The 50,913-nt window shown below is 64.7% G+C and carries 46 protein-coding genes; 28 read left to right on the top strand and 18 right to left on the bottom strand.

Translation table 11 applies throughout. The features are described 5' to 3' along the window. Positions 1–193: 193 nt before the first annotated feature. Both serA and VFC51_12345 read right to left on the bottom strand, forming a co-directional pair. Positions 194–1,768 carry a phosphoglycerate dehydrogenase gene (gene serA, locus VFC51_12340; GenBank protein ID HZT07814.1) on the bottom strand — a complete coding sequence of 525 codons (1,575 nt, stop codon included), beginning with the start codon at positions 1,766–1,768 and terminating at the stop codon, positions 194–196. 9 nt (positions 1,769–1,777) lie between these two features. Continuing rightward, on the bottom strand, positions 1,778–2,884 hold the full coding sequence (locus VFC51_12345) for an alanine--glyoxylate aminotransferase family protein (GenBank protein ID HZT07815.1): 1,107 nt from the start codon (positions 2,882–2,884) through the stop codon (positions 1,778–1,780). A 178-nt stretch (positions 2,885–3,062) separates the two neighbouring features. Here VFC51_12345 and VFC51_12350 point away from each other — a divergent pair, with 178 nt between their 5' ends. The 15 genes from VFC51_12350 to VFC51_12420 all read left to right on the top strand — a co-directional run bounded on the left by VFC51_12350 (position 3,063) and on the right by VFC51_12420 (position 18,152). After that, positions 3,063–3,518: a VOC family protein gene (locus VFC51_12350; protein HZT07816.1), complete on the top strand. Its 456-nt coding sequence runs from the start codon at positions 3,063–3,065 to the stop codon at positions 3,516–3,518. Between the two features lie 83 nt (positions 3,519–3,601). Next, the gene (locus VFC51_12355) at positions 3,602–4,837 is read left to right on the top strand and encodes an MFS transporter (GenBank protein ID HZT07817.1); all 1,236 of its coding nucleotides are present in this window, start codon (positions 3,602–3,604) and stop codon (positions 4,835–4,837) included. Positions 4,838–4,932: 95 nt separating this feature from the next. Continuing rightward, the gene (locus VFC51_12360) at positions 4,933–5,445 is read left to right on the top strand and encodes an adenine phosphoribosyltransferase (protein ID HZT07818.1); all 513 of its coding nucleotides are present in this window, start codon (positions 4,933–4,935) and stop codon (positions 5,443–5,445) included. Positions 5,446–5,458: 13 nt separating this feature from the next. Then, a complete protein-coding gene (gene mtnA / locus VFC51_12365; GenBank protein ID HZT07819.1) occupies positions 5,459–6,517 on the top strand; it encodes an S-methyl-5-thioribose-1-phosphate isomerase in 1,059 nt (352 codons plus the stop codon). Continuing rightward, positions 6,514–7,326, top strand: a complete 813-nt coding sequence (locus tag VFC51_12370) for an S-methyl-5'-thioadenosine phosphorylase (GenBank protein HZT07820.1) — start codon at positions 6,514–6,516, stop codon at positions 7,324–7,326. Before mtnA ends, VFC51_12370 begins: the two co-directional genes overlap by 4 nt. A gap of 20 nt (positions 7,327–7,346) precedes the next feature. Then, the gene (locus VFC51_12375; protein HZT07821.1) at positions 7,347–8,288 is read left to right on the top strand and encodes a PfkB family carbohydrate kinase; all 942 of its coding nucleotides are present in this window, start codon (positions 7,347–7,349) and stop codon (positions 8,286–8,288) included. 48 nt (positions 8,289–8,336) lie between these two features. Next, complete coding sequence (gene ahcY / locus VFC51_12380; protein HZT07822.1) at positions 8,337–9,605, top strand: adenosylhomocysteinase; 1,269 nt, start codon at positions 8,337–8,339, stop codon at positions 9,603–9,605. Next, positions 9,602–10,831, top strand: coding sequence for a methionine adenosyltransferase (gene metK / locus VFC51_12385; protein ID HZT07823.1), 1,230 nt, complete (start codon positions 9,602–9,604; stop codon positions 10,829–10,831). The genes ahcY and metK overlap by 4 nt, the downstream gene beginning before the upstream one ends. A 34-nt stretch (positions 10,832–10,865) precedes the next feature. Beyond that, positions 10,866–11,819 (top strand): GDP-mannose 4,6-dehydratase, encoded by a 954-nt coding sequence (locus VFC51_12390; GenBank protein ID HZT07824.1) that lies wholly within the window; start codon positions 10,866–10,868, stop codon positions 11,817–11,819. A gap of 90 nt (positions 11,820–11,909) precedes the next feature. Continuing rightward, positions 11,910–12,947, top strand: coding sequence for a GDP-mannose 4,6-dehydratase (locus tag VFC51_12395; GenBank protein ID HZT07825.1), 1,038 nt, complete (start codon positions 11,910–11,912; stop codon positions 12,945–12,947). Continuing rightward, the gene (locus VFC51_12400; protein HZT07826.1) at positions 12,944–14,440 is read left to right on the top strand and encodes a phosphoglucomutase/phosphomannomutase family protein; all 1,497 of its coding nucleotides are present in this window, start codon (positions 12,944–12,946) and stop codon (positions 14,438–14,440) included. The genes VFC51_12395 and VFC51_12400 overlap by 4 nt, the downstream gene beginning before the upstream one ends. Next, positions 14,437–15,507 carry a bifunctional phosphoglucose/phosphomannose isomerase gene (locus VFC51_12405; protein ID HZT07827.1) on the top strand — a complete coding sequence of 357 codons (1,071 nt, stop codon included), beginning with the start codon at positions 14,437–14,439 and terminating at the stop codon, positions 15,505–15,507. Before VFC51_12400 ends, VFC51_12405 begins: the two co-directional genes overlap by 4 nt. Next, positions 15,500–15,748 carry a Fe(2+)-trafficking protein gene (locus tag VFC51_12410; protein HZT07828.1) on the top strand — a complete coding sequence of 83 codons (249 nt, stop codon included), beginning with the start codon at positions 15,500–15,502 and terminating at the stop codon, positions 15,746–15,748. Before VFC51_12405 ends, VFC51_12410 begins: the two co-directional genes overlap by 8 nt. 145 nt (positions 15,749–15,893) lie before the next feature. Then, complete coding sequence (locus VFC51_12415; GenBank protein HZT07829.1) at positions 15,894–16,406, top strand: hypothetical protein; 513 nt, start codon at positions 15,894–15,896, stop codon at positions 16,404–16,406. Positions 16,407–16,445: 39 nt separating this feature from the next. After that, positions 16,446–18,152: a LysM peptidoglycan-binding domain-containing protein gene (locus VFC51_12420; GenBank protein HZT07830.1), complete on the top strand. Its 1,707-nt coding sequence runs from the start codon at positions 16,446–16,448 to the stop codon at positions 18,150–18,152. Between the two features lie 108 nt (positions 18,153–18,260). Here the strand turns inward: VFC51_12420 and VFC51_12425 are convergent, their stop codons facing one another. The 5 genes from VFC51_12425 to VFC51_12445 all read right to left on the bottom strand — a co-directional run bounded on the left by VFC51_12425 (position 18,261) and on the right by VFC51_12445 (position 21,899). After that, complete coding sequence (locus tag VFC51_12425) at positions 18,261–18,893, bottom strand: cytidylate kinase-like family protein (GenBank protein HZT07831.1); 633 nt, start codon at positions 18,891–18,893, stop codon at positions 18,261–18,263. Positions 18,894–18,898: 5 nt separating this feature from the next. Beyond that, a complete protein-coding gene (locus VFC51_12430; protein HZT07832.1) occupies positions 18,899–19,828 on the bottom strand; it encodes a branched-chain amino acid transaminase in 930 nt (309 codons plus the stop codon). A gap of 100 nt (positions 19,829–19,928) precedes the next feature. Then, on the bottom strand, positions 19,929–20,342 hold the full coding sequence (locus VFC51_12435) for an NUDIX domain-containing protein (protein HZT07833.1): 414 nt from the start codon (positions 20,340–20,342) through the stop codon (positions 19,929–19,931). Next, the gene (locus VFC51_12440; protein HZT07834.1) at positions 20,342–21,418 is read right to left on the bottom strand and encodes a sensor domain-containing diguanylate cyclase; all 1,077 of its coding nucleotides are present in this window, start codon (positions 21,416–21,418) and stop codon (positions 20,342–20,344) included. Before VFC51_12440 ends, VFC51_12435 begins: the two co-directional genes overlap by 1 nt. A gap of 22 nt (positions 21,419–21,440) precedes the next feature. After that, on the bottom strand, positions 21,441–21,899 hold the full coding sequence (locus VFC51_12445; protein ID HZT07835.1) for an NUDIX hydrolase: 459 nt from the start codon (positions 21,897–21,899) through the stop codon (positions 21,441–21,443). A gap of 329 nt (positions 21,900–22,228) precedes the next feature. Between VFC51_12445 and VFC51_12450 the strand changes: the two genes are divergently transcribed. The 8 genes from VFC51_12450 to VFC51_12485 all read left to right on the top strand — a co-directional run bounded on the left by VFC51_12450 (position 22,229) and on the right by VFC51_12485 (position 33,335). Beyond that, on the top strand, positions 22,229–24,745 hold the full coding sequence (locus VFC51_12450) for an ATP-binding protein (protein HZT07836.1): 2,517 nt from the start codon (positions 22,229–22,231) through the stop codon (positions 24,743–24,745). Between the two features lie 52 nt (positions 24,746–24,797). Continuing rightward, positions 24,798–25,538, top strand: coding sequence for a response regulator transcription factor (locus VFC51_12455; GenBank protein HZT07837.1), 741 nt, complete (start codon positions 24,798–24,800; stop codon positions 25,536–25,538). A gap of 134 nt (positions 25,539–25,672) precedes the next feature. Continuing rightward, on the top strand, positions 25,673–26,182 hold the full coding sequence (locus tag VFC51_12460) for a hypothetical protein (protein ID HZT07838.1): 510 nt from the start codon (positions 25,673–25,675) through the stop codon (positions 26,180–26,182). A gap of 38 nt (positions 26,183–26,220) precedes the next feature. Continuing rightward, positions 26,221–27,123, top strand: coding sequence for a tyrosine-type recombinase/integrase (locus tag VFC51_12465; protein HZT07839.1), 903 nt, complete (start codon positions 26,221–26,223; stop codon positions 27,121–27,123). 10 nt (positions 27,124–27,133) lie between these two features. Beyond that, positions 27,134–29,002, top strand: coding sequence for a hypothetical protein (locus VFC51_12470; GenBank protein ID HZT07840.1), 1,869 nt, complete (start codon positions 27,134–27,136; stop codon positions 29,000–29,002). Between the two features lie 615 nt (positions 29,003–29,617). Further along, the gene (gene rny, locus VFC51_12475) at positions 29,618–31,150 is read left to right on the top strand and encodes a ribonuclease Y (protein HZT07841.1); all 1,533 of its coding nucleotides are present in this window, start codon (positions 29,618–29,620) and stop codon (positions 31,148–31,150) included. 66 nt (positions 31,151–31,216) lie between these two features. Beyond that, a complete protein-coding gene (locus VFC51_12480; GenBank protein ID HZT07842.1) occupies positions 31,217–32,698 on the top strand; it encodes a histidine kinase N-terminal domain-containing protein in 1,482 nt (493 codons plus the stop codon). A 58-nt stretch (positions 32,699–32,756) separates the two neighbouring features. Next, the gene (locus tag VFC51_12485; protein HZT07843.1) at positions 32,757–33,335 is read left to right on the top strand and encodes a response regulator; all 579 of its coding nucleotides are present in this window, start codon (positions 32,757–32,759) and stop codon (positions 33,333–33,335) included. A 19-nt stretch (positions 33,336–33,354) separates the two neighbouring features. On the opposite strand, the gene VFC51_12490 is transcribed toward VFC51_12485, so the two are convergent. Beyond that, the gene (locus tag VFC51_12490) at positions 33,355–33,627 is read right to left on the bottom strand and encodes a hypothetical protein (GenBank protein HZT07844.1); all 273 of its coding nucleotides are present in this window, start codon (positions 33,625–33,627) and stop codon (positions 33,355–33,357) included. A 174-nt stretch (positions 33,628–33,801) separates the two neighbouring features. Here VFC51_12490 and VFC51_12495 point away from each other — a divergent pair, with 174 nt between their 5' ends. From VFC51_12495 to VFC51_12505, 3 genes are all read left to right on the top strand, one after another. Further along, the gene (locus VFC51_12495) at positions 33,802–34,989 is read left to right on the top strand and encodes a glycosyl hydrolase family 18 protein (protein ID HZT07845.1); all 1,188 of its coding nucleotides are present in this window, start codon (positions 33,802–33,804) and stop codon (positions 34,987–34,989) included. A 220-nt stretch (positions 34,990–35,209) separates the two neighbouring features. After that, entirely contained in the window at positions 35,210–36,136 is a 927-nt protein-coding gene (locus VFC51_12500; GenBank protein ID HZT07846.1) for a malate dehydrogenase, read from the top strand. A gap of 66 nt (positions 36,137–36,202) precedes the next feature. Next, positions 36,203–37,288, top strand: coding sequence for an isocitrate/isopropylmalate dehydrogenase family protein (locus tag VFC51_12505; GenBank protein HZT07847.1), 1,086 nt, complete (start codon positions 36,203–36,205; stop codon positions 37,286–37,288). Positions 37,289–37,319: 31 nt separating this feature from the next. Here the strand turns inward: VFC51_12505 and VFC51_12510 are convergent, their stop codons facing one another. The 9 genes from VFC51_12510 to ruvB form a co-directional block, all read right to left on the bottom strand. Then, the gene (locus VFC51_12510; GenBank protein ID HZT07848.1) at positions 37,320–37,844 is read right to left on the bottom strand and encodes a zinc ribbon domain-containing protein; all 525 of its coding nucleotides are present in this window, start codon (positions 37,842–37,844) and stop codon (positions 37,320–37,322) included. An 89-nt stretch (positions 37,845–37,933) separates the two neighbouring features. Beyond that, on the bottom strand, positions 37,934–40,348 hold the full coding sequence (locus VFC51_12515) for an endonuclease MutS2 (GenBank protein ID HZT07849.1): 2,415 nt from the start codon (positions 40,346–40,348) through the stop codon (positions 37,934–37,936). 48 nt (positions 40,349–40,396) lie between these two features. Then, positions 40,397–40,960, bottom strand: a complete 564-nt coding sequence (locus VFC51_12520; GenBank protein HZT07850.1) for a CvpA family protein — start codon at positions 40,958–40,960, stop codon at positions 40,397–40,399. 99 nt (positions 40,961–41,059) lie between these two features. Further along, positions 41,060–43,480 (bottom strand): phenylalanine--tRNA ligase subunit beta, encoded by a 2,421-nt coding sequence (pheT, locus tag VFC51_12525; GenBank protein HZT07851.1) that lies wholly within the window; start codon positions 43,478–43,480, stop codon positions 41,060–41,062. Then, positions 43,477–44,511 (bottom strand): phenylalanine--tRNA ligase subunit alpha, encoded by a 1,035-nt coding sequence (gene pheS / locus VFC51_12530; protein ID HZT07852.1) that lies wholly within the window; start codon positions 44,509–44,511, stop codon positions 43,477–43,479. The genes pheT and pheS overlap by 4 nt, the downstream gene beginning before the upstream one ends. Positions 44,512–44,600: 89 nt before the next feature. Further along, positions 44,601–44,954, bottom strand: a complete 354-nt coding sequence (gene rplT, locus VFC51_12535; GenBank protein ID HZT07853.1) for a 50S ribosomal protein L20 — start codon at positions 44,952–44,954, stop codon at positions 44,601–44,603. A 49-nt stretch (positions 44,955–45,003) separates the two neighbouring features. Continuing rightward, entirely contained in the window at positions 45,004–45,204 is a 201-nt protein-coding gene (gene rpmI / locus VFC51_12540; GenBank protein HZT07854.1) for a 50S ribosomal protein L35, read from the bottom strand. 59 nt (positions 45,205–45,263) lie between these two features. Further along, positions 45,264–46,322, bottom strand: a complete 1,059-nt coding sequence (gene queA, locus VFC51_12545; protein ID HZT07855.1) for a tRNA preQ1(34) S-adenosylmethionine ribosyltransferase-isomerase QueA — start codon at positions 46,320–46,322, stop codon at positions 45,264–45,266. A gap of 17 nt (positions 46,323–46,339) precedes the next feature. Beyond that, positions 46,340–47,377, bottom strand: coding sequence for a Holliday junction branch migration DNA helicase RuvB (gene ruvB / locus VFC51_12550; GenBank protein HZT07856.1), 1,038 nt, complete (start codon positions 47,375–47,377; stop codon positions 46,340–46,342). A gap of 27 nt (positions 47,378–47,404) precedes the next feature. Here ruvB and tgt point away from each other — a divergent pair, with 27 nt between their 5' ends. After that, positions 47,405–48,532: a tRNA guanosine(34) transglycosylase Tgt gene (gene tgt, locus VFC51_12555; GenBank protein ID HZT07857.1), complete on the top strand. Its 1,128-nt coding sequence runs from the start codon at positions 47,405–47,407 to the stop codon at positions 48,530–48,532. A gap of 60 nt (positions 48,533–48,592) precedes the next feature. Beyond that, positions 48,593–49,831, top strand: coding sequence for a FecR family protein (locus VFC51_12560; GenBank protein ID HZT07858.1), 1,239 nt, complete (start codon positions 48,593–48,595; stop codon positions 49,829–49,831). Here VFC51_12560 and VFC51_12565 read toward each other — a convergent pair. Continuing rightward, positions 49,828–50,913 (bottom strand): TGS domain-containing protein (locus VFC51_12565; GenBank protein HZT07859.1); only part of this gene is annotated, 1,086 nt, incomplete at its 5' end. The two genes, VFC51_12560 and VFC51_12565, sit on opposite strands and share 4 nt — an antisense overlap.

The raw sequence follows: 50,913 nt of genomic DNA on the forward strand, positions 1-50,913 counted from the left end.
CGGGCTGCGCCCCGGATGTTGGCATGAGCCGAAATCCGAGCGCGTAGAAGGGCAGCGTGGCGAGGCAAACGGCAGCGAGGAGAACCACGATGCTTTGCTGCGTGGGGGAAAGCCCGCGATACCAGTTTTTCATGATCCGTCCCGCCCAGAGAGTCGGGCCGCTGGGCTCTCGGCCCGGGCGGCACGCTCTCGGTTAGATGCGGACCACCTTCACGTACTCCAGACCGGAGATCCCCCGGATCTTTTCGACGACACTGGGCGGCACCGGATCATCGACAGAGAGCAGCATCAACGCGGGGCCACGGGCCCGCTCGCGCCCGACCTGCATCGATGAGATGTTAATGTCCATACTCCCCAGAATGGTCCCCACCTGGCCGATAACACCAGGGCGATCGACGTGGTGGGTCACTAGCACGTTGCTGCTCGTGGGGACGACGTTGACCCAGTACTCATTGATCCGCACGATGTGCGGTTCGCCTTCGATCGTGGTGCCGCCGACCGAAGAGCTTGCCCGGTCCGTCTCGACTCGCACGGTCATCAGGTTCGCGTAGGTCTCGGTCGCCGGGCTCTTGCGCTCCGTGACGTTGAGGCCGCGGTTGCGCGCGACGATCGCCGCGTTGACGAGGGTCACATTCTCTTCGGAAATCGGCTCCAGCAGGCCGCGAATGACTGACGCCTTCAGCGTCGAGGTGTCGTGCTCCGCGATTTCGCCGGCGTAGACGATCTCCACGCTGCGAAGCTGCCCCTCAGCGAGCTGCGTCGCGACACTACCGAGGGCTTGGGCGAGCCGAACGTATGGGCCGAGCACCCGCGCGCTTTCCGTCGAGATGGGAGGCGCGTTGACCGCGAACGGGGCTGGCCGACCTTCGAGGACCGCGATAACCTGCTCCGCCAGCTGGACGGCGACGTTCACTTGCGCCTCGAGGGTGCTGGCGGCGAGGTGCGGGGTCGCCACGACTTTCGGGTGCCGAACGAGGGGATTGTCGCCGGCTGGCTCGACAGAGAACACGTCCAGGGCCGCACCGGCGATTGTGCCCGTGTCGAGCGCCGCGAGCAGATCGCCCTCATGGATGATTCCGCCGCGGGCGCAATTGACAACCCACGCAGTCCGCTTCATGCGCTCGAGCTGCTCGCGCCGAATCAATCCTTCGGTTTGGTCCGTGAGGGCCACGTGCACGGTGAGGAAGTCGGATTCCGCCAGGAGTTGGTCGAAATCGACCAGACGCACGCCGATGCGCTCGGCGTGCTCCTCGGATACGTATGGGTCGTACCCTACGATCTCCATCTCGAATCCCTGGGCGCGGCGGGCTACCTCCGTTCCAATCCGCCCGAGCCCGAGGATGCCCAGCGTTTTCCCTCTGATCTCGAGGCCCATGAATTTCGCGCGCTCCCACCGGCCCTCGCGGAGGGCCGCCGCAGCCTGCGGGATGTTTCGCGCGGCGGCGATGATGAGGCCCAGTGTGTGCTCCGCCACGGCAATCGTGTTGCCCGCGGGCGCATTCACGACGACGATTCCGCGCTGCGTCGCCGCGTCTACGTCGATATTGTCGACGCCTACGCCGGCGCGGCCGATGACCTGGAGATTCGAACCGGCGGCTATGACGTCGCTGGTGACCTTGGTCTCGCTCCGAACGATGAGTCCTTCATAGTCCGGGAGGATGCCGAGGAGCTCCTCGCGGGAGAGGCCAAGCCGAACGTCCACGGTGGTGTGAGCGGCGAGCGCGTCCACACCGTCCTGCGCAATCGGGTCGGTGACCAGGATTGCCACTCGGCGGTCCTACGCGGTGTGCTGCGCGCCGACAGGCCTCGATGGCGCTCGGTTCAGGCACTTTCCGAGCGCGTCGATAACAGCGTCGATGTCCTGTTCGCTGCACCAACCCAGGTGGCCGATGCGCATGGTCGTCGTCGTTGTAGCGCCCTGGCCTATCGCTACCACGGTGTCGAACTCATCCTCGAGCTTTTTGGCGATGTCGCGCGAATTGACACCTTCGGGGGTGTAGAAGGCAGTGACGGTGTTGGACGCGTGCTTCGGATCGGCGAAGAGTTTCAGCCCGAGAGAGTGAACGCCGGCGCGGCAGTGTGCGGCCACCCGAGCGTGGCGGGCGAACACCGCGTCGCGCCCTTCTTTCCTCAGCATGGCGAGGCTGGTCTGCAGCGCATAGAACACGGTAATGGCCGGTGTCCACGGCGTCTCGCCGTGTTCGAGATACTTTTTCGCGGCCGTGAAGTCCCAGTACATGCGTGGAATCGTCGCCTTCTGGTGGCGTTCCCACGCGAGCGGGCTCATCGTCGCGAAGGCAAGTCCGGGCGGAGCCATCCAACCTTTTTGGGAGCCGCTGAGGACCACGTCGAGGTGCCACTCGTCGCTCTTGACCTCGATCGACCCCACCGAGCTGATCGCGTCGACGATGAGCAGCTTGTCCCGGGCCTTGATCTCGCGGGCGAGGGCCTCCAGGTCGTTCGTCACGCCCGTAGAGGTCTCGTTGTGGGTCAGGAGCACGGAGGTGATCGCGGGATCGGCATCGAGGCGTCGGGCGATTTCGTCTGGCTCGGCCGCCTGACCTGCGGGAAACTCCACTTTTACGACGTCCAGCCCGAAGCGGCGTGCGATCTCCGCGAATCGATCCCCAAAGTTGCCGATGGAGATCGCCATGACCCGCTCGCCGGGCGACAGGGTGTTGACGACGGCAGCCTCCATGGCGCCGGTTCCGCTCGCTGTGAGAATCAAAAGGTCATTCTCGGTCTGAAAAAAATACTTCAGCTCTCGAGTGACTTCATCGATGACCCGCGCAAACTCCGGCCCACGATGATTGATCATCTGCCGCTTCATTGCCGCGAGCACGTTGTCCGGCAGCGGCGTCGGACCGGGTATGCGCAAGTTCATTCATGACCTCCAGCGGACTCCGAGAGAAGGTGGATGCCAAACTATAGCCGTCCCGGTAGGGCGGATCAACCTGACCGACGAGTGCGGCGGCCCCCGGTCACGTCGCTACAATGGAGCCCCGGCCGCCTTGCCGGATGGATGACGTGATCGACCCGGACAGAGGATCGGAGGTAGTCATATGGCAGCGGCGCCAGTGCGCGGGCTTCCCACGCAATTGAGCCACGTCGCGATCCGGGTACGGGACCTGGACCGCGCGGTCGATTTCTACACCCACGTCGTCGGCCTGAAGCTCCGCGGTCGCCGCAAAGGCGCCGCGTTCCTCGGAATCCGTGAGGACGCATCTCATGAATTGGCGCTCTTCGCTCTTCCACCCGAAGCGCCAGGCCCGAATCCCGAGGGCGTTGGCATGTACCACATGGCCTGGGAGGTGCCCAGCTTCGAGGACCTGGAGCAGTTTCATCGGCGCCTTGTGGAGAGCGGCGCGCGCATCACCGGCTACAGCGATCGGCAGTGCAATGTCATGTTCCTCGATCCGGACGGGAATGAGCTGGAGGTATTCTGGGAGTTGCCCCGGGATTTAGCCGAGCTGGCGGAGGGGCCCGGCGGCGTGGCGCTCCCCCGGCTGGCTCACTGAACGGCTCAATGGTCGGATATGATCGGGAACGCCTCCGAACACAAATCATCGGCGCGATGCGACGCTCGATGAGGCGACCGTAGGTGGCGGAGTCCGCGTCAGAGACGCGTCCCGCCACCGAGCGCGTGGGTCCTTTCGCAGCCTTCGAGAGCCCGGGATACCCCTTCTTCTGGCTCAGCTCCGTGGCGGCGAGCATGGGCGTGCAGACCCAGACCGTCATCGGCCAGTGGCAGGTATACGCGCTCACCCATTCGCCGTTCCAGCTTGGTCTGGTAGGGCTCATGAACGTGCTTCCCATCATCCTGTTTGGCGTTTTCGGTGGCGCGTACGCGGACATGGCCGACCGTCGCAAGCTCGTCGCGCTGAGCCAGGTGGTGCGTATCGGAGTCGTGGGTGCGCTCGGGCTGCTTACCGTCAGCGGTGCGATCGAGGTGTGGCACGTGTACGTGGGTGGGTTGATCGGGTCCTTCGCGACGGCATTCGATCAGCCGTCCCGCCAGGCCATGATCTTCTCCCTTGTACCGCGGCGCCACCTCCTCAACGCCGTGACGTGGCACAACGTCCAGCGGGATACGTCGAACCTTGTCGGTCCGGCCGCCGCGGGGATCATCATGGCCGCCGTGAGCATTGGCGCCGCCTATTTCGCGAACGCGCTTCTCTTCGTCCCCCTCATCATCGCCATGATTCGCCTCCGCGTTGGCGGGGCGCCTCCGGCTCGGCCGAGCGCGGCCGGCCTTCTTCGCGATGGTCTGCAATTCGTCGGCCAGTCCCCCGTCATCGTGACTTCCCTGGCGCTGGACTTCTGCCTCAGCTTTTTCGGGGCTTACCGCGGCATTCTCGCTCTCTACGCGCGCGACATCCTGCGCGTAGGGCCGGAGGGATTCGGGTTTCTCACCTCCGCGGTGGCGGTCGGCGGCATCCTCGGGTCGAGCATTGTTCTGAGTCTCGGAGAATCCAAACACAAGGGGCGGATCCAGATCGGCGCGATGCTCGTCTACGCCGGTGGCGTGGGGGCCTTCGGCCTGTCGACCCTGTTTCCTCTGTCCCTCGCGCTCGCCGGCGTGCTCGGGTGTTGCGATACGGTCGCGGGCACGATGCGGCGCAGCATCGTCCAGCTCGCGACGCCCGAAGAGATGCAGGGACGGGTGGGCGCGCTGCAGCTCATCGTTGCACAGAGCGGCCCGGCGCTGGGAAGCGCGCAGGCCGGCACGATGTCGGGCATGATCGGCGGGCCGGCAGCGTTGAGTATCGGAGCCGTGGTGTGCGGCACCGCCGCGCTCGCGGCGGCGATGCGGAGCCGCGCGTTTCGTGAGGTGTGACGCACCGGGCTCGCGGGGCGGTCTCTCGGTCGACCGGGCGAGTTCCGCTAGAATAGCGATACCGATGGAGTCCGGAAGCCGCGGAGGGGGTTGCGTTGAACCTTGCCGCCAGAATTCGTGACATCCCAAACTTCCCGGTTGACGGGATCCTGTTCAAGGACATCACGACGCTTCTCAAAGACCCCGCCGCGTATCGCGACGCCATCGACCAGCTCTATCACGGGGTGCGCGAGCTGCGGCCCGACGTCGTCGTCGGGATGGAATCGCGCGGCTTCATCTTCGCGGCGCCCCTCGCGTACCTGCTCAACGTCGGATTCGTTCCGGTGCGAAAGCTCGGAAAGCTACCGGCCGACACGCTGAGCGTGGAGTACGAGCTGGAGTATGGGACGAACACCCTCGAGATTCACCGCGATGCAATTTTGGAAGGGCAGCGCGTGCTGATCGTCGATGACCTGCTCGCCACCGGGGGCACGGTTTCCGCGACCGTCGACCTCGTGCGGCAGCTGGGCGGCACGGTCGTTGGGACGGCGTTCTTGATCGAGCTGACCGACCTTTGTGGACGCGCCCATCTCGATGGCCACCCCGTGATCAGCGTGATCACCTTCTGATGCGCGACGTTCCATGAGCGACGTCCGGACGATCGCTCGGCGTGGCACAACGGTAGAGCTGATCGATCAGACACAGCTCCCGTCTGCCATGGTCACCGTGACCTGTCAAACGCACGAGGATCTCTGCGCCGCCATTCGCAGCATGCGAATTCGGGGCGCCCCCGCGCTCGGCGTCGCGGCGGCGTATGCCATGGCGCTGGGAAGCGAAGGCGCGCCGGAGCAGCCGGAGCTATTCCTCAACCACATGACCGCCGTGGCCGACGAGATTCGGGCCACGCGCCCCACGGCGGTCAATCTCTTCTGGGGTGTCGAGCGGGCGCTCAAAGCGGCGCGAACGGTTGGTGACCGCGGCGCCCCCAGCACGCGCGCAGCGCTCTGGGCCCTCGCGGACCACCTCGCCGAAGAGGACGTGGCCACGAATCGTCGCCTCGGCGACCACGGGGCAGCGCTCGTTCCCGACGGTGCCCGCGTCCTCACGCACTGCAACGCCGGCGCGCTCGCGACGGTTGGGTGGGGCACCGCCCTGGGCGTGATCCGTTCCGCGGTTCAGCAGGGAACGAACCTGCACGTGTTCGTAGATGAGACGCGACCATTCCTGCAGGGCGCACGGTTGACGGCTTGGGAGCTGGCCCAGGACCAGATTCCATACACCTTGATCACCGACAACATGGCCGGCCACTTCATGGCGCGTGGCGAGATCGACCTGTGCATCGTCGGTGCCGACCGGATCGCCGCCTGCGGCGACGTAGCCAACAAGATCGGTACGTATGCGTTGGCGGTGCTGGCACAGGCCCATGGGATCCCGTTCTACGTGGCGGCTCCGACCACCACGATCGATCTCAGCATCGAGACCGGCTCGGAGATCCCGATCGAGGAGCGCGATCCGTCGGAAGTGGTGGCCTTCCACGGCGTTCGCGTCGCGCCTGATGGGGCCGCGGCGCGACATCCCGCCTTCGACGTGACCCCGAGTCGATATGTGACCGCCATCATTACGGAAGCCGGGATCGCGCGGTCGCCGTACGAAGAGGCCCTCGCCTGGGCCGTCAACACAGCCGCGAGCGCGTCCTCATGATGGCGCGCGAGTCCGTTGCGGAGATCGGCGTCTTTGGAGGATCCGGCTTTTACAGCTTGCTGGAGCACGCCGTTGAGCGCACCGTGAATACGCCGTACGGGCATACGAGCGACCGGGTCTCCATCGGAGAGATCGCCGGTCGTCGGGTCGCCTTCATGCCGCGCCACGGCGTCGGCCATCGGTTCCCTGCCCACCGCGTTAACTATCGGGCGAACGTGTGGGCGATGTGGCAGCTCGGCGTGAGCCGTATTCTCGGGCCGTGCGCCGCCGGCAGCCTCCAACCGGGGATTCGCCCGGGCGATTTCGTCGTGTGTGACCAGTTCGTCGACCGGACGTCCGGTCGAGCCGATACCTTCTACGATGGTCCACTCTCGGTGCACATCAGCGCGGCGGACCCGTACTGCTCCGAGCTCCGAGCACTCGCGTGCGACGTGGGGCGGTCGCTGGGAATCACGGTGCACGATCACGGGACCGTCGTGGTGATCCAGGGCCCGCGGTTCAGCACGCGCGCGGAAAGCCAGTGGTTTACGCGGATGGGCTGGGAGGTGATCAACATGACCCAGTACCCGGAGGCGATCCTCGCGCGCGAGCTGGAGATCTGTTACCTAAACGTGTCGCTCATCACCGACTGGGACGTTGGACTGGAAGGGGTCAGCGACGTCCAGCCGGTCACCGTCGAGGAGGTGATCCGCGTGTTCAATGCGAACAACGAGCGGGTCAAGGCGTTGATCCACGAGCTGGTGCCGCGAATTCCCCGGGCGCGCAAGTGCGCCTGTGGCTCGGCGCTGCAAGGAGCCGTCATTGGGTGAACGGCTCGCGGGTGGCGCTCATGCCTGATGCTCTCCCGGCTCTGGTGGTGGGATCGCTCGGCCTCGACAGCCTCACCACGCCGTTTGGCTCGGTGACCGACGTCCTCGGGGGAACGACGTCGTACTTCTCCCTCGCGGCCAGCATCTACACGGACGTGCAGCTCGTCGCGGTCGTGGGAAGCGACTTCCCCGACGCGTATCGAAGCATATTCGAAGAACGTCGGATCGACCTGCGCGGCCTGCAGGTTCGTGAGGGAAGAACATTTCGTTGGGCCGGGCAATACCGATACGACATGAACGTCGCGGAGACGCTGGACACGCAGCTCAACGTCTTCGCCGATTTCCACCCCAGCCTACCGGATGACTATCGCCAGACTGAGTATGTCTTCCTGGCCAACATTCAGCCCACCCTTCAGCTCGAAGTGCTCACCCAGATCCGGAGCCCGAAGCTCGTGGTCATGGATTCGATGAACCTCTGGATCGAGACGGCGCGAGATAACCTGACCGAGGTGATGCGTCGAGCTGACATCGTTCTTCTCAACGACAGTGAGGTGCGGCAGTACACGAGGACCGCCAACCTCATCGCCGCGGGCCGCGCGATTCTCCAGCTCGGGCCGCGGGCAGTGGTGATTAAGAAAGGCGAGCATGGCGCCCTGTTGATCTCCCAGGATGACGGCGTATTCGTGGCGCCCGCCTTTCCCCAGGAGGACGTGCAGGACCCGACCGGCGCGGGCGATTCCTTCGCGGGCGGGTTCGTCGGGTATCTCGCCAGTCGTGACGACACGTCGCCTGAAGCGATTCGGCGCGCTATCATTCACGGCTCCGCGATCGCATCCTTTACCGTCGAGGACTTCAGCGTTCGGCGTCTGCAGCAGCTCACCAGCGCCGAGGTCCTCGAGCGCTACGCGACGTTCCGCAATTTGACGCGATTCGTCGACGAAGGGCTTGAAGTTGGGGCCTGAGCGCCTGGCGAAACGGCGCCGTAAGCTGCCACGTGAAAGGAGCACCATTTGACAACGACGCCGGCCGATTTTGATATTCGGGACCTCTCCCTCGCTGAGCAGGGGCGTTTGCGGATCGAATGGGCGGACTCCCAGATGCCCGTGCTGCGGGCGATTCGCGAGCGCTTCGCCCAGGAGAAGCCCCTCAACGGCATCCGCCTCTCCGCTTGCCTCCACGTTACGTCGGAGACCGCGAACCTCGCCATTACGCTCAAGGCGGGCGGCGCGAACGTCCGCCTGTGCGCCAGCAATCCGCTCTCGACCAACGACGAAGTGGCCGCGTCGCTCGTGGCCGATCACCATATCCCGACGTTCGCTATCAAGGGCGAGGATGAGACGACCTACTACGCGCACCTGGACGGCGCCGTCCGCGAGCCCCCGCAGATCTCCATGGATGACGGCGCCGACCTGGTCACCTTGCTCCACACCAAGCGGTCTGACCTGCTGACCAACATCATCGGCGGCACCGAGGAAACGACAACCGGGGTCATCCGACTCAAGAGCATGGAAGCGAACGGTGTCCTGCGATATCCCATCGTGGCCGTGAACCAGGCGGATACCAAGCATCTGTTCGACAATCGATACGGCACCGGGCAGAGCACGATCGACGGCATCCTTCGTGCCACGAATGTGCTCCTCGCTGGCCGGAACGTCGTCATCTGCGGGTACGGATGGTGCGGGCGGGGCGTCGCGTCGCGAGCGCGCGGTATGGGCGCGAATACCATCGTGACCGAAGTCGACCCCACGCGCGCGATCGAAGCGGCGATGGATGGGAACCGCGTGATGCCGATCGCCGAGGCCGCGCGGATCGGGGACATCTTCGTCACCACGACGGGCAACATTCACGCCATCGGCATTGCGCACCTCCGCGCGATGAAAGATGGCGCAATCGTCGCGAACGCCGGGCACTTCAACGTCGAGATCGACATCGATGCGATGGAAAAGGAAGCCGCGAGGCGCCAGGTTCGACCGTTTGTGGAGGAGTTCACGTTCCCGAATGGGCATCGCGTGTTCCTGCTGGGCGATGGTCGACTCATCAATCTCGCGGCGGCCGAGGGTCACCCGGCGGCGGTGATGGACATGAGCTTCGCGAACCAGGCCCTCTGCGCCGAATACATGGTGAAGCACGCCAGCCAGCTGGAACGCAAGGTGTATGACGTGCCGGTCGCAATCGATCGCGAGATCGCGCGGCTCAAGCTGCGGAGCATGGGAATGGAGATCGACGAGCTCACAGCGGAGCAGCGAAACTATCTGGAATCGTGGGAGATGGGTACATGACCACCACATTTATGTCGTCGCCTCGACTGCTGTTCACGTCCGAGTCCGTGACGGAGGGGCACCCGGACAAACTCTGCGATCAGGTCTCGGACGCGATCCTCGACGCGATCCTCGAGCGGGATCCGTTCGGTCGGGTGGCGGCGGAGGCCGCGACGACGACCGGGCTCATGGTGGTCATGGGCGAGATCACCACCTCTGCCCAGATCGATTTCCAGGACGTGGTGCGCTCCACCATCCTCGAAGCTGGCTACACGGACGCCGAGTACGGGTTCGACGGGAACACCTGCGCGGTGATGGTCTCCGTAAAGCGCCAATCTCCTGACATCGCGATGGGGGTCAATGCCGCGCTGGAGACCCGGGTTGGCCGAGAGTCCGACGAGGGCGACGAGATCGGCGCCGGTGACCAGGGCATGATGATCGGATTCGCGTGCAATGAGACGCCCGAGCTGATGCCCATGCCCATCGCATTCGCCCATCGGCTCACGCGTCGCCTCGCCGAGGTGCGAAAGACCGGCATCTTGCCGTGGGTGCGCACCGACGGAAAGTCTCAAGTGACGGTGGAGTACAACCACGGGATCCCGAAGCGCGTCGATACCGTCGTGATCTCCACACAGCACGCCCCGAGTGTGACAAACGACGAGATTCGGAAGCAGGTGATCGAGCAGGTCATCCGGCCCTGTCTCCCCGAGGAGATGCTTCAGGGCACGAAGTTCCTCGTCAATCCGACAGGACGGTTCGTGATTGGCGGACCGATGGGAGACGCTGGTCTGACCGGCCGGAAGATCATCGTCGACACGTATGGCGGGATGGCACGCCACGGGGGCGGCGCGTTTTCGGGCAAGGATCCGACGAAGGTGGACCGATCAAGCGCGTACGCGGCGCGGTACGTCGCCAAGAATATTGTCGCGGCGGGGCTCGCGGATCGCATGGAGGTTCAGCTTGCCTACGCCATCGGCGTGGCGAAGCCCGTGTCGATTTGCTGCGAGACGTTCGGCACGCATCACGTTCCGGAGCCGGAAATCGATCGCCTCGTCCGTGAATGTTTCGACCTTCGGCCTGCGAAGATCCTCGAAAACCTCCGCCTGCGGCGCCCGATCTACCGAAAGACCGCCGCATATGGCCACTTCGGCCGGACGGACATCGACGCGCCGTGGGAGGAGACGGACAAGGCGGATCAGCTTCGCGAGCTGGCGGGTCTGGGCAAGAGCCCGGTCAAGGTCGGCTAATTCTGGCGTCCGTCGACGCGGCAGGCAGGTCCTCGTGCGGGCCCTGATCACTGGCGTCGGCGGCTTCGCGGGGCAGCACCTCGCCGCCTTCGCGTTGGCACGCGGGGATAGAGTCTTCGGCGTCGCGCGCGGTCCCGTTCAGTGGCACGTCGACGACCTGGCGCAGAACCCAGCGTTCACGGTGATCGAAGCGGATTTGGCCGCGCGGGATGAGGCCGACCGCGCGGTGACAACCGCGGCGCCGGATCACGTGTACCATCTGGCGGCGCAGTCATCGGTCCACGACTCCTTCGCAAACCCCGTTCAGACGCTGCACAATAACATCGCCTGCACGGTGCACATCTTCGAAGCTGTCCACCGCGCCGCGCCGGGCGCCCGGGTCCTCGCCGTAAGCTCCTCGGAGATCTACGGCCGAAGCAGCGCGCCGATCGACGAGGGCGCGCCCCTGCGCCCGGAGAACCCGTACGCGGTCAGCAAAGCGGCCCAGGACTTGCTCGCCTACCAGTACGGCGTGACCCATGGATTGGACGTCGTTCGAGTTCGCCCGTTCAACCACATCGGCCCGGGCCAGAGCGACCGGTTTGTCGCGTCGAGCTTCGGCCGCCAGATCGCCGAGATCGAGGCTGGCATCCGGAACCCGAGCATCAAAGTGGGAAACCTCGACGCGCGGCGCGATTTCACGGACGTGCGCGACATGGTTCGCGCCTATCGAATCGCGCTGTTGAGAGGGGAGAAGGGGGCTGCCTACAATGTCGGGAGTGGACGAGCGATCGCCGTTCGCGATCTACTCGACCGATTCATCGCGCTTTCGCGGGTGCCCGTGTCAGTCCAGGTCGCGGAGGACCGCCTGCGCCAGTCCGATGCGCCGGTGATCGTATGCGACTGTCGGCGCTTCTCGTCGCGCACGCACTGGGTGCCGAGCATTCCACTGAATCAGACCGTCGAGGACATCGTGACATACTGGCGCGCGGCGGTTCGGGCAGCGTGATTCGCTCGGGGTTGATTCGCGCGATGTCGAGTCCCAATCACTACCGCCACACGTGACGACGTTCGCGCGTGTTCGGTTTGGAGGAACTGGGTGCGGGTGCTCATTACCGGGCTGACGGGCATGGCCGGCAGCCATCTCGCGGAGATGCTTCTCGATCGCGGCGACGTGGAGATTTTCGGGACGATGCGGTGGCGGAGTCGGCTCGACAACCTCGACGACATCGCTTCCCGCGGGTTGCTCAATACGATGGAGGGGCTGCAGATCCGCGACGAAGCATCGCTCAGCCAGCACGCCCGTCCCGGCATGGTCAATGTCGTGGAGTGCGATCTGTGCGACGCTACGTCCACGGTCCAGATGATTGGCGCCGTTCGTCCGGACTGGATCTTCCACCTCGCCGCTCAGAGCTTCGTGCCGACCTCGTGGCACAGTCCGGCGCAGACCATCCAGACCAACGTCCTCGGTCAGCTCAACCTGTTCGAGGCGATCCGACGGGTGGGTCTCGAGCCACGAATACAGATCGCCGGCAGTAGCGAGCAGTACGGGCTCGTTCACGAAAGCGAGGTGCCAATTCGCGAGACGAACCCGTTCCGACCACTGAGCCCGTACGCGGTGAGCAAGATTGGTCAGGAGATGATGGCGTACCAATACCACAAGAGCTACGGCTTTCACACCGTGGTCACGCGCGGGTTCAATCACACAGGGCCGCGCCGAGGACAGGTCCTCGCCACATCGAGCTTTGCCAAACAGATCGCCGAGATCGAGGCGGGGCTTCGCGAGCCCGTCATGGAAGTCGGAGACCTCAGTAGCAAACGGGATTGGAGCGACGTGCGGGACATCGTGCGGGGGTATTGGCTGGCTCTTGAGCACTGCAATGCTGGCGAGTCTTATAACATCGGCTCCGATCGTGCGATCGCGGTCGGGGAGATGCTGGATATCTTGCTCGGGCTCAGCTCGAAGCGGATTGACAAGCGCGTCGATCCCACGCGCCTGCGGCCATCGGACGTCAAGCTGTTGTGCGGGGATTCGTCCAAGTTTCGTGGCGCGACTGGCTGGGCTCCCACCATCCCGTTTACAAAGACAATGGAAGACTTGTTGAATTACTGGCGAAAACGTCTGAGGAAGCAATGATGAGCCAGAGCGCGCCGCTGGACAGCTCGCGAGGTGCATCGCCCGCCGCGGCGACGCGGGCCCATACCCGAATCGAGTTCGGCACCGATGGCTGGCGCGCCATCATCGCCGAGGACTTCACCTTTGCCAACGTCCGGATTTGCGCCCAGGCGGTCGCCGACTACCTCAGGGACACTGGGCTGGTGGACCGGGGGCTCGTCATCGGCTATGACACCCGGTTCGCGTCTGAGCATTTCGCGGCCGCGGTGGCGGAAGTCGCGGCCGCGAACGGGCTGCGGGCGTACCTTTGTGGCGCGCCAGCGCCCACGCCGGTCGTTTCGTATTCGGTCCTGCACCGCCACGCGGGCGGCGGTGTCGTCATCACGGCGAGCCACAATCCCGGGGAGTGGAACGGATTCAAGTACAAGCCGGACTATGCTGGATCCGCGTCACCGGAGGTCGTGGCGGCGCTTGAGGACCGAATTCGAAGCATTCAGCGCTCGGGCGACGGCGTTCGCACGATGTCCCTCGCGGCGGCCCGAGCCGCAGGCGCCGTCCAGATCATCGATCCCGTCGCCCCGTACTCCGAGCAGATCGGGCGTTTGGTGGATCTGCGGCGACTGCGTCAGGCCGGCCTCACTGTGGTGGTCGATTCCATGCACGGGGCGGGAAGCGGGTATTTCCGTCGACTGCTGGAAGGTGGGACGACGCGCGTTGTCGAGATTCGAAGCGAGCGCAACCCAGTATTTCCCGGCATGCACAACCCTGAGCCGATCGCACGGAACCTGGAGCCCCTCGTCGAGCGGATTCGCGCGGAGCATGGCGACATCGGGCTCGCGACTGACGGCGATGCCGATCGGATCGGTATCGTCGACGAGCGCGGCGAGTTCATCAATCAACTCGAAACCTATGGCTTGCTGCTCCTCTACTTGCTTGACGTGCGGGGCCAGCGAGGACCGGTGGTCCGATCGCTGACGTCGACCTCCATGGCGGACCGTCTGGGCCGGCGATTTGGCGTCCCCGTCTACGAGACGCCGGTGGGATTCAAATACGTGGGTCCCAAAATGATGGAAAGCAACGCCATCATGGGTGGAGAGGAAAGCGGCGGCTTCGGCTTCGCGGGGCATATCCCCGAGCGCGACGCGATCCTGGCCGGTCTATTCGCTCTCGACCTGCTGGTTCAGCGCGGCCGACCGTTTTCGCACCTCCTCAGCTATCTGGCCGACATGGCCGGGCCGTCGTTTTACGCCCGCATCGACTTAACGTTCGATGCGGGCGAGCGGGAGCGTATCCTTCGCCAAGTCGCCGAATTCCAGCCGGCCGTGATCGATGGAAGCCCCGTGGTCTCCACGAATGACGTTGACGGCAAAAAATTCATGTTGGATGATGGCTCCTGGCTCTTGATCCGGTTCTCCGGCACTGAGCCGCTGCTGCGGATCTACACGGAAACCACGAGCGCAGCCCGAGTCTCCCGATTGCTGGACGTCGGTCGTTCGATTGCGGGCGTACCGTGATCGACCTCGACCAGCCGCCGCAGTTCGCCGACGTTGATGGACTGGGCATGCTCGAACGCATCCTCGGGTTGCCCGAACAGATTCGAGACGCGTGGGCGATGACGCGCGATCTCGACCTCCCCGACTCCCACGCCGAAGCGGCAAATATCGTCATCTGCGGAATGGGCGGGTCGGCGATCGGCGGGGACCTGGTCCGATCCCTGGCAGACGATGAGGCGCGCGTGCCGATCGCCGTGGTTCGAGGCTACGACCTTCCGCGGTACGTCGATGGGCGATCCCTCGTCGTCGTCTCAAGCTTCTCGGGCGCCACGGAAGAAACCCTTTCGGCGTTCGACCAGGCTCTCGAAAGAGGAGCCCGCCTTATCGCTCTGACACAGGGCGGGCCGCTCCTCGATCGCGCGCAGTCTCACGGTGTGCCAGTGGCGCGATTCGCGTTCGCGGGCCAGCCGCGCGAGGCGATCGGGTACTCGATGGTCCTGATGCTCGGCGTGCTCTGCCGCCTGAGATACCTGAGCGATCGCGCCCCCGATGTCGATCGCGCCGCTACCACCTTGTCGCAGATGCTCGCCACCATCGGGCCCGACGTCCCGGCGGAGTCGAATCCCGCCAAGCGTTTGGCGCAGCGGCTCTATGGCAAGCTCGGTCTGGTGTACGCGGGCGGCCTGCTCGCGGATGTCGCCCGTCGTTGGAAGGGGCAGCTCAACGAGAACGCGAAACACTGGTCGTTCTTCGAGGTTCTCCCCGAGCTGAACCACAACGCCGTCCTCGGCTATCAATTTCCCACGGACATCGCGCCGCACGTGCTCGTCGTGACGCTGTCCAGCTCGCTCAACAATCCCCGAGTCCGGGTGCGGGAGCGCGTGACGGCGGAGCTGCTGGCACGGTGGGGGGTCGCCACGGAGGTCGTCAACGCGCGGGGGACCTCCCCGCTCGAGCACGTGCTTTCGACAAGCTACGTAGGCGACTTCGTAAGCTACTACCTCGCGCTCGTGAACGACGTGGATCCGAGCGACATCAACACCATCACGTTCCTGAAGGCGCGTCTGGAGCGCGAGAACCATGGCTGAGGAACACCAGGTCAAGTGCACGCGATGCGGCGAGAAGGGACCTGGCCTACCGCGACCGCCACTCGCGGGCGAGATCGGACAGCTCGTGTACGACAACGTGTGCCGAAGCTGCTGGGGTGAATGGTTCGAACAATCGGTCGGAGTGATCAACCATTACGGCCTCAATCCTGCGATCCGCGAGGATCGGCAGCAGCTGTACGAGGTGATGCGGGAGTACCTCGTCCTGCCGGGAAAGGCGTGACCGCGCGGGCGTGAGGGGACTGAGACCCGGATCAGCACAATTTGGAACTAGTTCCGAATGAATTGTGTGACATCTGGGACGGCATGCCGTGGGATGTCCGGTATCATTGGCGTGGCGCATCGGGATGGGATGACAAGGGGGGCGATTGGCAGAAGAGAGCGCCGAACCGAACGCCCGTGACGCCGTGGCTCCCGGCGAAACCACTCCGCCGCTGCCCGTGCCCCACCAGTACTGGCTGCGCGTGCACGGATATCCTTCGGATCTCTCGAATGAGGTTGTTTACTACAACGACTTCTTCGATCTGCGCGAAGGCGTGCTCGCCTCCGATCCGACCATCAATCTCAGGCCGCACGATGTCATCATCTACTATGCTGATGGCCCTTCGATTGTTTATGGCGTTGCGACCGTGACGGGCGAGGTCGAGGGTCCGCTGCCGGACCCGCGCCGCGGTCAGCGCTGGATCGTTCCGATCCGCCGAGAGCTGCTGATCCGCGCCGTTGACAAGTCTCCGCCAGCGGCGACTCTCGCCCCGCCGAGCGGGCGTCACTTCCTCGCCCGCGTGCGCGATGCAACGTACATTCGCCTCCCGGATGAGGATGGCGAGTATCTCATCGCCCAAGTCAAGAGTCGAGCCGGTCCCACAAAAGCCGCGGATTGACGCGCCGAGTCCGGCGGAACAGGGGAGCATCGAGCGGTCATGACCGCAGTGCGCGTACGCTCACCGTATCGGAGACTCCTTTCCTGGGCACGCGCGCTGGTCGTGCAGCCCGCGACGCGCGCCGAGCGACTCTACGCCGCGCTCGCGGCGGGGCTCTGCCTGGGTCTCCTGGCAACCTACGGTGTCGGTCAGCTCGTGGAGGGGTTCGATCAGCAACGGACGCGGGCGCTTCTGGCGGACGGGAGGGACCCGGTCCTCGGGGCCCTGCGGCAACCGGGGTCGGCGAGCGCGGCAGATCTCGGCCACCAGGGGGCGGAGCAGGCCGCGGCGCCGTTGAGCCTGCCCGCCTGGGTTCAGACGGCTCGTGGGACCACTCTCTGGAACGCGCCCAGCGGCGGTTCGTCTGTAGCGTCCCTGCCGCAGTGGCAGTATCTGAAAGTCGCTGGCGCCGAGGCGGATCGCTTTCACGTCCAGAGCGCGCCCCCTGGCGCGGTCTCGGAGGGGTGGGTTGACCTGGCGGACGTTGGGGTGTCGGGGCCGCCGGCGGACTGGGTCGCCGCCTCCAGCGACCTGACCTTGTTCGCCGGAGCGGATAGCAGCGACCGCATCGGGACGGTTCCGGCGGGAACGAACCTGGAAGTGTCGGGGGAGGGCGCAGCGGATCGCTTGTTCGTGTATTGGCCCAGAGATCCCACGTCACGGAGAACGGGATACGGATGGGTAGCACGCGACCAGGTCGCGCCCGCGGCGCCCCCCGCCGAGCTGGCGCTCCCTTCACCGCAGTTTCACGCGGTCGCCCGCGGGCTCCCGGGAACGTATCGAGCGCGGCTCGGGGACTCAGTCCAGAGTATCGCGACGCGGTTTGGACTCACCGTCGACGCGCTGCTTCGCATGAATGGGCTCGATTCTCCCGGGAAGGTCGTGGTCGGACTCGTTCTGCAAGTTGCCTCAGTGGACCCACCGTCGGTCCAGGCGCCAGGACCCCGCAAGGTTCGCGATCTCTCCCCCGGGCTGATCAGCGCGGAGCACGCCGTGGTCGTCGACGATGAGTCGGGGGAGATCCTCTGGGCCAAGGACGCCAATACGCCGGTCCCCCCTGCAAGCTTGACGAAGATTGTCACCGCTCTCGTGACCCTCGACCACGCGAACCTGACCGACAATGTGGTCGTGCACGTGGACAGCAGGAAGATGACCGACAGCACGGTGATGGGTCTGTACCCAGGCGAACAGTTGACGGTCGAAGATCTGCTCTATGGGATGATGCTTCCTTCTGGCAACGACGCGGCTCTCGCCCTGGCGCAATACGTGGCCGGAACCAAAGAGTCCTTCGCGGACCTCATGAACGAGAAAGTCCGGTCTTTGGGCCTCACCGGCTCGCACTTCGTAAATCCCCACGGTCTCGACGCCGCCGGGCACGTCGCGTCCGCGTATGACATGGCCATGTTGGCGCGTGAAGGAATGCGCAATCCAGCCTTTCGGTCGCTGGCCGCGGCGCGGACCTATGACACTCCCCATGGGAAAGGCTATTCGCTCTCCAACCTCAACCAGCTCCTGTGGCGGTACCCGGGCGCCGATGGCGTCAAGATCGGGTTCACGGACGCAGCCGGCAGAGCGATCGTGGGGTCCGCGACGCGAGATGGGCATCGCGTGATCGTCGTCGCGTTGCGGAGCGCCGACACCTACGCGGACTGCTCGGCGCTGTTGGATTGGGCCTTCGGCTCGTATTCCTGGCAAGAAGACGAGTAACGCCGAGGGGGACCCGCGGCCGGCTCCCCGCCGCTGGCGACGGCCGCGGCGCCCTCCGGGCCCGACGGAAACGGCGGGACAGCGTGATGGCTTGGTGTCGTGCTGGCGCTACATGCTGCGGGCGGTCTGGCAGATGAGATCCGCTGCGAGCTCTCGACCGACGTAGCCCGCGTTGATCAACAGGTGATAGTTCTGAGGCGCTTGCCAATCCGCGTGGTAGAAGTGGCGCGCATACCGCGCCCGGGCGCCATCGAAGTCGCGGACGATGCGCTCCGCCTCCTGTCGACTCACGCCCTGCTCCTTCACGACCGAGAGCGCGCGCAGATCGAACGGCGCGTAGATGTGCACGTGCAGCGCCCGGGGATGGTTTCGAAGGACGAACTGGCTTCCGCGGCCGACGATCACCGCGTTGCTGCTCCGCGCGGCCTCCTGAATGACCTGCTCGGTCACCTGGACGTACGTTCGATTGGACAGGTCCATCACGTCGCCGGGGGCCTCGACGAGGTCCGGCGGCGATGACGCATCCGGATAGCTCACGCGCAGGGCGTTCACCAGCCGGCTGATCAGGGTCTCCCCGCGCTCGTCGTGCTCACTCACGACGTCCTCGGGGAGACCCAGACGCAGGGCTACCTCGTAGATGAGCTGCCGGTCGAGAAGGGGCGCGTCGAGGATCTGCGCGACGCGCTGGGCAATCTCTCCGCCGCCGCTCGCGAACTGACGGGAGACTGTCACGACGGGCATGGTCGTCAGGCGCCGACGATCGCAGGGGCCACGGGCGTGCACCACTTTCGGTACTGCTCATTGTTGCCGTGGATGATGTCGACGTACAGGCGCTTCAGCTCGAGCGTGACCGGACCCGGGCGGCCCGACCCGATCGTCCGATGGTCGATGTCCAGGACCGGAGTCAGGTGCGCGGCCGTGCCGGTCATGAAGCATTCTTCCGCCGTATACAGCTCCGACCTGGGGATCTGGCGTTCGACCGTCTCCATGCCCAGCTCTTTGCGCGCCAGATCGATGACCGTGTTGCGCGTAATTCCCATCAGGATGCCCTCGGCGGGCGACGGCGTCACGAGCTGGTGATCGGAGACGAGGAACACGTTCTCGCCGGGCCCCTCAGAGACGTTGCCGTCCTGAGTGAGCATGATGGCCTCGTCGTATCCATTTTCCTGCGCTTCCAGGTGGGCCAGCGCGCTGTTGATGTAGATCCCAGTCACCTTGGCGCGCCCGGGAATCGCCGTGTCGGGCACGCGCCGCCAGGAGGACGTGCAGCATCGCACGCCGTCCCCCTCGAGATAGGCTCCAAATGGCGCGACGAAGATGTTGAGGTCGCTCTCCAGATCGCGAATCCCAAGTCCGATGAACTCCGCCGACTTGTACGCGATCGGCCGAATGTACACGTCTTCCTGGAACCCGCTCATCCGGACGAGCTCCACCGTCAGATCGCACAACTCGTCGACCGACTCATGGATGTCGATGCGAAGGATGTGGGCGCTGCGCTTGAGGCGTTCGTAGTGCTCACGCATGCGAAACAGGTAGATCTGCTCGTGGGCGTCGTTCCAGTTTCCGCGGATGCCCTCAAAACAGCCGGTCCCGTAGTTGAGGGCGTGGGTCATGATGCCTACCTTGGCCTCCTCCAACGGCACAATGCGCTTTCGGAAGTATGCATATGATCCCACGCTTGCTGCTCCTTTTCAGTCGAAATGTGCCCACACAGGGGGCAGAATGGTCGAGCGTCCGAGGACGAAACGAGGTTCGAAACGCTCACCCGCGGCCGGGCTAGGAGCTGGACCAGCCTCGGCGATTGCGGATGAGCTGACGTACCTGGCCCGCTACGCGCGACCACAGCTCACGATTGTTGTCGAATGTGAGCACGTCCCCTACCTCCGCAATCGGAAACGCAGCGGCGTCAATTCCGGCATGCTCTGCCCATTCCGGGCTATCCGTGACCCGCATGAAGAAGTACGCAACGTCGCGAGTCTCTCCGTCGGATTGATACGGTGCGGTCCCGGCTTGCCCGATGATCTCCGCTTTGACGCCGGTTTCCTCGCGCACCTCGCGGATGGCGGTTTCTTCCAGGGTCTCGCCCGGATCCACCCAGCCTTTCGGAAACACCCATTCCCCCCGAAGGGTCCGCCGGAGGACGATCCGATCGCGCCAGACGATTATACCGCCAGCCTGAACGGGCCCCATCAGTCAGGCCGAATGTAGGATCTGTTGCGTCCTCGCTCCTTAGCCTCGTAGAGGGCTTGGTCAGCAGCGGAGAGGAGCGTGGCTGCGTCGGTGTATGGCGCGGCCTGCCAAGCCCCACCGATGCTCAGCGTGAGGCGTGCGCGCGGTCGATCGGGGCCAACGGGGAAGGACAGCCGTTCGACGGCCTGCCGGACCTTCTCCGCCACCTGCAGGAGTGCAAGCTGGTCGCACCCAGGAAGGATGGCGGCGAACTCCTCCCCGCCGTAGCGCGCGACCAAGTCGGTCTGCCGCAGGTTCTGGAGAATCGTCTGGGCGATCTTGCGCAGGGCGACGTTGCCTTTCGGGTGGCCGAAGGAATCGTTGAAGGCCTTGAAATTGTCGATGTCGGCCATGATGACCGCGATCGGGTACTTGAACCGCTTGGCCTTCTGAATCTCCTGAGCGAGAGCGGTCCGAAACTGGCGGAGATTGAACAGTCCCGTTGTCGGATCCGTTATCGCCAGGCGGCGCGTCTGCTGGTAGAGGCGCGCATTGGCGATGGTGACCGCGGCGCTGTTGGCCATCAGATCCATGACACGGAGGTCGTCCTCGTCAAACTGCTGCTGTCGAAGGACGACGATGGCGCCGAACGATTTTCCGCGGGTTCGCAGCGGCATCGCCACGAATTCCTGGCCTTGACCACCCTGCTGGATGTGCCGCGCCATCGGTTCGTCGCCGCAGAGCGCCTCGGCCGCAAGTCCGTCGAAGAGGTCCGTCGGTGCGTCGTCGTGCGGGCGCGCAGCGACGAGCTTCAGCGCCTCGTGGTGGTCTTCGAGGTAGATCGCGCTGACGGAGTCGGGGAACAGGTCGATGATTCCATCGGCGCAGATGCGAATGCATGCGTCAACGTTTCGAGCGCCGGCGAGGCGCGTCGCAAGAGCACTGAGCGTCGTCATCTGCTGGAGGCGGAGCCGCAGCTCCAGGTACGTGCGGTTCAGGTCCTTGGCGTAGGCGTCGAGCTGCGCATAAACGGCCTGCAGATCGCGGATCTGCGCTTCCAGCGACTCAACCCGACCGGGATCTGCTGTTGTTGTCACCCGTTCGTCACCGATGGCCGACCTATGACGTTGCCACAGGCGGGGGAAACCCCGTGCCGAAGCGCGCGCGTGTCCGCCGGAGTGCCCGCTCGACGATCTCGACCTCGCTGGCAAAGGACATGCGCTTGATCGCCTCGACCTCCGGCAGCCATTCGACAAAGTCATTTTCCCAGTCGTGGTCGTTGACGCTTCCGCTGATCGCATCTAGCAGGTAGAAATAGACGGTCTTGTGGTGGCGCACGCCGCGCGCGGAGAACCAGTAGGTGATGTCGCCGAGGGGCTCGAGGATCCGCACGGAGATGCCTGTTTCCTCGCGCACCTCTCGCATCGCCGTTTGTTCCAGGGTCTCACCCGCGATCGGGGTGCCCTTGGGAATGCTCCACCGCTCCGGCCGCGCGCGCCCAACGAGGACCACCTCGAGGGTCGAACCGGCTAGTCGGGTGATCACGCCGCCGGAAGAGACGTCGCGGACGGTTCTCACCGATCGCCCCCATCGCAGCACTGCATGCCATTGTACACTCGTGTGCCGTGGTTGGACATTCTGGTGACCGCGGGCGAGCCGTTGATCGGCGACGCTGGCCGTGCGATCAGTGTACAATGGCTGCTTGTCATAAAGGACCAATTTTGAGGCGGCAACCGTAACCGCCGTGAGCCGGCAGGAGCATCGGTCGGTTTATGTATCGAGCGCGCGTCGCTGATCGCCAGGGTCGCTCCAATAACCGTCCTGCTCTCATCAGTTTGCCGGTGCGCTCGGAATACCGCCGACGCCTGCGCCGCCTGTCCTCTATCTCCGAGATCGCGTTCGGTCCAGTGCAATGGACTGTGGCGCTCCTTTTCGCAATGGTGATCGGCCGCTCGGCGGGCATTGCGCCAGGCACGATCGGAGCGCTCGCCTGCGGGCTGGCAAGCGCATGGGCCGCTCGCCGTCGCACCGATACCCAGCTCGCATGGGCGGCTGTCGCGGTGTCGTGTGTCGGCTGGATTGTGAGCGCGGTTGCCGGTCGTCAGGGCCTCGGCAGCACCTGGGTCGAAGCCGGATTCTTCGTCTTCGCAATCGGGGTAACGGCCGGCCAGCTCGCGTGGCCGGAGCTTCGCGGGTCCACCGAACGACTCGTTGCAACGGTCGTCGACGTCGTCGCCGTCCTCTCGACCCTGGCGCTGTGGACCGTAGGCGGGCTTTCCCTGCTCAAGGTGATCGTACCGGTGCAGATGGCTGAGTCCACGATTCGTTCCGCCGATCTGGTGCTGCCCCTGGTCACGGCCATCGTGGTGGCCCCGCAGCTCGCTACCGGTCGGAGACGATGCGTGTGGGGCGTGGCGCTCGGGATCGCGTTTCTCTTTGTCGGAAACCTCTTGCCGGGCCTCGAGTCGACGAAGCTGGCAGGACTCTTCATCGCGGCGCCAGTTCTGAACGCTTTGGCATTCGCCGTCATGCTGGCATCGATCGTGAGCGGCCAGGTGAGCGCTCCCACGGCGGACTTGCTCGACCACGATCGCATCCGTCCTCCGTTCCTGTTGCCCGGGCTTCTCGGAGCGGCGGGTCTCGTGATGGCCCTGCTCGTTGTCGAAGGGGGAACCCTGTTTGTCCCGGATTTTGCTCTGCTGGTGGGAGCCTGCCTGGGCGCTCGTGAAGTGCTGCGCGTGCGTAACCGTCGCCACGCGGACGAGCGCCTGGCTGCGTCGCTCGATCTGGAGGGTCGTCTCCTCACACTGCAGGGCAACACCAGTGAGACCGTTACGCCGCAGGAGACGATGAATCGTTCGTGCAGCCTCGCGATGGAAGTGCTGCGCACCAACGCTGCCTTCGTGTGGGTCGTGGAATCGGATGTCCTCGTGCTCCGCGCCCTCGGACCCAAGCCTGGTTTGCCCGAAGGTCTCCTCGGTCGTCGCATTTCGATCACCGACCCCTACGCGCTTGCCGCTCGCATTGTCCGGACCGGCGCCTCGGAAGCGTGCGACGCCGGGTCAGCCGATTCCCGCGTCGATCGCTTCCTCGCCACGCTCCTCGACGCCGGGCCGCTGCTCGGGGTGCCAATCCTCGGGGAAGAAGCGCCGATTGGAGTGTTCGTTCTGGTCCGGGCGCGCGGAGATCGTGCCTTCAGCCACTGGGACAAACAGAAAGCTGCCCTCATCGCCGCGCAGATCGCCACGACGTTCCGGCACCTCGAGCTTCACGACGAGCTGGAGAATCAGCTTCGGGAGGCCACGCTCGTCCATCGCTTCGCGGTCCAGGCAGGCACCGCGCGGTCGCTCAACGACGTTGCCTGGTACCTGCTCGAGTCGATTCGGTCGCGAATTCCGCTGGACCGCGGGTCGGTGTACCTGGCGGACTCCGCGTCGCGGGGCTCGTACACGCCCATTGCCTACTTCCCCACCCGCGCTTTGGAACGAGATCAGGCAGGTGGGCCGGACCATGCCGACCTGCGGGTGCCGCTCCGCACTGGCGACACCCTGGTTGGACACATCGAGCTTCGGCGCAGAGAAGGCGGCCCCTTCACACCCGGCGAGACCCGCATCGCCGAAACGCTGGGGCACCAGGCGGCCATCGCCCTCCAGAACGTTCGCTTGCAAGAAGAGTCAGGAAAGGTCTCGACCTATCGCGAGTTGGACCGGCTCAAGACCGATTTGCTGAACGCCGTTTCTCACGATCTCCGCGGCCCGCTCGCGAATATCAAGGGGTACGCGGCAACGCTCGTAGACTCCGGGAGCGACATGCCGCCGGACGAGCAGCGCTCGTTCCTCGAAACCATTGAGGAGGAAGCGGATCGCCTGCGCGACCTTCTGAATCATCTCCTCGACCTATCCAAGATCGAGGCGGGTGTGCTCAAGATCGAGAAGAACCCCCTTTCGGTAGAGCGATTAGTGCAGCAAACGCTGTCGAGCGTGCGCTCGCCCGATCACCAGTACGACGTTCGCGTTCCCCGAGAGCTTTCAATCCTGGGCGACGCCAAGCGCCTGCGTCAGGTACTGAGCAACCTTCTGGAGAACGCCGCGAAATATTCTCCGGACGGCGGAGCGATCTCGGTGCGCGCCACGGCTACCGACGCCGAAGTGGTAATCTCAGTGGCCGATTCCGGCGTTGGAATCCCCCGCCACCAATGGGATCGCGTATTCCGCCCGTATCAGCGCGCGGACACCGCGACGAGCCGGGGCATCAGCGGAAATGGATTAGGCCTGGCGATCTGCAAGGGAATCGTCGAGGCCCACGGTGGCCGCATTTGGGTCGAGAGCGAGCCCGGCGAGGGGAGCACCTTCTCGTTCACCGTGCCTCGGGCAGCGGGTGACGCCATCGCTGGGTTCGATGATCAGGACGCGCCACAGACATGACTTGGACCTCGGCGGTCCATTGCGCATTTGACAGAGCGATCAGGAGGCGGACGTGTACCCGAAAACCGCAAACGGGGCGTGCATAGCGATTGCTGACGACGACCCGAAGATGATCAGGCTCCTCCGAAAGAATCTGGAGCAGGCAGGCCACCGAGTCGTGTCGGCCAGCGATGGTCCCGGCGCGATCGACCTCGTCGAGACTCAGCAGCCAGACCTCTTGGTGCTGGATGTCGTGATGCCAGGAATGGATGGGTGCGAAGTCCTCACGCGGCTGCGGGAGTTCACCTGGCTGCCGGTGGTCATCCTGTCCGGCAAGGATGATGAGGCGGACATCGTTCGCGGTCTGGAAGCTGGTGCCGACGATTACGTCACCAAGCCCTTCGCCCCGCGCGAGTTCCTCGCGCGGGTCAACGCCGTCCTCCGGCGCGCGAACTTCGGGGCGGACGATCGCGGTGCCTCGGTGCTCGCGAATGGCGATCTCGTGATCGACTATGGCCAACATCTCGTGAAGCTCGGGGGCCGGGAGATCGCTCTCACGCCGACGGAGTATCGACTGCTCTCATGCCTTGGCCAGAACGTCGGGCGGACTCTCACGCAAGAGGAGATCCTGCTTCGGGTCTGGGGCAACGGCTATCAAGACGAGGCGCACCTCCTGCGCGTCAACGTGGCCCGCCTTCGGGCAAAGCTCGGTGAGAACGCGAACAGCACGAAGTACGTCGCGACTCGCCCTGGCGTCGGCTATACGATGCCGCGGATCGACGAAGGGAGTATGACGGAGCCCGCAGCTATGTAAGCTGCATCTGTCGCGCGATATCGAGTTGTGATGACCTGTGGACGGCGTGTAACGGCCCCGTGACCGATTCTGAAAAATAATTCGGCAACTAGACAGAAGATCTGTCGTGGCCGGCAAAGGAATGGCAAGACACCATGGCTGCGGAGGAGTTGTCGTATCGCATCCGAACAGCGACGTTGGAGGACGTACCGGTCATCCGTCAGGCGATGGGCGCTGCGTTATCGCACCCCGAGGGGAAGGGGCGTCGGGAAAGCTATCGTGCCCCGGCCACCCGGGGCGAGTTGCTGGTGCTGGAGCGATACGACCCGCGCGCGCGGGACTGGCGGATCGCGGCGCTGGTCGACTGGCACATGCGCGTCGACGACGTCCTTACCATCCGAGACATCGCCACAGAGGGTGAGATCGTCCATGCCGGGATGGTGAAGCATCTGATTACCGAGCTGATCCGGTCGCTTTCGCCTGTGGAGATGATCGTCAAGGCCCGAGCGGACGCGGCCCAATGGAACGACATATTTCGGAGCATCCCCGGGTTCGTCCTGGAGGGATCGGAGTATCGGCGGCCCAACTGGATCAACGTTTGGAAGTGGTCGCGCGAACTGGCCGCTCGCGCGACGCGCGCACCGGCGCCACGGTTCCGCCGGTGACGCGCGGGGCGAACCGGTAGTCGCTGGGAGGTATTGCTGTGGCCGATGGCCTGTCAGAGCACATCGATCAATTTCTCTTCCATCTCTCGGATCAGCGTCGCGTCGCGTCGAACACGATCGCCGCGTACGGCAACGACCTTCGGCAATTCTCGCAATACCTTCGGCTCACCAACGTCGTTGGCGTGTCTTCGGTGGCAGAGGGCTCGCTGCTCGACCCCGGGACTGTTGCTGGATTCGTCCTGCATCTTCGGGAGAAGGGATATGCCCAGGCCACGGTTGCGCGAAAAGTCGCGGCGGTGAAGTCGTTCTGTCACTACGCGGCGGAGATCGGGCTCATCTCGCACAATCCCGCCGCCGCGGTGGATTCCCCACGCGTGCATCGTGCTGCGCCGCAGGCTGTTGATCCTGAGCACGTGAGCGCGCTGCTGGACGTTGGGTGCGCTGGCGACATGCCCGACGATTTTCGCGATCGAGCCATGCTCACCCTTCTCTACCACTCCGGAATGCGCGTCAGCGAGCTTGTGGCGCTCGACGAACCGGACGTGGACTTCGACGCCTCGATCGTCTCGTGCCGCGGTCGCGCCGGGCGCGTGCGCGCCATTCCGCTCGCGGATTCGGCCCGGATCGTGCTTCAGGACTACCGCCTGAACGGTCGGCCGTATCTGGCTCGCGCTGAGGCCGCGGGCCCATCGGCGCTCTTTCTCAATCACCGCGGGACGCGATTGACGCGCCAGGGGTTCTGGCTCATCATGCGCGAGCGGGCGCGAATCGCCGGCCTCAACGTGCCCATCACCCCACACGCCCTCCGGCATTCGTTCGCCCTCCATCATCTCGGAAATGGCACGCCGCTTCGGGACCTCAAAGAGCTGCTCGGACACGTCAATATTTCGACGACTCAGATCTACACTCTCGCGAACCGAGCTACCAAAGCACCCGTCTAGCGCCCATCGCATGCGATTGCCGGCCGGCGCGGTGGTCGCCCTGCTGACGGCTATTCCACTCTGGGCGCCTGCGCAAATCACTCAGCCGGCTGCCACCCCATCCCCCGACGGTTCCCTTCGAGCGATTCAGGCCGCTGCTCCTCGTCCGCGGGACCTCAGGTCCCTCGCCACTGCGTTGGAGATCGATCCATCCCCGCGGCTCATCGCCAACGCCGATCCCCCGGACTATGCCCTAGGCCAAACCGACGAGTTCTGGATCGTTGCCCAGAACGTGCCTCGTCCCCTCCGTACAGAAGCCACCCTCCGTCTGGTGACTCGCCACGCGTACTGGTACGTCGAGCCTCAGTTTTCGGTGTCGGACTCCGATCTCAAAGGCGCGGCGGAGTTCTTCGACACGCGCATCTATCCAGAGGTCAGGCGGCTGATCGGGAACGAGGAATTCCCGGGCGTCGACAATGATCCGAGAATCACGGTCTTCAATGGTGACGTACCCGGTGTGGCCGGCTACTCGTCGTCGCTGGACTCGTACCCGGTTACGATCGCGCCCTTCTCAAACGAGCGCGACATGGTGTTCATAAACCTGCGCGTGGCTTCGATTGGGTCGCCGGACTATCTTGCCACCCTCACGCACGAATTCACCCATCTCGTCCACCGAAATGTGAAGCGATCCGAAGACACGTGGGTGAAAGAGGGGCTCGGCTTCATGATGCCCGCGCTCGTCGTTCCGAATTGGCCGATCGCGTCCGGATCTTTCAGCGCGAACCCGGATATCCCCCTCACTTCGTGGGCTGGCGACGGTCAAGGCGCAGAGCCAGCATCGGGCCATTATCAGGCCGCCGCCTGGTTTTTGCGGTATGTGATCGATCGATTCGGCACGGGAGCGTTTTCGTGCCTGTTGCGGCTCGACGACCGCGGACTCTCGCGAAGCGGACTGGCGCCGTCCTGCGGCGTGCCAGCCCTGTTCCCCGACGTCTTCATGGATTGGGCCGTCGCCAATGTTGTTGGCGCGCGGCCGGGCGGCGGTGTTCAGCCGTACACGGGCGATGCCCCCGACGCGCCGCGGCCTCGGAAGATCGAGCGAGTGGCGCCGGCCGAGGTGACCGCGGCCCAATTTGGCGCCGAATACTTTGATCTGCCGACTGATGGGCCTGTGACTGTTGATTTCGTCGGTGATTCTGAAGTTCCCGTCATCGGCGCCCCCCTCGGTGACCGGCCGAGCCTGTGGTACGCGGTACGCGCGGACGATTCGGTGGCGTCTTTGACGCACACGATCGATTTGACCAGGGCGACGCGCGCAGAGCTCCGCTATTCGCTATGGTTCGATCTGGAGCGCGACTTTGACTATGCGTACGTTGTCGCCTCCCGCGACGGCGGTCGGCATTGGGAACTGCTCCGGGCGAGCGACATGACGGCGACGAACCCGACTGGCTCAAATCTTGGGATCGGCTACACGGGTCAGAGCGGGTCGAACGTCTCGCCGCACCGGATCGACCAGTCCATCGACCTCACATCATTTCTCGGGAGCCGGGTGATGATCGGATTCTGGGTCGTGACGGACGATGCTGAAGTGCGCGAGGGTGTGGCGATCGACCGGGTGCGCATCGATTCGGACGACCCCTCTGCGTGCGTCGAAGAGAGCGACGCAGATTGGCGCGCAGAAGGCTGGGCGCGGATCGATCCGATCCTTCGGCAACGCTGGTCCCTCCGCGCCGTGGAATTCTCGGGGTCGGACGTTCGGGTGGAAGTCGTCCCGGTCGACGAGCAAGGCCACGCCACGTGGACTTCCGACGGTCGAGCGGTCGATCGCCGGGTGCTGGTCGTGGCCGCGACGACGCCGGTCACGCTGCGTCGATCGCACTATCACCTGGCGATACGTTGACGACGGCGAGCGCGGTTCCTGGTGTTTTCGCTCGGCCCCCGGCGGGCCGCCTGGTCGGGATCAAAAAGTCAATCGGGCTGCGGACCGGCTGAGGGCTGCGCGTCGTCCAAGCGCTGGCGGAGGAGCAGCACGAGTAGATGCTGACCCGACAGGCATCGACCTCCTTCGTTCGGTTCATACGCGTCTCTGTCGCCGCCGACTTGCGGGACCCATCGATTGAGCGTGTCACAATCGCGTCAACACATTCTGGATTCCGGCACGAGGCAGCGCTCAGCGATCCAACGATCGCCGAGCTGCTCGGCGACATGGAGGAGACGTTGCGCCAGGTCTCCAGAACTCTGAGGCGGGCAACCACGAAGGAGAGGACCCTGCTCGACGGGGCACTCTCCTTGTATCACACGTTAGGAACCAGCAAGTCGCCCCCGAGGCAACTGATGGTGGGCCGTCGTTTCTCCTGTATGCCTGTAGCCCGCACGTAAATGATCAAAGATGTCCCATTGATATCGGTTGACAGCCACAAAAATGGACAGATATCATGCGATTGGAGTTCCACAACTTGACGATAAACGAAGATGTTCAGTTGATGAGTTTGGAGCAACGGGGAGGCATTGAACGGTGGAGATCATCGGAGTCGTGATCGTGGCTCTCCTGGCGGCGCTGCTGGGCGCGGTGGTTGGGGGGCTTGCGATTCGCCGCGGGATTATCAGTCGTGCAGCTGAGCGTGAGGCGGCGGCTGCGCAAATCGTGATGGAAGCTGAGGGGAAAGGCAAAGAGCTGCTTCTCGAGGCAAAGGAAGAGGCAATTCGGGTTCGGAGTCTGGCCGAGAACGAGATTCGGTCGCAGCGCGGCGAGCTGAAGGCGGAAAGTCAGCGGCTCCGCGCCAAGGAAGAGTCACTCGACCGCAAGCTTGATTCGTTGGATAGCCGCGAGAGCAGGCTCTCGGAGCGCGAACGGGAGATCGAAGCTCGAAGCCGGGAGGTGGACGAGCTCCGCGCAGGCCAACGCCGCGAGCTGGAGCGCGTGGCGCAAATGTCCACCGAGGAGGCGCGTGGCGTGCTGCTCGGGCAGCTTGAAGGCGAGATGCGGGAGGAGGCCGCACGACAGGCCCGGTACATCGTCAATCAAGCGCGGGCCAACGCCGACGAAGAGGCGCGCCGGCTGATCACGCTGGCCGTGCAGCGACTCGCGGGAGATCACATCGGCGAGACGACCGTCACGACGGTGCCGATACCCAATGAGGAGATGAAGGGGCGCATCATCGGCCGCGAGGGTCGAAACATCAGGGCGCTCGAGGCAGCCACAGGCGTCGATCTGATCATCGACGAAACGCCCGACGCGGTGATGATCAGCGGGTTTGACCCGATTCGTCGCGAGGTCGCGCGCGTCGCACTGCAGCAGCTCGTCGCAGATGGACGGATCCACCCCGCACGAATCGAGGAGGTTGTCGCCAAGGCCACCGTGCAGGTGGAGGAAGGCATCTTGGCGGCGGGCGAGGAGGCAGCGCTCGAAGCAGGCGTGCACGGGCTGCACCCGGAGGTTCTCAAAGTCTTCGGCCGGATGAAGTATCGGACGAGCTACGGCCAGAACCAGCTCCGTCACTCGGTCGAGGCCGCCCAAATCGCGCGCATGCTGGCGTGCGAGCTCGGGGCAGACGCGGAGGTCGCCGCGCGAGCCACGCTCTTGCACGATCTCGGGAAAGTCATGACCCACGAGGTCGAGGGCCCGCACCACGTGATCGGCGCCGACTTTGTCCGCCGATTTGGCGAGTCACAGCGCGTGGTTGACGCCATCATCGAGCACCACGATACGGATCCGGAAGCGGTGAGTCTCGAAGCCGTGATCGTGCAGGCCGCGGACGCCATCAGCGGGGCGAGGCCGGGCGCCCGGCACGAGAGCGTCGAGCACTACATCAAGCGCCTCGAGGCGTTGGAGCAGGTTGCGAACTCGTTCCAGGGCGTCGAGAAGAGCTTCGCAATCCAGGCAGGCCGCGAAGTGCGTATTATTGTCAAACCGGAGGAGGTCGATGATCTCGGGTCCATTCGCTTGGCCCGGGACATCGCCAAGAAGATCGAGGAAACCCTTCAGTATCCGGGTCAGGTTCGTGTCACGGTCGTTCGCGAAACTCGCGCCTTCGAGATCGCTCGATAGACCACGCGCAGCTCTGGGGGGCCACCGTGGGCAGCATCGCTGGAGCCTGGATACCGTACGATCGCCGTGGAGAGCAGTAAGCTCTTAGGCACCTACGACGGGTGCACCGACCTCGAGCCGGAGGACCGGGCCTACCTCGAGCGGATCCTCAAGGCGCTGCCGCTGCTGGCTGATATCGCCCATGCGGACCTTCTGGTGTGCGCGCGCGCCGGCGACGACGCGGTGGTCGTGTCGCATGCCGCGCCCAATCCCGTTCCGTCTTTGTATCCGCGCTCTCAGACAGGACACCGATTCTTGCGCCGCGATCGAAATCGCATCTTTCGTGTTCTCCAGGACCGCAAGGAGCACGCGCTGGTGAGCGGCACGCTGGTCTGGGGTGCGCCAACCCTCCAGGAGGTCTTCCCTGTCCGCGATCGTTCGAATCGACTGATCGCGGCAGTCAGTAGCAACCGCAACCTTTTGGAGCACGAGCGCTTTCAGCGCCGCGATGCGCAATTTCGCTCGATGGTTGCGCGCGTGTTGGACCAGGGCTTCTCGGGCCGACTCAATGGCGCCGAGAATCTGGGCCGATTCACCGAGCACGACGGAGTCCTCACCGTCGACAATCGTGGGATCATTCGATACATGAATTCGCTTGCTGAGAACCAATACCGGCGAGTGGGGTACGTGGACAGTCTGCTGGGCCAGCAGATTTCCGAGCTGGACACCAATGAGTACATCTGCTTTCGAAGCATGGAAAGCGGCGTGTGTCTCGAGCAGCGTGTCACCGAACAGGACCAGGTCTGGATAAAGCGAGCGCTTCCACTTCTACCCGCTTTGCCGTCTGGGCCGTGGTGGCGACATAAGCCGGTCGATACGCAGCCATCGGGCGCCGTCGTGTTTATCCAGGACATCACGGATGAGGTCCGGCGCGAGCAGGAGCTGAAGGCCAAGTCGGCGATGATCCAGGAGGTCCACCACCGCGTGAAGAACAATCTCCAAACGGTGGCGTTCCTCTTGCGAATGGCGGCGCGGCGGGCGACATCTCCCGAGGCTAGCGAAACCCTCCGCCAGACGATGGGGCGAATCCTGAGCATCGCGGTCGTGCACGAGTTCCTCTCCCGCGGGGACCAGAGCGAGATTGACATTCGCGACGTTTGCGCCCGAATCGTGGCGGAGGCGCGCGGCAGCGCTCCCGAGAGGACAAAGGGGCTGGAGATCACACTTGCGGGCGAATCGTTCTCGTTGCCAGCTCAGCAGGCCACCTCATGCGCCCTCGCGGTCAACGAGCTGTTGCAGAATGCTGTCGAGCACGCGTTTCCCGATCGCACCGACGGCCACATTCACATTTGCCTGGACGAGACTGACGCGAGCATGGTGATCAGGATCGCCGATGATGGCATCGGGCTACCGCGCGGCTTCAACCCGGCCGAAAGCTCCGCCCTCGGGCTCAAGATCGTGCAGACGTTGGTTCGCGACGATCTTCGCGGACAGCTGAACTTTTGCAGCGCGCAGGGTGTGACCGCGGCGATCTTTATTCCCAAGGACCTCTGCTCTCGGTTGCGATAGGCTCAGCCGCTGGCTCGCGGTCGCACGGTGACGGGTGACCGAGCGGGAAAGGGGACGGATGGCGCCCACCCGAATTGTCATCGCGGAAGACGAAGCGATTCCACGATTTGGTCTGCGTGAGATGCTCGAGGACCAGGGCTACCTGGTGATCGGTGAGGCCTCGGATGGCCGAAGTGCCGTTGACATCGCGCGCGACCTGCGTCCCGATCTCGTCATCATGGACATCATGATGCCCGAGTTGGACGGCATCAGCGCCTCGCAACTGCTTGCCGAAGAAAAGATCGCGCCCGTGCTCCTCGTAACCGCGTACAACGACCGCGACCTCGTCGGGCGCGCAACGGAGGCCGGTGTTTTCGCCTACGTATCGAAGCCGTTCACCGAGGCGCAGCTCATCCCGCAGATCGAGATTGCACTGGCCCGGTTTCGGGAATTTCAGGATCTCGTGGAACAAGCCGACGATGCGAAGTCAGCGCTTGAGACGCGGAAGATCGTGGATCGGGCAAAGGTTGTGCTCATGCAGACAGAGGGCCTCAGCGAAGCAGACGCCTACCGCCACATCCAGCGCACCAGCATGAACAACCGCCGGCCCATGCGCGACGTGGCAGAGTCCATCATTCAGAGCCACTCGACCGGCTGACGATCAGCCGTCCTCCCGCTCAGCGACCGGGCCCAGCCCCGGGAGTCAGGACAGGGGCCGATGGGAGAAAGGGCACGTCGGCGCCGGTGAAGCGTGCAACAAGTAGCGCGACCGCCACGAACAACACGAGCATCACGATAGCCAGCGCCCCTGCAAGGATCAGCCCGCATCCAAACTTGAAGCCGTCGGCAACGCGCAGGCTCAAAGGCACCCCAGGCCACGGCAGCTCAACGCGCTGGGGCAGGGACTGTCCTTCCTCCGGTTTCTCGATGGTTTCTGTCTCCTCTGACACCGAATAACACCAACCGGGGCGTGCGGGCGATCACCCGCGCCTTACATCTGGATTACAGTGCAGCGGGGTGTCGACTAATGTGCGGAAGCGCCGACATTCTACGAGTCTGCAGGTCCGTCGGGCAACGCGGCGCTCGGTATAATCGCGGGTTGTGCCGATTTTGGGTTTCACTTCTTGACACAACTGGCGCGCCTGCTCGTCGGGCTCATTATGCTCGGCATCTCGCACGGTGGTCCGCCCCCCGAGGTGGCAACCAGGCACCACGTTCCTGGTGACCAATCGGTGCGCGCGGTCATCGCGCCGCGCGACGTCCCGGATGTGGCGCCGTCCGACGTCGCCGTCGCGGCGGAGGAGTCAGACAGCGATCCAGGCGTGTGGGCCTCGGCGGTCCGTGGGCTTCCAATGGGCCGGCCGCTTCGGCTCGCGTACTACTTCCCGCAGGATTCCGCGTCGTTCGACTCTCTCCGCGCAAACATTCGACATCTGGACGTCGTCGCGCCGCACTGGCTCACCATCGACGCGACGGGGTCCGTTGAGTCCATCGAGGGTCCTCAAGCCGTCGCGTTTCTTCACGGCTCGAGCGCCCTCGTCTTGCCGTCGGTTGCGCTGACGAGTAAGCGCGCCGGCCATGCGATCGTCACCGACGCGGAGGTCCAGAGCGAAGCGTTGGGCGAGCTGGTAGCCGCGGCGGAGCCCTGGGATGGCCTCGCGCTTGATTTCGAAGGCCTCGACCCAGACGATCGCGGAGCGCTATCCGATTTCATCAACCAACTTGGGACGAGTCTGCACGAGCAACGAAAACTCTTTGCCATCGCTCTTCCGGCGAAGACGCGCGACACAACGACGGGGTGGGCCGGCGCGTACGACTACGCGGCCATCGCGAGTTCGGCCGATCTCTTCCTCGTGATGGCTTACGGGTTCCGCACGGGAAGCAGCGGGACGCCCGGCTCGACGGCGCCGCTTCCGTGGGTCGATGCGAGCATGGCTTACGCGGCCTCCGTGATCGATCCGAACCGCCTGATTCTCGGCGTCCCGTTCTACGGCTACGACTGGAACGTGACGCGCGGACCGCCGGCACGAGCACTGCGGTACCGTGACGTTCGAGATCTCCTCGATCGCACCGGCGCTGTCCCCTACATCGATCCGGAGTCCGCCTCGGCCACCTTCGAATACTTCGATGGCGAGCAGCAGCATGAGGTGTGGTACGAGGACGAGCGGTCCCTCGCCGCGAAGCTCAACCTCGTGCGGAAGTACGCCCTGCGCGGCGTTGGGGCCTGGCGCCTGGGCCAAGAGGACCCGAAGGCTTGGGTCGTATGGGACCAGGTCATGGCGGTGCCCTTCGTCAATGCGCAGCTTCCCTGAATAGCGTATCCGGCCATTTAGCTTCTCGCCGCCCGCTGATGGAACGGCGCGCCGGGAGTGTGGTAAGCTGGGTGCTTGGCGCGTTTCTCCTCAACTGGTCGGGTACATCGACTGAGCGCTCCTCGATCGGGAAGTAATTTCAAACGGGATAGGTGCGCGCTCCGGCAGACGTCCGGCTCGAATAGCGCCACGCAAATCGAGACGTTTTGTGGAGGTTCGTATGAAGCTAACCATGATCGGCGCGGGCCGGGTTGGCACGACCACGGTGTTCGAGCTGCAGCAGGAGGGCGGGTTCACCGAGATCGTGCTTCTCGACATCATGGAAGAGAAAGCATGGGGCGAAGCGCTGGACTTCCGGCACGGCGCATCCCGCGCGCCCCGATGCGACATCTCCGCCCACGGCAAGGACTACGCGGCGTCGCGAGATTCCGACATGATCATTATCACCGCCGGAATTCCCCGTGCGCCCGGGCAATCCAGGCTCGACCTCTTGAAGGCGAACGTCGAAGCGATGGGGCCGATCCTCGCGGAGGTCGGAAAGGTCAACCGAAACGCCATCTTGCTGATGGTCGCGAATCCGGTCGACGTGCTCACGTACCAGGCGGTGAAGGCCCTCGGGTGGCCGGCCGATCGCGTATTCGGGCTGGGGAACGTCCTCGACACCGTACGGTTCCGATCGCTGCTGGCGGAGAGGCTTGGCGTCCACGGCGGCCAGATTAGCGTCTACATGTTGGGCGAACACGGCGATAGCATGCAGGCGGTCACCGCAAACGCCAGTGTCGCCGGCATCCCGCTCAAGCAGTTTCCCGGATATTCCGATGAGATTTTGAAGGATGTGATCGAGCAAACGCGCATCGGCGGGGCGGAAGTCATTCGCACGAAGGGTGGGACCTTCTACGCCGTTGCGCCCTCGATCTGCTGGGTCGTCCAGTCGGTCCTTCGCGATAGCAAGGAGATACTGCCGATCTCCTCATTGCTCACCGGTCAGCACGGCATCTCCAACATCTGCGTGTCCCTCCCCTGCGTGGTGGGCGCTGGCGGCAGAGAGCGGGTCCTCGAGATTCCCCTTACCGGAGAGGAGCTGGCCGGAGTACAAAACTCGGCGCGCATCTTGCGCGAGTCGGCGGACGCGGTCGGGCTCCGCTGAACCGTTGGTGGCCCGGGGGTCTGAGTTCCGACAGCCTCCCCACGAGATTGAGCACGGAGGACTTTCATGGCATACCGCATCACCCTGATCCCTGGCGATGGGACAGGACCGGAAATCGTGGAGGCGACACGCCGCGTCCTGGAGGCCACCGGGGTGGCTTTCGATTGGGAAGTTCATGAGGCGGGCGATGAGGTTCTTGCGCGAGAAGGAACTCCCCTGCCCGATTCTGTGCTCGAGTCAATTCGGAAGAACAAAGTGGCGTTGAAGGGGCCGATCACAACACCCGTGGGCACCGGCTTTCGAAGCGTCAACGTCGCTCTGCGCCAAGCCCTGGACCTGTATGCGAACGTTCGCCCATGCAGGACCTATCGCGGTGTGCGCTCCCGATATCAGGACGTGGATGTCGTGATCGTTCGGGAGAATACCGAGGATCTGTACGCGGGAATCGAGTTCGAGCAGGGCACTGACCAGACCAGGCGCCTGATCGACATCCTGACTGAGATGAGCGGCCAGCAGATCCGGCCTGACTCCGCCATCAGCATCAAGCCGATCTCCATCTATGGAACGCAGCGAATCGTCCGGTATGCCTTCGATTACGCGCGGCGGAACCGAAGGCGCAAGGTCACGGCCGTGCATAAGGCCAATATCATGAAATACACGGACGGGCTGTTTCTCGAGGTCGCGACCGAGGTTGCGAAAGAGTACCCGGACATTCAGTACGAGAACCTGATCGTCGACAACATGTGCATGCAGCTCGTGCAAAAGCCGGAGCTCTACGACGTGCTGGTATTGCCCAACCTGTACGGCGATATCGTGTCTGATCTCGCGGCCGGCCTCGTGGGCGGGCTCGGCGTTGCGCCCGGAGCGAATGTCGGCGAGATCGGCGCGGTCTTCGAGCCGATCCACGGGAGCGCGCCAAAATATGCGGGCCAGAACAAGGTCAATCCCACCGCGACGATCCTATCTGGCGCCCTCATGCTGCGGCATCTCAATGAAGTTGATGCCGCCGAGCGCGTCGAAAAGGCGATCGCGATGGTGATCGACGAGGGGAAGGACGTGACCTACGACTTGAAGCCACGGCCTGACGATCCGAGCGCCGTGGGCACGGCGCAGTTCGCCGATGCCGTCATCGCGGCGATGCGGAAGCTCTGAAGCTCCCCGATAGGTTGGCGCTAACCGGTCGTCAAGATGTGGCCGGGTCTCGAATCGGCTTGACCAGCTCTCGCCCCACCTCGGTGGCAGTCGCCGGCGCAGCCGAGGCAAGGGTGGGGGGCGTCCCGCAGTAGGGGCAGAGTCGCCAGCGAAGCAGAATCGGGCGCTCGCAACGCTGGCACGGCTGTCGCAAGCGCGCCTGGCACCAAGGACAGAAAAGAAAGTCCGCTTCGACCGGCTCCTGGCAGGACGGACAAACGGGACGGTCGTTCATCGACCAGTAGAGCGCTTCTTCTTCCAGGGACTGGCTGTACAGCTCGGCTACTGTTCGCTGCGGGCGAAGCATGAAATAGACCAGCAGCCCAGGGAAGTTGAAGACCACGACCAGAAGCGTTGCCGCGATCTGGAGGGCGACGTCCGTGGTGCGGGATCGGATGTCCTGGAACGTCCACCAGACCGCCGCGATCCACAGCGCAATGAAGTACGTGAAGAGAATCGTGAGGCCGACGCGAACGATGCGCTCAGCTTGGATCAGGATGTCTTCAATCGGCTGCACAAATTCAAGTGTATCGCATCGTCAATCGTCGCCACGAGCCTGGTACGCACCTGTCACGCGGCGGTTCGCCAGCGCCGAGGGCGACTCCCCTAGCTCGCGAGGTGGACAATGGTCGCGCCCTCGCCGCCCTCCGCGCGGTCGGCGCCCTCGTGCGAGCGAACCAACGGGTGGTTCGTCAGCAGGTCGCGCACTGTCTGGCGAACCGCCCCGGTGCCCTTGCCATGAATGATCCGCACCGTCCGGGCGCCTTCCATGTAGACGTCGTTCAGGTACCGGTCCAGACGGTACCGTGCTTCTTCGGTCGTCAAGCCGCGAAGATCGAGTTGCGACTCAATCGGTGACCAGATCGGTGCGCTCGGGCCGTCCACGTCGCCCGCCGCCAATTGACCGGCGGCGACCGCGCGCTCTCTCGGTGTCTGGACCGCCGCGCGCTCTTCGCGGCGAACGAGCTGCCGCGGTTCGACGCGGACGCGCTTCCCGCCAACGTCCACCTCGACGACGCGGCCTCCGTCGGTGACCGCTCGCACAGTGCCCCGAGCGCCGAGGGTCGTGACCTCGACGTGATCGCCGATCGAGAAACTCTCTGGCGGGGTTGGCTCGTCGCGGCCGGGTGATGGCGTTTGGCCGATTGCGCGAAGTCCGGCGATGCGCCCCTCGATCTGGGCGAGGCGCTCGCGCTCGGCTCGGAGCCCGCGCAGCTCGCGGCGCAGCTCATCCGCCTCCCGCGCCAGCTCGGAGATCGTAGCTTCCCGCACGTGCTCGGCCTGGGCGATGACGGAAGCCCGATCGCGCTCGATGGCGGCCAGTCGCGAGCGCAGCTGCTGGTTCGCCCGCTCGGCATTGGCGCGAATCTGCGCCGTTTCGGCGCGGTCCTCCCGCGCCTGGGCCAGATGCGCGTGGATCTCGGAGAGAAGCTGGTCCACTTGCCGCTCCGCGGGGTGCGTTCGATCGCGCGCATTGGCGACGATGTCCCCTGGCATGCCCAGGCGCTCGGCAATCGCGAGGGCGTTGCTCCGCCCGGGGAGGCCAATGATCAGGCGGTACGTCGGCTGCAGCGTGATGGGATCGAACTCGACGGAGGCGTTTTCGACGCCCGGCGTCGCGTAGGCAAACGCCTTCAGCTCCGAGTAGTGCGTTGTCGCCACGGTGAAGATTCGCGCTTCCACCAGATACTGGAGGATGGCTTGCGACAACGCAGCGCCCTCTTGGGGATCAGTCCCGGCGCCGATCTCGTCCAGGAGCACGAGCGATCTTCGGTCGGCGGACTTGAGGATTTCCACGATGCGCGTCACGTGCGAGGAGAAGGTCGACAGGCTCTGCTCGATGCTCTGCTCGTCGCCAATGTCGGCATAGATTCCCGAAAAGACTGCCAGCGCCGAGCCTTCATCGGCGGGAATCTGCATTCCGGCCTGGGCCATGGCGGCCAGAAGTCCGGCGGTTTTCAGCGCGACCGTCTTGCCGCCAGTGTTCGGGCCGGTGATGAGCAGCGCGTGAAAAGCTCCCCCCAGCTCGATGTCGATCGGCACAACGTCGCCACGGAGGAGCGGATGCCGCGCCCCAACGAGATGAATCGCGCGGCGATCGTCCGCGCCTCGCGTGCTGGAATCCGTCAACGGGATCAGCGTGGGCCGCGATGCGTGCATCTCCATCCCGAGCTTGGCCATGGCGAATGCGAGGTCGATTCGGGCCAGCGACTCGACCGTCTCGACGAGGCCGAACTGGGCGGCGTGGACGCGTTCGCTGAGGGCCTTCAGAATGCGCTCGATCTCGCGCTCTTCCTCGATGCCGTGTTCCCGCCACACGTTCGTCAGCTCGACGATGGCGAGCGGCTCGATGAACACCGTGGCGCCGCTCGCAGACTGATCGTGTACGATGCCGCGGACCCGCCCCCGAAAATCGGATTTGATGGGCAGGACGTATCGCCCGCTGCGCATGGTGACGACCGGTTCCTGCAGGGCGTCTCGGACCGTTGAGCTTGCCATCAGCTCGTTGATTCGGCGCATTAGCCGGTCGTACGCGCCACGCATATCTGATCGGATGCGTCGCAGGCGCTCGCTCGCGCTGTCGAGCACCAGCCCTTCGTCATCGATGCCCAGGCGAATGGCGTTCTCGAGTTCGTCGAGGTTCGCGATGCCCCGCGCGAATCGGGCGAGCGTTGGCGCGCGGATCTCCTGCCGTTCGACGAGATGGCGCACTGCACGGCCCGCTGCGATCGTCGACGCGATCTCCAGCAGCTCGAACGGATTAAGCGTTCCCCCTATCGCGGCGCGACGCACGTGAGCCCGGACGTCATGGGCTCCCCGCACGCCGGTGTTGGGCCGGACCTCCAGCAGGTGACGCGCCTCTTCGGTCGCGTTCTGGCGGCGCTCGACTTCCGAGGGGTCAGTCGAAGGCAGGAGATTGCTGACGAGCGACTCGCTTGCCGAAAAGGCGCAACGCGCCGCGACGAGGTCGAGGACCTTGTCGAATTCCAGGGTTTGCAGGTGGCGGGCAGACATCCCCATGGCTGATGCATCAAAGGCTAGGCGCGGCGCGTCTGCCCGATCCTCCCTCTACAGACAGCGTTCGCACGCGTCCTTTGTCGAGACGGGCATCCATTCCGCGACCCTGCCGGTGATGCCCGGGAACGTCTCGGCCACGAGGGGAATGAACGGCGTGGTCTGAATCTCCAACCGCACATTCTCCCGCGCTCCGTCGAGGTATGCCCACGGCTGGTCCGTCGCGACCAGCAGCATTCCCGTGAGCTGCGCAACCGCGAGCAGCCCGGCGAAGAACCCGACGATGGCGCCCACACCCCCCTCGATGTAATTGTTGCGAACGAGGCGCGTTCGACGGTACGTGACAAGCAGGACGAGAAAGAGGACGATTGTGATCAATAGCGTGACGATGAAATAGGTGACCGGCAGGCCTCGATCGGCCGAGACGCCTGCCCACGGACCGGTGAGCCGGCTGAGCGGCCTGGAGATCGTGTTTCCACCGATGGCTCCGATCAGAATCGACGCGATCAAAAACAGCTCTTTGACAACACCTGAGCGCATTCCGAACAGAATCGCTGAGATCCAGATGAGAATGAAAAGGAAGTCCAGCGCAGTCATGGCGCCCAGGAATTCGATCATCGTCCCCTCCGATGGCATACCGGACGTTGCCGCCAGCGAACACGGATATTACATCTATCGGAGGCCCCGAAACCGCGAATCGTCATGTACATTCGGCCACTATCGGCCGCGAATGCGCGCGCCGAGATCATTGGCCAGGTGCGATTCGATCGCGTCGACCGCGGCGTTTACGTCTGCGTCTTCGAGGGTCCGGTCGGGCGCTCGAAAGGTGAGGCGGTAGGCGAGGCTCACCGTGCCGTCCGGGATGCCGGTCCCGCGATAGACGTCGAAGAGCGCGGCCCGCTCGAGCAGGGGGCCTGCGCTCCGTTCAATCGTCGCGAGTACGCGCGCATGCTCGATCGCTTCTGGCACGATCAGGGCGAGATCGCGAGATACGGCCGGGTACCGTGGGAGCCCCCGCACTTCGATCTCCTCGCGAGCCATGGCAAGAACGGGCCCCAGGTCGATCTCGGCCGCGTTGAGCCGCAATCCACGAAGCTCGAATCGCTCCGCGACGATCGGATGGACTTCGGCGACGACGCCCACCGGCTCGGCCTTGCCCCCAATCTGGATCGAGCCGGCGCGACCGGGGTGGACCCAGGGCGCATCCGACCCGGGGACGACGTGGATGGGCACGTTCAGCGCGCTCATCGCGGCCTCGATGGCGGCCTTGATATCGAAGAAGTCGAATTCCGACGGGTTGGCGTTCCAGTCGGCGGGATCTCGACGTCCCGCCATTGCGATGGCGAGTCGGCGCTCCTCGCGCGGAAGTGGGGCCAGGGGGGGAAGATAGACGCGAGCGATCTCGAAGATCGCAACGCGCGTTTGGTACCGCAAATTGGACGCCACGGTGGACAAGAGGCTTGGAAGCAGCGACGTGCGAAGCCGGCTCCGATCGATGCTCTGGGGATTCGCCACCGGAATCGCATCCGGATCAGGCGGCCCTTCCGGGAACGAGGACGCTGCATCGAGCCGACTCTGGGCATAGGGATCGACGAGGGAGTAGGTGATGACCTCCTGGAGGCCCGCCGCGGCCACCGCGGAGCGGAGGACGCTCTCCCAACGGAGCGTTGGATCCTCGTGCGTGGGCGGCAGCGCGCCGGATGGCAGCACGACGGGAATGACGTCGTAGCCGACGACGCGGGCCACTTCCTCCGAGATGTCCGCCTTGCCCTCGACATCGCGCCGCCAGGTCGGCGGCGTGGCCACGAATTCGTCGCCGTCCCGGCGGACCGCGAACCCCAGCCGGCTCAGCACGGACTCGATTTGAGCGCCCGGATATGCGTGACCGATGAGGTTCTGAACGTCTCGGGCGCTAAAGCGGATGGGCTCCGGGGGCGGAACGTGCGCGTCCACGTCAACCAACGCACCTTCCAGGGTGGCCTCCGCCAGCTCCGCCAACATTTCGGCGGCGCGACGCGAGGCGAGGGGCGGCAATTCCGGGTCGAGCCCCTTGTCGAATCGCTTGGACGCCTCGGTTTGGAGGTGAATGGTTCGCGAGGTTCGTCGGATCGAGGCGGCGCTAAAGGTCGCCGACTCGAGAACCACTCGCGTCGTCGAACCGGTGATTTCGCTCTCGCCGCCGCCCATGATGCCGGCGAGCGCGACCGGCGCCGCCGAGTCGGCGATGACGAGCATGTCGGGCGAGAGCTCGCGTTCGACGCCATCGATGGTGGTGATGCGCTCGCCAACTCGGGCGGGCCGCACGCGGATCGTCAAGTCGCGGAGGCGGTCAGCGTCGAAGGTATGAAGCGGCTGCCCCAGCTCCAGCATCACGTAGTTACTGACGTCCACGACGTTGCTGATCGGGCGAACGCCGCAGAGATGGAGTCGCCGCTGGAGCCATGGTGGGGAGGGCGCGACGTGGACGTTGGTCAGCAGCTGACCTGTGTACCGTGGGCACAGGGCTCGATCGTCGACGAACACCCGGAGGGGCGAATCGCTCCCGGAGCTCCCGTCGCGTTTCTCTCGCCCCTGCCAGGGCAGCCTGACCGTTGCGCCGGTGATGGCGCCGATCTCGCGCGCGATGCCGACGATTCCGAAGCAGTCGGGCCGGTTCGGAGTCAGCTCGACGTCGAAGACTTCATCGCCCAGGTACGCGGCCAGATCCATGCCGATGGGGGCATCGGGCTCGAGCACGTAGATGTGCTCGTCGTCGTCGGAGATGCCCAGTTCCGCCCCGGCGCACAACATCCCCTCAGAGGTGATCCCGCGAAAGCGCCGAGCTTCGATCACCCGCCGCTCATCGAGCTGCCCGCCAGCTCGAATGACTGGTACGACGTCCCCAGCACGAAGATTCTGGGCTGCCGTGACGAGGGTGAGGGTGGTCTCTCCGATGTCGACCCGTGCGACGAACAGATTGTCCGCCCCGCTGTGGCGAGCGATGTCGACGACGCGACCGATGACGATTCGTCGCCACTGCGCGCCGACGGAGTGGATGTTCCCGACCTCAGTGCCGGCCATGGTCAGGCGATGCGCGATCTCCGCGGCAGGCGCGTCGATCTCGACGAACTCACGGAGCCAGCGAAGCGGCGCTCTCATGGAAACTGCTGCAGGAAGCGGAGATCATTGCCGTAAAAGAGCCGAATGTCGTCCACAGCGTGCTTGATCATTGTGATCCGCTCGGGGCCCATGCCAAACGCGAAGCCATTGACGCGCTCAGGGTCATACCCGACGTTGCGCAGGACATTGGGGTGCACCATGCCTGCGCCGAGCATCTCGATCCACCCGCTGGATTTGCACACGCGGCAGCCCTGGCCGCGACAGATCGGACACTGGACGCTCATGTCGACCCCCGGCTCGACAAAGGGGAAGTAGTCGCAGCGAAATCGCGTCTGGATCTCTGGCCAGAACATGCGTTGAGCGAAGGCCACCAGCACGCCCTTGAGGTCGGCCATTGTGAGTCCGATGTCCACGGCCAGCCCCTCCACCTGAGAGAACATCCACTCGTGAGACGCGTCCTGCGCCTCGTATCGATAGCAGCGTCCGGGAACGAGAATTCGAATGGGAGGCTGCGTCCGCTCCATGACCCGCGCCTGGTTGGGGGACGTGTGCGTCCTGAGGAGCACGGAGGGAGGATCGATGTAAAAGGTGTCGAACATGTCCCGCGCGGGATGCTCGTGCGGGATATTGAGCGCCTCAAAGTTGTACCAGTCCAGCTCAACCTCGGGCCCTTCGGTGACCTGGAACCCCATGTCACGAAAGATCTCGATGATTCGCCGCAGCGTTTGGGTGATGGGGTGGAGTCGCCCTGTGTGCAAACGTCGGCCGGGCAGCGTCACGTCGATGCGCTCCGCTTCGAGTTGGCGCCGCAGCTTTCGCTCGCGGATCTCGGCCACACGAGTGTCGAACGCGCTCTCGATCTCTCGCTTGGATGCGTTCGCGGCCTGGCCCGCGGCCGGTCGCTCCTCGGGCGGGAGCTGGCCGAGGGATTTCATGTGCTCGGCCAACGCACCACGACGGCCGAGGTACGCTGTGTGCCACGCCTCGAGCTGGGCGTCGTCCTCGGTCTCTCGCAGCTCCTCGAGGGCGCGCCTGGTGAGCTGCCGCAGATTGTCATCGAAGGTTGTCACGACCGCTCCTCGTGATTGGTCCACGAAAAACGCCCCCGTCTCGGAGACAGAGGCGTCTATCGCCGCCGTGGATCGGACTGGTCGTGAAGTCAGACCGACGCTTTGGCGCTCTCGATCAGGGCGGCAAATTCAGCCCGATTGTTCACGGCAAGCTCGGCGAGCATCTTCCGGTTGATCTCGATCCCGTGGCTCGCGAGCGCTGCCATGAATCGACTGTAGGAAAGCCCATGCTCGCGCGCGGCGGCGTTGATCCTGGTAATCCAAAGCCGGTGAAAATCGCGCTTGCGGTTTCGCCGGTCCCGGTACTGGTACGCGAGCGCGTGCAGGAGCGATTCTTTCGCAGTCTTGATCAACCGGTGGCGCGAGCCAGCGTGTCCCGCCGTCTGGCGCAAGACCTTTCGATGCCGCCTACGAGCAGTAACTCCTCTCTTAACGCGGGTCATCGTTCTCCCTTGAAATGTCTCTTAGAGAAGGAAATGGCGTCGCGGACGGCTATTTTGCGTACGGAACCAACTGGCGAATGCGCGATACGTCGACGCGCGCGACCGCGTGCATCTCATCGTATTCCCGGGCCGATCGCTTCGAGCGATTTCTGCGCAGGTGGCTCTTGCCGCAGCGCGTGCGCATCAACTTTCCGGAGCCGGTCACCTGCATACGGCGCGCGGTCGCCTTGTGCGTCTTGAGTTTGGGCATACATCACCTCGGCGCGTGATTGTAGCACGGCTGTTGCGCGGTCGGCCAAAATAACGCCCCTACCGGATCAGCATCGCATCGCCAAAGCTGTAGAAGCGGTAGCGTTCCGCGACCGCTTCTCGGTATGCGGACAGGATGCGCTCTCGGCCGGCGAACGCAGAGACGAGGAGCAGGAGCGAGCTCTTGGGCAGATGGAAGTTCGTGAGCATCACGTCAACGGAGCGGAACCGGTACCCGGGCGTAATGAACAGGTCTGCCCAGCCCTGGCACGGGCGCAGGTCTCCTGATGCCGCGGCATGCTCGAGAGCGCGGACCGTCGTCGTGCCCACCGCCACCACCCGCCCGCCCTCGCGCCGCGCACGGTCCACCAGCTCTACCGTATCGGCCGGGACGTCGATCCACTCCGTGTGGATGTGGTGCTGGCGCAGGTCCTCGACCGCGATCGGCTTAAACGTGTCCAGGCCGATGTGCAGGGTGATCATCGCCCAATGGGCGCCGCGGCTCTTGACCTGTTCGATGAGCGACGGCGTGAAATGGAGCCCCGCGGTCGGCGCGGCCGACGATCCCTCAACGTCGGCGTACACCGTCTGGTACCGGTTCGGGTCGCCCGCGTACGCCCGGATGTACGGCGGCAGCGGCACCTCGCCCCAGCGCTGGATCACCTCGTGCGCCGCCTCCGCGCTGGGGAAGTGGATCACCCGCGCGCCTTCGACCGCTTCGCCGACCTCCAACGATATCTCGCCGTCGACGATCAGCTGCTGACCTGTACGCAGGCGATGGGCGCGGGTGAGCGCCAGCCATGCGGCCGGCGCAATGGATCGAAGGAGGAGGATCTCCACCGCGCCGCCAGAGTCCGCCTTGCGCGCGTGGATTCGACACGGGACGACGCGGCTGCGATTCGCGACGACCACGTCCCCTGGGGAGAGCAATGACGGGAGATCGAAGACGTGGCGATGCTCGACGTGCCCGGTCGCCCGATCCAGCACGAGCAAGCGGGCGGAATCGCGCGGCTCGGCTGGCGTCTGGGCGATCAGCTCGCTGGGCAGGGCGTAGTCGTACCCGGACAATGCGTGCGCCGACAGCGAATCGGAGGAGGCGGAGGCCTTGCCGTGTTCCATGGGTCGAGACGTCCCGTTTACAGCAGCGGCTCTTGCCATTCATCCGCACGAGGCGATTTCGCGGGAGGCGTCCGACCAAGATGCTCATACGCCCGTCGGGTCACAACACGACCTCGCGGGGTACGCGCGAGAAATCCCAACTGGATGAGGAACGGCTCGTACACGTCCATAATGGTATCCGCGTCCTCGCTCGTCGCCGCGGCGATGGTGTCGATGCCGACCGGTCCGCCTCCAAACTTGTCGATGACCGTTTCCAGCACGGTCCGGTCGACCTCGTCGAGCCCGATCTCGTCGACCTCCAGGCGGGCGAGCGCATCACATGCCACCGAGCCGGTGATGACGCCGTCTGCGCGCACCTGCGCGAAGTCGCGGACCCGCTTCAGCAGTCGGTTCGCGACGCGCGGGGTCCCGCGCGACCGTCGCGCGATCTCGGCGCACGATGCATGGTCAATCCTGACATCGAGGATGAGCGCTGAACGGTTGACGATCTCGACGAGCGCGTCCTGATCGTAGTAATCGATGCGATACGTCACGCCGAAGCGGTCGCGAAGGGGTGAGCTGAGCATCGCCATTCGGGTCGTCGCCCCGATGATGGTGAACCGCTGCAGACTCAATCTGAGGCTCTGCGACGCTGCGCCCTTGCCAACGATAATGTCCCAGACGAAATCCTCCATCGCCGGGTATAGCGATTCCTCGACGATCCTGCTCAGTCGATGGATCTCATCGATGAACAGAATGTCGCCGCGATTCAAGCGCGTGAGGATCGCAGCCAGCTCGCCGGGGTGCTCGATCGCCGGCCCCGACGTGGTGCGGATGTTGACGTGCATCTCCGCAGCGATGATATTGGCGAGCGTCGTCTTACCGAGGCCGGGGGGACCATACAGGAGCACGTGCTCGAGGGGCTCCTTTCGGGCAACGGCGGCGTCGAGGAAGATCGCCAGGTTTTCCTTGATCTTCTTCTGCCCGATGAATTCGTCAAGGCTTCGCGGGCGCAGGGTGGTCTCGATGCTCTCATCTTCGATTCGAGCATTGGCGGTCAAAAGACGGTCAGTCACGCGGCCTCCTAGGACGGAAGTATACCGGTGACGCCTGCCTTCGGATTGCGCGACCTCCACGTCGCCGGCTCGGCACGCGCCGGAGTCCTGCGCACGGCCCACGGAGAGATCGACACGCCGGTCTTCATGCCCGTCGGCACCCAGGCATCGGTAAAGGGGCTGATGCCGAGCGATCTCGAATCCGCCCGCGCGTCCTGCATCCTGGCGAACACGTACCACCTCTGGCTTCGGCCTGGAGCCGAGTTGATCCGCCGCGCCGGAGGGCTGCACGCGTTCATGGGCTGGCACCACCCGATCCTCACGGATAGCGGCGGGTTCCAGATCATGAGCCTCGCTCACCTCGTCGAGATCGACGAAGAGGGGGCCGCCTTTTGCTCCCATCTCGACGGATCGGCCAGGCTGCTCCGACCGGAGGACGCAATGGCCGTGCAGGCGCTCCTGGGGTCTGACATCGCCATGGTGCTTGACGTGTGCACGCGCTATCCGTCGCCGCGCGCGCTACTGGAGCGCGCGGTGGCGCGGACGTTGCGCTGGGCGGAGCGATGCATCGGAATCCCCCGATCGGACGGCCAAGCGATATTCGGGATCGTGCAGGGTGGCACGGAGCCGGACCTTCGCGTTGCGTGCGCCGAAGCCCTTGCCGCGATGCCGTTCGACGGATATGGAATCGGCGGACTGAGTGTGGGAGAGCCGCGCGATCAGACGTGGCCGGCGGTGGCCGCGGCATGCTCTGCGCTACCAGTCGACCGTCCGCGTTATCTCATGGGCGTCGGCGCCCCAGTGGACCTCATGGAGGCGATCGCACGGGGAGTAGACATGTTCGACTGCGTGCTCCCCACGCGCCTGGGTCGTCATGGCTCGGCGCTCGTGCCGGGCGGCCGATTGGACCTTCGCAAGATCACCCTCGCGCGCAGAGACGGTCCTCTCGATCCGGCGTGCGACTGTCTCGCCTGCACCAAATTTTCGGTCGGATATCTCCACTACCTGACCCGCGCGGATGCCGATCTCGCGCGCGTTTTGCTCAGTGTGCACAACGTTCGATTTCTCACGCGGCTCGCATCGGCAGCGCGAACTGCTATCCTGGATGGGTCGTTCGCCGAATTCCATCGGGTTTGGACGGCCACGAACACTGGAGCCGCGCGCGAGGAGCGATGAGTTCTGACAATCGGCGGAGGACGCACCTCTCCTCATCGCGTCGATGGAATTGAGCGCGCAATGAGCGCGGCACCGACGCGCACGGCGACCGTCGCGCTCGAACGGCGGCGTGAGACTCGCATGCGCCTGCTGATCTGGCTCGCGCTTTCGTGCGCATTCGCGATCTGGCTCGCGCTGGTCGCTGTCGCCGCCGCGTGGGTCCGGGAATTTTTCCAGACGTCCGCGGCGCCCGCACCGGCCGTGCTGGAGCAGGTGGGCGGGATCGTGCTGTACCGGGAGGCTGGGGCCCGCGCCGACGTCAGCGTCGCGCAGGGGATGCAGATCTTCGACGGCGATGAGGTGAGCACAAGCCCCGGATCATCGGCAACTCTTCGCGCCTTCGACGGGTCATCGCTTCAGATCTATCCGGATGCGCGGCTGCGAGTTGACGCGAGTACGATCGGCCGATTCACCCCCGCCGCGACCCGAGCGGAGTTTGCCCTGCTCACCGGCGCGATGCGGCTGTCTATCGCCAGCGCGGAGAATCAGGCGCATACGATGCGCATAACGACGCCGCGAGGCGCCGCGACCTTCGCGTCCGGTGAATACACCCTCCGAGTGACCGGCGAGGCGGTGCGGATCTCCGTCTGGAATGGGAAGGCCACGGCTGATGTTGGGGGGCGCTCCGTCAATGTGGCTGAGGGGAAAAAGCTGATCGTCAGGTCGGCGGAGCCGGGCGATTACGCTGTGGTCGACGTGATGGAGAATGTGGTCGTCAATGGGGATTTCGCGCGTGGCTACGATGCGTGGGAGCCATGGGAGGACCGGGAGCAGAACCGACCGGACGTACCCGGGCATCTCGCCATCGAGCGCCCCGGGGAAGCCAGCGCCCCCTCCGTTGCGATGAGGGTCACGCGCAACAGCGAGCGCGACGCGCACAACGAGACGGGCCTTCGCCAGGTGGTGAACCGAGACGTCGCCGGCTCTCGCGCGGTGCGCGTTGAGGCGATGGTACGGGTTGACGACGCATCCCTCTCCGGCGGTGGCTATAGCGGAACAGAATATCCCCTCATGATTCGCATTCGTGCCCACGATCGCCGCGGCGGGGACCAGGTATGGACCCATGGGTTCTACTATGCGAATTCCGAAGACCGGCCCGTCCAATTTGGCGAGATCGTTCCCCAGGGAACCTGGGTCAAGTTCTCCGCCGACCTGACACAGGCATTCAGCCAGACCGCGACGATCGATTCAATCGAAGTATTTGGCGCGGGTCACACCTTCGACGCATCCATCGGCGCGGTGAAGCTGCTCGTCGACTAACCCGCCTCGCGCTGGACGTTGAAGACGTCTCGAACCCCTTCGATGCGCGCCATCACGCGACTCAGCTTCTCGAGGTCGGGCACGCTCAGCGTGGCGGATACGACGGCCGTTTGGTCCTTTTGAACCGCGACGGTCATGCCGTTGATGCTGAGCTTCTCGTCCGCAACCACGGCGGCTATGTCGCGAACCAGCCCCTCGCGATCGTAGGCATAGATCCGCATCGAGACCGGAAACGACTCCGTACCCGACGTGCCCCACTGGACGGCGACGAGGCGTTCCGGCTCGTCTTCGTTGCGAATGCTGCTGCAGCCGACCTGGTGGACCGTGATCCCGCGGCCCCGGGTGATGAACCCGATGATCTGATCGCCCGGCACAGGGTTGCAGCAGCGCGCGAGGCGCGTGAAGAGGTCGCCGACGCCGTCCACGCGCACGCCACCGGTCTTCTCCTGGATCGGCGTGGTGATCGCAGGCACCGCCGGCTCGGCTGGGGGGAGCAGCGTGCCGAGCTTCGAGGCGAGCTGCTGGGGGTGGATCTCTCCGAAGCCCATCGCGGCAAAGAAGTCGTCGACTTTCTCGTAGCTGAAGGCGGCGGCCACGTCGTCCAGCTTGACGTCGGAGAGCCCGAGGCGCTTGAGCTCCTTGTCGACCAACTCTCGCCCATGGGCGATGTTCTCCTCGCGAGCCTCTCGGCGAAACCACTGCCGGATCTTTTCGCGCGCGTTTGCCGTTTTTGTGTATCCGAGGGCGGGGATCAGCCAGTCTCGGCTCGGCCCGCGCGACGCCTTGCTGGTGATGATTTCGACGATATCGCCGTTGCGCAGGGGTCGATCGAGGGGAACCAGCCGCCCGCTCACTTTGGCGCCGACGCACCGATGCCCCACTTCGGTATGGATGCGGTAGGCGAAGTCAATGGGCGTGGCGCCCCGTGGGAGCTCCTTGATCTCGCCCTTCGGCGTGAACACGTACACCTGTTGCTGAAAGACGTCTGTGCGGAGCGTGTCCACAAAGGCCTGGGCGCTCCCCACGACGTCTTTCTGCCAGTCCATGAGCTGCCGGAGCCATGCGATTTTGGCGTCGAGATG

The sequence above is a fragment of the Chloroflexota bacterium genome (genome assembly GCA_035652535.1).
Taxonomy (GTDB): Bacteria; Chloroflexota; UBA6077; order UBA6077; family SHYK01; genus DASRDP01.

Bases quoted from the DNA above. Each gene is read 5' to 3' on its own strand.
- VFC51_12560 (HZT07858.1), top strand. From the start codon at position 48,593: ATGAGCGCGGCACCGACGCGCACGGCGACCGTCGCGCTCGAACGGCGG.
- VFC51_12500 (HZT07846.1), top strand. From the start codon at position 35,210: ATGAAGCTAACCATGATCGGCGCGGGCCGGGTTGGCACGACCACGGTG.
- VFC51_12505 (HZT07847.1), top strand. From the start codon at position 36,203: ATGGCATACCGCATCACCCTGATCCCTGGCGATGGGACAGGACCGGAA.
- VFC51_12425 (HZT07831.1), bottom strand. From the start codon at position 18,893: ATGCCCGTCGTGACAGTCTCCCGTCAGTTCGCGAGCGGCGGCGGAGAG.
- rpmI (HZT07854.1), bottom strand. From the start codon at position 45,204: ATGCCCAAACTCAAGACGCACAAGGCGACCGCGCGCCGTATGCAGGTG.
- VFC51_12370 (HZT07820.1), top strand. From the start codon at position 6,514: ATGATGGCGCGCGAGTCCGTTGCGGAGATCGGCGTCTTTGGAGGATCC.
- VFC51_12345 (HZT07815.1), bottom strand. From the start codon at position 2,884: ATGAACTTGCGCATACCCGGTCCGACGCCGCTGCCGGACAACGTGCTC.
- mtnA (HZT07819.1), top strand. From the start codon at position 5,459: ATGAGCGACGTCCGGACGATCGCTCGGCGTGGCACAACGGTAGAGCTG.
- VFC51_12520 (HZT07850.1), bottom strand. From the start codon at position 40,960: ATGATCGAATTCCTGGGCGCCATGACTGCGCTGGACTTCCTTTTCATT.
- VFC51_12420 (HZT07830.1), top strand. From the start codon at position 16,446: ATGACCGCAGTGCGCGTACGCTCACCGTATCGGAGACTCCTTTCCTGG.
- VFC51_12485 (HZT07843.1), top strand. From the start codon at position 32,757: ATGGCGCCCACCCGAATTGTCATCGCGGAAGACGAAGCGATTCCACGA.
- VFC51_12400 (HZT07826.1), top strand. From the start codon at position 12,944: ATGATGAGCCAGAGCGCGCCGCTGGACAGCTCGCGAGGTGCATCGCCC.
- queA (HZT07855.1), bottom strand. From the start codon at position 46,322: ATGGAACACGGCAAGGCCTCCGCCTCCTCCGATTCGCTGTCGGCGCAC.
- pheT (HZT07851.1), bottom strand. From the start codon at position 43,480: ATGAGAGCGCCGCTTCGCTGGCTCCGTGAGTTCGTCGAGATCGACGCG.
- rplT (HZT07853.1), bottom strand. From the start codon at position 44,954: ATGACCCGCGTTAAGAGAGGAGTTACTGCTCGTAGGCGGCATCGAAAG.
- VFC51_12515 (HZT07849.1), bottom strand. From the start codon at position 40,348: ATGGGGATGTCTGCCCGCCACCTGCAAACCCTGGAATTCGACAAGGTC.
- VFC51_12470 (HZT07840.1), top strand. From the start codon at position 27,134: ATGCGATTGCCGGCCGGCGCGGTGGTCGCCCTGCTGACGGCTATTCCA.
- VFC51_12375 (HZT07821.1), top strand. From the start codon at position 7,347: ATGCCTGATGCTCTCCCGGCTCTGGTGGTGGGATCGCTCGGCCTCGAC.
- metK (HZT07823.1), top strand. From the start codon at position 9,602: ATGACCACCACATTTATGTCGTCGCCTCGACTGCTGTTCACGTCCGAG.
- VFC51_12350 (HZT07816.1), top strand. From the start codon at position 3,063: ATGGCAGCGGCGCCAGTGCGCGGGCTTCCCACGCAATTGAGCCACGTC.
- VFC51_12460 (HZT07838.1), top strand. From the start codon at position 25,673: ATGGCTGCGGAGGAGTTGTCGTATCGCATCCGAACAGCGACGTTGGAG.
- VFC51_12410 (HZT07828.1), top strand. From the start codon at position 15,500: ATGGCTGAGGAACACCAGGTCAAGTGCACGCGATGCGGCGAGAAGGGA.
- VFC51_12435 (HZT07833.1), bottom strand. From the start codon at position 20,342: ATGGGGCCCGTTCAGGCTGGCGGTATAATCGTCTGGCGCGATCGGATC.